The sequence below is a fragment of the Paenibacillus sp. O199 genome (assembly GCF_001636635.1).
Taxonomy (GTDB): Bacteria; Bacillota; Bacilli; order Paenibacillales; family Paenibacillaceae; genus Paenibacillus; species Paenibacillus marchantiae.
In genome coordinates, this window is the sequence record NZ_LGRP01000035.1 from 1 (window position 1) to 46,419 (window position 46,419).

Sequence of the window (46,419 nt, forward strand, 5' to 3'; positions counted from 1 at the left end):
GGGGTCGCATGTTCAAATCGTGTCATCCCGATCTCAAAAAATACGGATTATCTATTTATAGATAGTCCGTATTTTTATTTTTCTTTAAAAGTTAATTCTATTTTATGCAATCACAACCTCTTAATTCATGGCAACCTTTAATAAGGTATAAATAATATAGATCTCATCCTGTTTAAGCTCAAGCGCAAAGTATTGCTGGTGCCTTAGGTTAATTTTGCATAAACCCCAGTTCTTTCGGTCACAATAGGTTTAAAAAGTGATAGAAGGGGTTCATGTGAACACGTTTAACTTCAAAAAACAATTTAAGAGACGCTGGCGTCGATGGAAAAGAACAGTGTGGATGACTGCAGCTTTGGTTGCCGTAGCTATACTGGCTTACAGTGGTTTGCCGATTTCTTCTGCGATTGAGCGTTTATTAACGACCAATTTCAGTGAGGCTGTATCTGTAATGGGACCTGCTGCGAGTGAACAAAGGTCAGAGCAAGAAATTCAGACTTTGATGGAACAACTCGGGTCTGATCCGGACCGTTTAACGAGTGTTGTATTGGAGACGCAATATATCTGTGGGGTAGAAACGGAACAATTAGGTAAGATGGCGATTCCTCAATTGAAGATGCTGCTCGTTCAACATCCGGATTGGGGTGCTCAGGTTGAATCGGCAGAAGTGTTACGCATTAAGCAACATGTGGATGATCTTTCTCCATTATGTAAAGAGCAGGCGTATATTAGCATAGATGCTGTGGGTAATCTCAATCTTTATGAAGGACGGCCCACAGAAGAGAAAGTCATCCGTACTTTTTTTCAATTGGACGTAGGCACGTTAGAGACATCATTGCCTGAAGGTGTGTTGGAGCAATTGCAGCAAGGTATTCGTATTCAGGACAAGGATGAGTACGACAGTGTAATCTCTACGTTCAGCGATTATGCGGTGGATGAGGCCAATAAAGAAATCCGTAATGGCGGATAAAAGAACAGGCTGATCTGCATTGAGTGGATCTGTTTACATCGCGTAGAGGAGAAGTTTCTGGTCGAAGGATATTCGTAGGTCATACAACATACGAGGGGAAACGAAGGACATCGAAAGATGTCCTTTTTGTCGTTCCATGACCGATACACCTGAATATAGGAGATAAAGATTGTAGGTTATTCACGAATTGAGGCGAGTATATGGAAGGACAAAGTTTTTCCTGCCGTAGGGCCTATCTTTTGTTATAATGAAATGAACGATACATATGTTCGCTTTTGTAAGGGAGAGATGGATTTGCGTTTTTTGGGAATTGACCCGGGGATTGCGATTGTCGGTTTTGGTTTTGTGGATAAAATCGGCAGTAAGGTAACACCTGTACAATATGGCTGTATTCAGACAGAAGCTCATACCCCTGAAGAGGAACGGCTGCTTCATGTATATGAGGGCATGGTACAGCTGATTGATAAATATAAACCGGACGCGGTAGCACTGGAGAAACTTTTTTTCAATCGTAACGTCACAACAGCGATGTCTGTAAGTCAGGCTAGAGGTGTTATGGTACTGGCTGCTGCCCAGAAGGGACTGCCTATTGCCGAATATACGCCGATGCAAATTAAGCAGGCGATTGTTGGATACGGAAAAGCAGAGAAGCGGCAAGTGCAGGAAATGGTCAAAATGTTTTTACGTTTACAGGTGATTCCGAAGCCGGATGACGTAGCAGATGCTTTGGCTGTAGCAGTGTGTCATGCACACTCATATACATTAAACTCTAAGTTGAATGAGGTATTGCGAAAATGATTGATTTCCTAAGAGGACAGTTCGTACATCTGGAAAATGAATATATTGTGCTTGATGTACATGGCGTTGGTTATCGTGTATTCTGTCCGAATCCTTTTGCATTTGCGAAGCAAGAAGGCGAAATTATGGTGTATACCCATCACCATGTACGTGAAGATGCGATGTTGCTGTTTGGTTTTGGGACTCGTGAAGAACAGAAGTTATTTCGCAAGCTGATCGAGGTATCAGGTATTGGACCCAAAGTTGCTCTGGGTATACTCGCTGGCGGTACGCCGGACCATGTCGTGACTGCAATTTATCAAGAGAATCTGACGTTCCTGACCAAACTGCCGGGGATTGGTAAGAAAACAGCGCAGCGTATGATACTGGACCTTAAGGACAAATTGGATGGTTTCGGTGCTGCCACGTATGCAACAGGTTTGTTTGCTCCTCCTTCGGAAGAAGCAGGAAGCGGCTCTGCCTGGGATGAGGCACGTGAAGGTCTTAAGGCGCTGGGTTATACCGACAGTGAACTGGATAAAGTATGGCTCAAACTGAAGAAAGATGTTACTTCGGCCGATTCTGTTGATGTGTTGATGAAACGGGCACTGCAAATGCTGTTTACGGGATAATTAATTTTGCCTCTATAATAGAGCAGTAAGCCGCATAAAAAAGGTAGGGATGAACATGGATGACCGGATTATTTCCGCGAACCTGATGATGGAGGATCAAGCTGTGGAGCTTAGCCTTCGTCCCCGGTATTTGAATGAATATATCGGGCAGAACCAGGTCAAGGAGAATTTGAAAATATACATTGAAGCCGCCAAGATGCGCAATGAGGCGCTCGATCATGTGTTGTTATATGGCCCGCCTGGACTGGGTAAAACAACACTTGCCAATATCATTGCCAATGAATTGGGTGTTAACTTACGTACAACATCGGGACCGGCGATTGAACGCCCAGGTGATCTAGCTGCATTACTTACAAACCTGCAAGAAGGGGATGTCCTGTTTATTGATGAGATTCATCGCCTTCATCGGACGGTAGAAGAAGTGATGTATCCCGCCATGGAAGACTTCGCGTTGGATATCATGATCGGAAAAGGGCCAAGTGCCCGCTCCGTACGTCTTGATCTGCCATCCTTTACGCTGATTGGTGCTACAACCCGTGCAGGCTTGCTTTCTGCGCCTCTCAGAGACCGGTTTGGTGTTATCAGTCGACTGGAGTTCTACACGGTGGATGAGCTGGCCTACATCGTCTCACGGGCCTCAGAGATTCTAGGGGTGGAGATTGTTGGTAATGCCGCCGAAGAGATCGCATTGCGCTCCCGTGGGACACCGAGGATTGCCAATCGACTGCTAAAAAGAGTGCGTGACTTTGCCCAGGTACGGGGTGATGGTATCATCACACAGGCTCTGGCGGAAGAAGCGCTGCAACGTCTTCAGATTGATCCGCGTGGTCTGGACGAGATCGATCATAAAATGCTCAAATCAATGATTAACAGTTTCCGGGGAGGCCCTGTGGGTCTGGATACGATTGCCGCTACGATTGGTGAGGAGAGTCAGACCATTGAGGATGTCTACGAGCCTTATCTATTGCAGATTGGCATGCTTCAACGCACACCGAGGGGCAGAATTGTAACGGACCTGGCCTATCATCATCTGGGTTTGCCAGTTCCACCGAGAGACGCCAAATAATTGTGACTATATATCAATGAGATTCATCTTAATATACAACTTGGGACAAACATGGAGAGGAGACTGATCGTGAAAGCAATACAAACAAAGAAGTGGAGTCGGCGTTTGAAGGTCTTGGCCGCAGCTCTGTTGACGGTAGGATGCCTGCAAGTGCCTGTTTATGCCGCTGAAGGTGATGGGCAGATGATCCGGGTAGCCATGTTTGCGAACCTGGGAAGTACGTATAAATCGACTACACCACTGATTACGCTTGAGTCGAGTGGAAAATGGAATGTCGGTTCGGAAAGCGGAGCAAGTATAACTCTTCCAGCAGGACAAATCCGTTTCAGTGCGGATGGATTCCGCGTCAAAGTGTTGGAAACAGGGGATTTCAAAACGGCAGCAGCAGCCGCAAAATTGTTGCAGGCCACTAGTGATAAACCCTTGTTGTTTACAACGTCTCTGAATGGTAAAGCGACCTATCAACTCTACACCGGAAACTATGCAACAGAGGCGTTGGCTGGACAAGCGGTAGCACGTGTACAGAAAGTGGCTGCAGCCCAACTAGGTGGACAAAAACCAGCGGTGACGGGCAGCAAGCGTCTGTCTGCAGGAGTCTACAGCTCACTTCCAGAGGCAGAAGCGGCACAAGCATCCCTTTCATCGGCAGGAGTTAGTTCTTATACGGCGCTTCAACTGGATGGAGGGAGTCAAGGGTATGCTGTATGGGTGGGAGAAGCCTCATCAGATACTGATCTGTCTGCATTCAAAAAAAGTGTGGAAGCCAGTGTTCCAGGAGTAAACCTGTCTCCGGTAAACAGTAATAGTGCTGCGCTTATCATCCGCCAGGATGCCGGGTTAAGCACAGATACACTTAAAACAGCTCCGCATTACACTATTGCCGGCAGTGAGGCCAAGGCGTTTGTGCAAGGAGACGGTAGTGGAATCAAAGTGGTGGAACGTTCCGGACGGACATATCGCGGTGACATGGAAATTAGCATTGTAAGCGGCGATTTGGCTTTGGTTAATGTAGTTCCACTGGAGCAATATTTATACTCTGTTGTTGGTGCAGAAGTGTATTCATCCTGGCCAGCCGAAGCGCTGAAAGTACAGGCTATCGCTGCACGCTCTTATGCGCTTCAACAGGGAGATCGTTTTAAAATTGCCAACGTTGTGGATACCACGCTCAGTCAGGCGTACAACGGAATGGGTTCAGAGAATGATAAAGTCTCCAGCGCGGTTGATGCTACTTCTGGAGAAGTCATCAAGAGCGGTGGTAAAATCGTAGAAGCTGTGTTCTCTTCCAATGCAGGGGGGCAGACTGCTCACCCATCCGAGGTATGGAATGGGGGCGCGGATGTGTTCATTAATGTGGATAGTCCTGGAGATACATCGGCTCAAGCTGGATTACAGACATGGTATCATGTGCTGTTAAGTACAGGAGTCAGCGGATATATCCGCGAGGATAATGTAAAAGATTTAACGACCAAAACGGATGCGGGTTTAGCCAAAGTGACGGTTACTGCCCAAAATACCAATGTGCGTCCCGTTCCGTTAATTCAATCCAATGTTGATCCGGTAGCGAAAATGAATCCAGGCAACGAGGCTGTTGTTCTGGCCAAAGTGCCGCAGTCCAACGATTATGCTTGGGTAAGAGGGCCATTCACGTCAGCCCAGTTGGTTAAAACCCTGCAGGGTAAAACGACTTCTACTGTTCCATCTTCGATCTCAACGCTCGAAGTGACCAAGCGTGGGCCATCAGGAAGGGCACTTGAAGTTACAGCCAACGGCCAGCCGATGACGGTAAAATATGCAGATACATACCGCTCTGCTTTAGGTGGATTACCGAGTACTTTATTTGATATTGCAGGGACCGGAAGTTATACTGTATTAGGCGCTGACGGCAAAACAGCAAGCAAAACCGGCTCACAGGGTGCTGCTGTACTATCTGCCTCGGGCACAGGAACTTCATCCGGTAATGCTCTTGTGGTTATGAGTGGTGATGGTCAAGCTCGAGCTGTAACTCAGGGCCAAAGCTTCATGATCATCGGTCAGGGTAATGGGCACGGATTAGGTTTGTCCCAATGGGGTGCCAAAGGCATGGCTGATGAAGGGTATGATTACCAGGCAATATTGAAACACTATTATCAAAATGCGACTATTGTTAAGGAATGAATTGAATATGAATGTGAACTTATATGATTTTGAATTGCCGGAGCAATTAATTGCACAGACTCCACTGCTTGACCGCACAGCGTCCCGGTTGCTTACCTTAAATAAGGAAAGCGGTGAGGTTAACCATCACACGTTTCCTGATATTATCGACTTCCTTCAGCCTGGAGATACACTGGTGTTGAATGATACACGTGTTCTTCCAGCGCGTTTGTTCGGAACCAAAGAGGACACGGGGGCAAAGGCTGAAGTACTTCTGCTCAAAAACGTGGAGGGCGATCGTTGGGAAGCTTTGGTTAAACCAGGCAAGAAGCTGAAAGCCGGTTCGGTCATCATTTTTAGTGACGAGCTCAGGGCAGTCATTGATGAGGAAGGCGAAATGGGTGCGCGTTTGCTTACGTTCTCCTATGATGGAATCTTTCAAGAGATTCTGGATCGCTTGGGTGAAATGCCGCTGCCTCCTTATATCAGAGAGACGCTGGACGACCGCGAAAGGTATCAAACGGTATATGCGAAACATGAAGGATCAGCCGCTGCGCCGACAGCAGGATTACATTTTACAGATGAATTGCTGAATCGGATTCGGGATAAAGGCGTTAATGTAACTTTCATCACGCTTCACGTTGGACTCGGAACATTTCGGCCTATGTCGGTTGACAAAGTTGAAGAGCATGTCATGCATGAGGAATACTACTCTTTGTCTCAAGAGACAGCGGATCTAATTAATGAAACGAAAAAACGTGGCAACCGTATATTTGCTGTAGGAACGACAAGTTGTCGTACACTTGAAACGGTAGGAAGCAATTTTGAAGACGGGCAGTTGCAAGAGAGCAGCGGCTGGACCAAAATCTTTATCTATCCGGGATATACTTTCAAAGTAATCGACGGGATGCTTACGAATTTTCATCTCCCCAAATCCACATTGGTCATGTTGGTCAGTGCGCTTGCGGGTAGAGAACAAATCATGCATGCATATGAGGAAGCAATTAAAGAACAATATCGTTTCTTCAGCTTTGGCGATGCCATGTTGATTTATTAAGATATGAAGGTATTACGATTAATTTTTAGAGGATGATTAAAACCAATGGCAGCAATTACGTACGAACATATCAAAACCTGTAAACAATCCGGAGCTCGTTTGGGACGTGTACATACACCTCACGGTATTATTGAGACACCAACCTTCATGCCTGTAGGAACACAGGCCACGGTGAAGACGATGAGTCCCGAAGAACTGAAAGAGATGGATGCACAGATTATTCTGAGCAATACTTACCATCTGTTCCTGAGACCTGGCCATGAAATTATTCGTCAGGCAGGCGGATTGCACAAATTTATGAACTGGGATCGCCCGATTTTGACTGACAGTGGCGGGTTCCAAGTGTTTTCTCTGAGTGAGATGCGCAAAATTACGGAGGAAGGCGTTAACTTCCGCTCCCATCTAAACGGAGATAAAAAATTCCTCTCGCCTGAAGTGGCAATGGAAATCCAGAATGCACTGGGCTCCGACATTATGATGGCATTTGATGAGTGCCCGCCTTATCCTGCTGAGTATGAATATGTGAAAAAATCACTTGAAAGAACAAGCCGTTGGGCAGAACGTTGTCTGGAAAGTCATGCTCGTCCGAATGATCAAGGGCTGTTTGCTATCGTACAGGGGGGCATGCATGAAGATCTTCGTCGCCAGAGCGCGGCAGATTTGACTTCCATGGATTTCCCGGGTTATGCTATTGGTGGACTGAGTGTTGGAGAACCGAAACATTTGATGTATGGTGTATTGGATTACACAATTCCTTTGTTGCCGTCCAATAAACCACGCTATCTAATGGGTGTTGGTTCACCCGATGCATTGATTGAGGGATCGATTCGCGGAGTGGACATGTTCGATTGTGTTCTGCCTACCCGAATTGCCCGTAACGGAACAACGATGACCAGCCAAGGACGTCTGGTAGTTCGTAATGCCAAGTTTGCAACTGATTTTGGGCCACTAGACCCTGAATGTGATTGCTATACTTGTCGTAACTATTCAAGAGCCTATTTGCGTCATTTAATCAAAGCGGATGAAACGTTTGGCTTACGTTTGACGACCATCCACAATCTTCATTTCTTGCAGAATTTGATGCGCAATGTGCGTAAAGCCATAATGAAAGATCGTTTGCTTGATTTCCGGGATGAATTTTTCGATCAATATGGTCTTCATGACAATGACAAAGGTTTCTGACCAGGTTTTTGCGGAACCGAAGTAACAAGCATTATCTGTACGTATAGTCGAAAAGGGGGAGTTTGAATGTTCCAAGCATTACCAGCTACAACCGCTAATGCTGGCGGTGGAATTGTATCTTTGATTGTACCTTTGGTACTCATGGTTGCAATTTTTTACTTCTTGATGATTCGTCCACAGAACAAAAAACAGAAGCAACGTAATTCCATGTTAGGTCAATTGAAAAAAGGCGATAAAATTGTTACAATCGGCGGTCTTCACGGAACGATTGCTGAAATCACAGACGATGTGGTTGTATTGCGTGTAAACGATGTTACTAAACTGACATTCGATCGTAATGCAATTAGCAGTGCAGTTGCACGTGAAACGGCTGAATAAATCATAGATGTTCAAAAAGCCTGTAAGGCTATGAGTACGTTTGCAGCGTATTTTTCACTATCAGAGAACTGGATCTCCATGGAGACCCGGTTCTCTTTTTCTTTTTCTCAAATAACCGTTACACCCCGATCTTCTATGATCTTCGTGTGTTGACTCCAAATATACCGCCTAGTGCAGAAATCAGAAATGCACTTGCAAGCTGCAGACTGTCTTTCCAATTGAATGAGGCATCGAGTGCTAGAAACCCAATCAGCAATACAATTAGTCCGTAGACCATTCCGGTAATACCTCCGTGGTACCAGCCTCGCTCACCTGACCTCTTGCCAGATACAAAGCCACCAACCAGCAAGGACAAGCCATGAACAACGTACGTATACAGGGAAAGATCCTGTTCCCGCATTCCGGTCATCCAGAGAAAGAAGGATAGAATCAGTGCGCCTAACATCATCCACACAAAAGCATGACAGAGGCCCGAAAGAATCGGGTTAGACATTCGAAATGAAACCATTCGGCGAATCAACTGCATGAAGCGACCCCCTTGTACAAGTTTGAAATTAATACAGTGTATGGTCAAGCCCTCTGACTTATGAACTGAATTTTCCATTAAATGAACGGATTATATTTGCATGAGCATGTGAGCTTCAGGCCAAAATAGGGATTACGCTTCAGGTACCTGTATAAAATTCAGATCCGAAGGAGGAACCCTGTTGTGAATTTCTCAGATGTCGGAGCACATATCTTTCGAACCATGCTCATGTACTTTATTGTCTATGGCTCAATTCGGATAATGGGTAAACGTGAGATCGGGAAGCTGTCCATGTTTGATCTTGTCGTATCCATCATGCTTGCAGAAATTGCGGCATTTGTCATTGAAGATATCAATAAACCGTTATTCCATGGTATTGTACCGATGCTGACGGTACTAGTAGTGCAGATTGCTATGGCATTTCTCAGTCTCAAAAGCCGCAAGCTTCGGTTAATGATTGATGGCAAGCCGACCGTGTTAATCTCCAAAGGGAAATTACATCGAGATGAAATGCGAAAGCAGCGTTACAATCTGGATGATCTGCTTCTACAGCTTCGCGAACAAAATGTAGACAGCATTGGAGATGTGGAATTTGCCATATTGGAGACCACAGGCAAGCTAACTGTTTTTCCGAAAGGTCAGAGTTCTTCGAGCGGCAACAGCGGCTCATCAGGATCTGGTTCGACAGGATCTAATTCCAAACAAAAAGCGCGAAAAAACAAATTAGAAGGGTTTGAAAATATCAAATATGAAGGGCTGCCATTGCCATTGATCATGGATGGCAAAGTTCAGGATCAAAACCTTGAGCTGATCCAAAAAACCAGATTTTGGCTTAAAAATCAGATTCAGCACAAAGGTATTATGGACTTTAAAGACGTGTTTATCTGTTCCATCGATCATAACGGAAAAATTTATGTAAGTTCCAAAGATGATAAAGATAACTGACGTTTAAGAACGGCGTTTAAACCAGGAACCAATAAAGGGCGCACGGGAAAGATCATGAAAATCAATCATTTTGGTCCAGCCCATAACAATGAAATAGACGATCAGACCAACAAGGGGCGCGAGAAGCATTCTGAGCCAAAATGGAAGCAAGGATGCAGTCTGTTCATAAATGACCAGAGTAGCGGCGCCCATGATGACCATACCAGTGCCTGTTTTGACCCAATCCATCATCTTGAAACGGAACTGTAACAGGCTGCGCACACTTCTTGCATGTAAAAGAGTAACGATCGTTGAATTCACACAAATGGCAATTACCGCTCCAAAAATACCGTATTCCGGCCGGGAGGCGAGTACCAAAATCAACGTAATTTTAATGACAGCACCAATAAATGTATTGAGTAGTGCCTTTCCTGGACGATCAAGTGCCTGAAGAGCAGCTTGAAGAGGAGCTTGAATGTAGATAAACAAAGCAAAAGGAGCCATGAGCTTAAGCATGCTTCCAATCGATGCATCATTATACAGAACAAGACACATCGGTTCGGCAAGCACATACATAAAAACAGAAAATGGAGCACCTGTTACGAGTGCTAGACGCAGAGCCTGATGCATCCGTTTATGTATGAGAGCACGGTCACCTTGCGCCGAGGCCTCAGACAATGAGGGGACAAGTGACGTGGCTAACGAGGAAGTTAAGGCTCCCGGCAGTAGAAGTAGCGGTATGATCATACCTTGTAATGCACCATACTGGGCCGTGGCGAGCCCTTTGGAGATACCTGCAATAGCTAGACTCTGTGCGGTTACAATCGTCTCAGCGAGATAGGAGAGGGAACCAACTAACCGCCCGGCAGTTACAGGTACGGAAATCGCGAGTAAACGACGAAGAAGTCCAGGTTCTGAGCCGGTTGAGTTTTTTGAAATAGCAGGTTTGGGTTCGATTGGAGATTCGAGTACGGGCAGATGTTGATCCATATATTTCTTCTGTCTGGCATAGTTCCACAATAATACGAGCATACCGATGAATTCACCAACAAGTGCTCCCAGCATGGCTCCTGCTGCAGCTTGGGCAATTCCTCGGGGCAAGAGGAGCCAGGAAAACCAGATCACACAGATAATACGAATGACCGTTTCTACGATTGATGAAACAGCCGTAGGCATCATGTTTTGCTTTCCCTGGAAATACCCTCTGTAGACTGCAGATACGGCGATGATGGCAATCATAGGGCTCATGCTGACAAACGTGTGATAGACTCTCTCATCGGTTAGAACATAACGGGTAACCCATGGAGCGAATATGATGCACAAAAACATAAACACAACGCCAAGGGTCAGTGTGAAGCTCAGGCTAATTTGCAGAATCCGTTGGGGTGAATAACGGTTGGCACCTGTATCCGCTTCGGCTACGAGTTTGGCTACGGCCAATGGAATACCGCCAGTGATCAATGTGACGAGTACGATGAAAAAGGGATAGCTCAGTTGGTAGATGCCAACACCTTCTGCACCGATAACTCGTGGCAGCACAATGCGCGGGATGAACCCGAGAATCCGATTAATAATGCCTGCGGCGAGCAGGATCATGGCTCCCTGGATAAAAGTTTGTTTCTTCAAGACTACCCCTCTTTCCCGGTTGGAGTACAGGTATTCATAAACGGGACAAAGCCGTCGTTCTTCATCCTATGCCAGTCCAATATCTTCTCATGACAACTTGGACACGATTAACAAAAAGATCCATCACCAGCAAGAAGGAATATGATCGGGTAAAGTCGAATGATGTAATATTGATGCCGCATAAAGGCTTGGATGTATGAAGGGAGGCTCCCCGTTGGAAGAAATGAATGATGTGGAGTTGGAACAGTCTATAGAGATGCTCTGCCGCAGCAAGGCAGAGGAATTAAGGCTTGTCGGTTACGAATATGTCACCAGCAAAGATGTCTGGAATTGCATCAGTCATAAATATGAAAAGCAGGGCATTCCACCGCTTCACCAACTGGTGAACGACATATTGTCACTGAAAGCAACAAGCTTTATGAACTTTATGACCGTGTCTGCATACCGGGGGTCCTCTTTCTAACGAAAGGGATCTTTTTTGTTGGAAATTGACTGCTTTTTACGGCATCGCTATAATAGGAATATTGAGAACGAAAGGGGATCTAGGAACGGCATGAAAAGAATCGTCAGTTTCATTTTGGTCGTGCTTGTGACCGCAGGAGTAATGTTGGGCACAAGTCCAGGGCTGCTCAAAAATATACGCTTGGGCCTTGATTTAAAAGGAGGCTACGAGATCTTATATGAAGCAGAGCCGCTGGAACAAGGACAACAAGTCACCAAAGCATCTTTGGTGCAAACAGCAAAAAGTCTGGAGAGCCGTGCCAATGCGCTCGGAACAAGCGAGCCGGAAGTAACAACTGAAGGAACGAATCGGATCCGCTTGAAGCTGGCCGGGGTTACCGACGAGGCTGAAGTCAGAGCGAAAATGAAAGAGCCGGCTGTCATGACCTTCCGCAGTAAAGCTGAGAATGACAAAGAAGGCGAATACACTAAAATCGAGCTTCGGGGAAATGAGTTCGTGGAGAATGGTGCCAAAGTGGTATTCAGCCAGTTGAACGCACCGATGATCGATATCCAGGTTAAAGACAAAGCCAAGTTTGCTGAAATCACCAAACGTTTGATTGGACAACCTTTGGCTATCTATCTGGATGATCAGTTGCTTTCAGCACCAGAAGTTAAACAGCAGCTGAGTGACGGCTCTGCGCAAATCACGGGTAACTACTCACGTGAGGAAGCCAATCAGCTTCGCGATACCATTAATTTGGGCGCGTTGCCGTTGAAACTGACAGAGAAGTACTCTCAAAGCGTTGGTGCAACGCTTGGTAAACTATCTCTGGACCAGACGATTAAAGCGGGATTAATTGGTTCCGTAATTATCCTGGTGTTCATGATTGGTCTGTACCGTATTCCGGGGATTATTGCGAGTTTTGCCCTAATTACACATACGTGGTTGGTACTTGCAATCTTCTATATGGGAGAATTCGTGCTTACCCTTCCGGGGATCGCGGCATTTATCCTGGGTATAGGGATGGCCGTGGATGCCAACATCATCACGTACGAGCGGATTAAGGAAGAAATGCGCAGTGGTAAGTCGATATTGTCTTCGGTTAAAGCAGGAGGTAAACATTCCTTCCGTACGATTATTGACTCCAACATTACAACCATCATTGCTGCAGCAGTTATGTTCTTCTTGGGTACAGGTGCGGTTAAAGGTTTCGCACTGGTACTGATTTTTGACATCGTGACCAGCATTATCACGAATATTTTCTTCTCCCGCTTCCTGTTGACCCTGCTTGTGCGGGCTAACGTATTGAAGAAGCCTAAGTATTTCGGAGTGAAGGAGAGTGAAATTCGTGCGCTTTAATTGGAATTTTGATTATATTAAAGGCAGTAAAATTGCCTATACCTTTTCCATCATTTTGACGATTGCAGGTATCATCAGCATTTTGGCCCTGGGATTGAATTATGCGGTAGATTTCCGTGCCGGTTCAAATGTAGATATCACGGTATCCAAGGCGATCACAACCGAACAAATCAATCCTATTGTGAAAGACCTTGGCGTTGACGAAGGTGATGTTCAAATCACAACTGGTGCTGATCGGGTTAACGTTCGTTTCTCGAATGAGTTGGATGAAAACCAGGAAAGTAAGTTCAAGCAAGAATTTACTAAGCTTGATCCAACTGCTTCCTATGAAGTCAACACGGTTGATCCGGAGATGGCTAAAGAGCTTGAACGTAATGCCATATACGCGGTTCTTATCGCAAGTATCGGGATTATGATCTATGTAGCTATCCGATTTGAATGGCGGTTTGGTTTGGCTGCTGTAATTGCGCTCTTCCATGATGCATTTGTAGTTATTAGTGTGTTCTCGATCTTCCGATTGGAAGTGGATCTGACCTTCATTACGGCTGTTCTAACCATTGTCGGATTCTCGATCAATGATACAATCGTTATCTTCGACCGGATTCGTGAGAATATGCGTTTTGCTAAAAAGACTTCGAAAGCCGATTTGCGTGAAGTAGTCAACCGCAGTTTGGCGCAAACGATGACACGTTCCCTGAATACAACATTCACCGTGTTTGTCGCTTCGCTCTGCTTGTTTATTTTTGGTGGAGAATCCATTCGCATGTTCTCACTTGCTATGGTCATCGGAACGTTGTTCGGTGCATATTCTTCGATCTACATCGCCGCTCCTTTGTGGCTGGCGCTCAAAGGTAAACAAACAGAGAAACCTAAAGCAGCTGTCAAAGCATCCAACTAAACATTGTATTGTCAAGCCGCGTCTGCTAGGCGCGGTTTTGCAACTTTAGGTAGAGTATTAAGGGGGGCATCGCCATGACCAGAGAACGTTTCCCTTCTGTTCACGCTGCCACGTGGAGCGGGATCGCCGGGAATTTGACACTTGCAGTAATCAAGGCTGGGTTCGGTTATATGGCAAACAGCAAATCGTTGCTTGCAGACGGCCTTCACTCTGCTTCAGAAGCTGCTTCTTCATTGTCCGGCCTCTTTCCCTCGAAGTCTGTACAAACAAAAAGAAAGGCTCGTAGGGAGCGGTCAAAGGAACATTCACGTATCGCGAGACCTGGAATTTCGGTATTATTATCTGTGCTCATCCTTATGGGAGGTTTGCAGATCGCCATTTCCGCTTTGAGTAGTCTGTCTGGAGATGAACCAGAATCGCTAGAGAAGTATACCCATGCACTTGTGGTAGCTTTTGCAGCATTGGCTGTGAAAGAAGCAATCTTTCAATATCAATACCGATATTTCCGTAAACGAAATCAATCGCAGGCTCTCGCTTATGCACAGCAACATCGTCGGGCACTTTACTGTTCACTTATCGTCTTAGTCGGTATTGTAGGTTCCATGACAGGAGAAACGATGGGGTGGAGTATTCTTCGATATATGGATCCCGCAGCTGCATTGATCGCTTCCTGTTTTGTGCTTCACAAAGGCTACAGAATGATTGTGGATACCGTATATGGTTCACTTGTTCAGGAACTGGAACAGGAAGAAGCACTTGACTTCAAAGAGACGGTGCAGCGTGTATATGGCATTATTACGATTGAACATCTGGTAGCACGTGAACAGGAACATGATGTTACGATTGAACTGGTCATTAGTGTGAACCCTAGAATTTCCGTGCTCGAGGCACAAGAGATTGCGAACCGGGCGAAGACACTTCTCTTAACTCGTTTCAGTCATGTGAAAGAAGTACAGATCCAGGCTGTACCTTATGATCCTGGATATCCTTATAAATCCAATCATGAACTGCCAGATCCTGAAGCGACATTAATTCAGTAATGAAGCTTGGTTCAGTAGATCAGGAAAGGAGCGTTATCATTGCTTTATTCGCAATACCGGTGGAACACACCGAATATCGATTTGGAGGCGGCTGCGGGACTCTCGCAGGCGCTTTCCGTTTCATCACTTGTTGGACGTTTGCTGGTCAGTCGGGGGGTTCATAATGAATCAGAGGCAGAACAATTTCTGCATCCTGATCTGAATCAGATGCATGATCCTTATCTGCTTCTAGGCATGAAAGAAGCTGTGCCCCGAATCCAGCAGGCTATTGAGCGTGAAGAACATATTTTAATATATGGGGACTACGATGCGGACGGAGTATCCAGTACATCTCTGATGATCCATCTGATGCGTTATCTCGGTGCTTCTTATGATATCTATATTCCTCATCGTTCCAATGAAGGCTACGGGTTACACAATCACGCCTTGGATTGGGCTCATCAACAAGGAGTCACGCTGGTGATTACGGTAGATACCGGAATCAGTGCGGTAGAGCAGATTGCTTATGCTGCAACACTGGGAATGGAAGTCATTGTGACGGATCATCATGAACCACCTGAAGTTTTGCCTGAGGCTTATACACTCATTAATCCCAAGCTTCCGGACTGTCCTTACCCTTTTAAAGGGTTAGCTGGTGCGGGTGTAGCGCTGAAGCTGGCTCAGGCATTGATCGGAGAAGTGCCTGGAGAATGGATGGAAATTGCCGCTATTGGTACGGTTGCCGATTTGATGCCTTTGGAAGGCGAGAACCGGGTTATCGTCAGTTATGGTGTTGAGTCCATGCGAGGTACACGTCTGCCTGGTGTAAGTGCTCTGCTTGAAATTAGTGGTGTGGATCAAACTCAGGTCACCTCAATCAATATTGCCTTTGCAATGGCTCCGCGTATTAATGCAAGTGGACGTCTGGATCATGCTGGCAGAGCAGTATCGCTGCTTACAACCGAGGATCTGGATGAGGCACACACTCTGGCAGGCCAACTGGACTTGCTGAATCGTGAAAGGCAACAGGTTGTTGAGGGTATACTTCTGGAAGCGACAACCCAGTTGGAGCAGAAAATCCAGCTTAATTCCGGAGCAGTGCCGGACGTCATCGTTTTGGCGGGAGAAGGCTGGAATGTTGGAGTTGTAGGTATCGTAGCTTCCAAGTTACTTGAACGGTATTATCGGCCAACGCTTATCCTGGGCATTGACCCGGAGAGCGGCGCTTGTAAAGGCTCAGCACGCTCCATAGAGGGGCTGGACATCTATGAGGCATTAACTGCTTGCAAACACACGATGGACCATTATGGTGGTCATCCAGCTGCAGCAGGCATGAGCCTTCATCGTGATCAACTTAAAGAGCTGGAAGCAGGATTGAATGAGTTTGCGGCATCCGTGCTGACAGAGGAGGACTTTGTGCCCCATCGTCTTGCAGATGACGAATGCAGAATCAGTGATGTACCATTGCAGGTCATTCAAGAGATCGACAGACTCCAGCCGTTTGGCATGAGTAATCCTTCTCCACGTTTTGTATTGCGCAATGTGACTGTCAAAGAAACACGGACGATGGGACGGGAAAAACGTCATCTGAAATTGGTTTTGGAGCAGGATGGTCAGCAATTGGAGACGGTAGCCTTTGGCAAGGGAGCTTTAGCTGAGTTTCTGCCTCCAGGCTCCATCATTGATGTTATGGGCGAGTTGTCCGTTAATGAGTGGAACGGGATGAGGAAACCACAATTAATGCTGCAGGACATCCAGGTTCCACATGCGCAAGTGTTTGATTTGCGAGGTAGTACGGAGCCTCTGAACGCGATGAAGCAGTTCTTGAGTTCGCTTGAAATACATCTACGATACAAGTCAGGCTCAATTGGTGCCATCGTTCGGAAAGAAACGAATGTTTCCGAGGGAAATTCATTGTATGAACCGTGCCTTTGGGTATATGATAGAAAGGTCGGTTTGTTTCCGTGCAATGCTGCCGCGCAGCATTATGGGCAGGAACAGGTCCGGACGTTATTTGTGTTTGATACGCCGGAAACCCCGGAACAACTTGATGCAATGCTGGCTTTATTCAGCGGAGCCGAGAATATCATCCTTCTGCACGGATCAGGCAACCGCCGAGATCGCCTTCAGATGCCCTCCAGAGAACTCTTCAAGCGTATTTATATGCTGGTGTCCAAATGGAGAGCTGAACCCGTGGAGGAACAAGAGATCACTCCTGTGCTCAGTCGTCAGTGTGGCTGCTCGCCGCGCATGATTACCATGATGTTGGATGTTTTTGAGGAGTTATCGTTCATTACCCGAGAAGCTGGAAAGATTGTGTTTGTGGATAACCCACCCAAGCGTGAGCTAACCGCTTCGCGTCATTATCAGGCGCTGGAGAGCATGGCCGAGACAGAGCAGGTGATGCTGGATGCATCGACCCCTCAGCTGACACAATGGATGATATCCCGGATGAAGGGCGTATCTTAGATAGAAGTTGTGCTATTTATTTTAGGAGGAGATTATTTTGGATTTTAAAGATTATATTCGTGTCATTCCTGACTTTCCACAACCGGGAATCAGCTTCAAAGACATTACGACATTGTTGAAGGATGGAGAAATGTACCGCAAGGCGATCAATGAGCTGAAAGTAATGGTTTCGGATCTCAAAATTGACGTTATTGCCGGACCTGAAGCACGTGGATTCGTTGTGGGCGCTCCTCTGGCGTACGCTCTGGGTGTCGGTTTTGCTCCGATCCGTAAAAGCGGAAAATTGCCTGGAGAGACGATCGAAGTCGGTTATGATCTTGAATATGGCAAAGATACGCTTGCTATGCATACAGATGCGATCGAAAAAGGACAAAATGTCCTGATTGCGGATGATCTGCTGGCGACAGGCGGAACTATTGCTACCTCCATTAACCTGATTGAACAATTGGGTGGCAAGATTGTAGGTGCAGCATTCCTGATTGAGCTGTCTGATTTGAATGGACGTGCAAAATTGCCAGGAATTGATGTATTTACATTGATGAACTACTAGAATTCCGGCATTCATTGCTGTTAAATCACGTGAACTGGATCTCCCGTTTCCCGGGAAATAATATACAGCATTAACTATTTGCAAAAAAAAGCCTGCCTCTCAACCCGTAAAGGTTAGAGAGCAGGCTTTTTGCGTTGTACGATGTATAAAATGAAGAATGAATAAACATTGTTCGTTCAGACCGATCGGCAAGAAATCAATCCGGAGTTTTCTCGGTTAAAGGCTGTTTCTCCGTTTGATCATTCGACCAACCCAGTACTTCAAATAATTTAAACAACAAGCTCAGCAGAATTCCGACGATGGTTGCCAGAGCCATTCCCTTGAGATGAATACCATAAAACGTGATTTCAGTACCACTAAGTCCGATGACGAGTACAAGGGTAGTTAGCAACAGGTTGGTCGGTTTGGCAAAATCCACTTTCTGTTCGACCAGAATACGCAAACCGGATGCCGCAATAACTCCGAACAGAAGCAAAGATACACCACCCATAACCGGAACGGGAATGTTAGCTATAAGTGCCGAGAACGTACCTGAGAACGAAAGTACAATTGCGATAACGGCAGCGCCGCCAATAACATACGTCGAGTAAACCCGGGTCAGAGCCATAACCCCAATATTCTCACCATAAGTAGTATTCGGAGTGGACCCTACAAAACCGGAAAGAATAGTTGAAACGCCGTTCCCAAGCAGGGAGCGATGCAGACCCGGGTCCTTGGACAGATCTTTGCCCACAATGCTGCTCGTTACAAGCAGATGTCCGATGTGCTCAACAATGACAACGAGTGCCACAGGCAAAATGGTGAATATGACAGACCAGTCAAATGTAGGTGTCGTTACTGTAGGCAGCGAGATAAAGTCAGCGTTCGCTATATTCTCGGTTTTTACCTCACCCATAAAGTATCCAAGCACGTAACCGGATACAATCCCGATTAGAATGTGAATGATCTTGGGGAACCCACGGAAGGTTACTGCACCAATAACAGTGATACCAAGAGTAACCATGGCTAAAATAATTGGTTTGGCTTGAGGTACCCAGTCTGGGTTCTCAGCAGGGTTTGAATTGATCAGCCCAGCCATTCCGGCTGCTACAGGGACAAGCTCGAGACCGATTAGGGCAACAATGGCACCCATAACCGCAGGCGGGAAAACCACGTTAATCCAGCCTGTTCCCGCATACTTGATGATAAGAGCTACAATGCAGAAAATAACTCCCGTTACGATGAACGCTCCAAGTGCCATGGAGTATCCGTTATCAGGGTGTGCTATTAATACGGAAGAAACAGGTGCGATAAAAGCAAAGCTTGATCCAAGATAGGCCGGAATCTTTCCTTTACACATGAGTATGTACAACAATGTTCCAATACCGTTCATAAGCAAGATCATACTTGGATCGACACCGAACAGGTTCGGCACGAGTACCGTACTGCCAAACATGGCGAACAAATGCTGGAGACTCAGCAGCGACCCTGAGCCAAGCGGCATTTTTTGATTAACCTGAATTTCACGTTGCAATGAATATTCATCTCCTTTTTTCCGAAACACAAATCTTCAATATAGTACAGAGTTTCTCTTCATTTAGCAATAACATTTTTCCACTAAGCATGGCGGAAGCATTTTTATTTTGAGAATTGATCCTTCTATTTCGGCAAATAACGGTAATAATACATAGTAAATGAGGATGATTTCCGACCTCTGTTGAATATCTGGCAGCATCTTTGAGGAATGACACATATCGTATAAAAAAATTGAATATGTGCTCTTATTCGTCAGTAGTTGACGGGAAACGGGCGAAGCGTCATAATTATAGGAAATTACTTTTACGGGGAACCTGTGTTGATATTATGTCACGGGTTCCATTTTGTATAGAAAGGACACGGAACAGATCAGAATGGGCATAGAGCAATTACTCGAGAAGGCCGGGGCATATATCAAAGAACCCGATCTGGTGCGCATACGTGAAGCTTACGAATTTGCTGATCAGGCCCACCATGGACAGACGCGAAAATCGGGAGAACCGTATATTCTGCATCCGCTTGCGGTTGCCGATATTGTTGTAAACATGCAGATGGACACCATCTCCATAATTGCAGCGCTTCTTCATGATGTAGTAGAGGATACTACGGTTTCACTTGAAGAAATCCGCAATCATTTCGGCAATACGTGTGCCATGCTTGTTGACGGCTTGACGAAGCTGGAACGTATTCAGTTTCGCTCCAAGGAAGAACAGCAGAACGAGAACTACCGCAAAATGTTCATCGCCATGGCGCAGGACATCCGTGTCATCGTGATCAAATTGGCTGACCGTCTGCATAATATGCGGACACTCAAGTTTCAGTCGGAAGAAAGCCAACGACGGATTTCATATGAAACGTTGGAGATTTTCTGTCCGATTGCGAACCGTCTGGGTATCTCTGCGATCAAATGGGAAATGGAGGACATCGCCCTCCGTTATTTGAATCCGCAGCAATATTACCGAATTGCAAACCTGATGCACAAAAAGCGTGCGGAACGTGAGCAATATATTGATACGGTTATGGACGGTATTACAAGCAAGCTGGATGAGATGGGAATTCAGGCAGATCTGTCGGGACGTCCTAAGCACATCTACAGCGTGTTCAAAAAAATGACAACGAAAAACAAACAGTTTAACGAGATATATGATCTGCTTGCGATTCGTATTATTGTGGATAACATCAAGGACTGTTATGCTACCCTCGGAATTATACACACGTTATGGAAACCGATGCCTGGACGTTTCAAAGACTATATCGCGATGCCGAAGGCGAATATGTATCAATCGCTGCATACCACGGTCGTAGGTCCGAATGGGGAACCGACTGAAGTTCAAATTCGGACATGGGATATGCACCGCACCGCTGAATTCGGTATTGCTGCCCACTGGGCCTACAAGGAAGGCGCTGCGAACGGAAACGGAAATAATTTTGAAGATAAAATTACGTTTTTCCGCGAGATTCTTGAACTTCAAAATGAAGCGCAGGATGCGTCTGAATTTGTAGAATCGCTTAAAATGGATTTCTTCTCGGATCTGGTGTTTGTATTCACGCCAAAAGGTGAAGTTATCGAATTGCCTACTGGATCTGTTCCATTGGATTTTGCATATAGAATCCATACAGAGGTGGGTAATCGGACGATTGGTGCCAAAGTAAATGGTCGTATCGTTCCACTCGATTATCATCTTAAGACAGGCGATATCATTGAAATTTTGACGTCCAAACATTCTTACGGACCGAGCCAGGACTGGCTTAAAATTGCTAAATCCTCTCACGCACGAGCGAAGATCAAGCAATGGTTCAAGAAGGAACGGCGGGAAGAAAACGTTGAAAAAGGACGCGACAGTTGTGAACGTGAACTCAAGCGCATGGGACTTGATCCATCTGCTTGGATGACGGACGATAAGTTGCAGGAAGCAGCCAAAAAGTATGCCTTCAATGATATTGAGGATATGCTCGCAGCTGTTGGATTCGGTGGTATTACGGCTGCACAGATCGTGACCAAAGCAACGGAGAAACTTCGCAAGGAGCAGGAAGAATCCAGCTTGCTTGAGCTGAACTCCGAGATGCGTGAGCTGAAGCCTGCACCTGAGCGCAAAAACCGTCCGACGAATGGCATCCGTGTCAAAGGTATAGACAATTTGCTTGTACGTTTTGCGCGCTGCTGTAACCCTGTACCAGGGGATGCTATTATCGGGTATGTTACACGTGGACGTGGGGTTTCGGTGCATCGAACGGACTGTCCAAATATCCCGTCCAGTACGGATGGGGAAGAAGCAGCTCGCGTCATTGAAGTCGAGTGGGAAGAGAATATTGAAGCCAACTACAGTGTAGATATTGAGATTACGGGCCATGATCGCAACGGCTTGCTCAATGAAGTGCTTCAGGCTGTTTCGGAAAGTAAAACCAATATATCTGCCGTCACCGGACGTACAGATAAAAATAAATTAGCATTGGTGCACGTTACAATTCTGATTCGTAATACGGAGCATCTGCATTCGGTTGTGGAACGGATCAAACGAGTGAAAGATGTCTATTCTGTGCATCGGATTATGCAGTAAGGAGCCTGTAAGATGAGGGTGCTTGTACAACGCTGTAAAGAGGCTCAGGTGACCGTTGGAGAAGAACTGACGGGAAGAATTGAATCCGGATTGATGTTGCTCGTGGGAATTACACATGAGGACACGGAGAAGGATGCCATATATTTGGCAGACAAAATCGCTGGTCTTCGTATCTTTGAAGATGAGCAGGAAAAGATGAATCTCAGTCTGATCGATGTGGGCGGGGCTGTATTATCTGTCTCACAATTTACATTGTACGGAGATTGTCGCAAAGGAAAACGCCCAAGCTTTGCAGCTGCAGCCAGACCTGAAGCGGCAGAATTGTTGTATGAAACGTTTAATCAGCTGTTACGTGATAAAGGAATTCAGGTGGAAACCGGACGTTTCGGAGCGATGATGGATGTGACTTTCACGAATTGGGGACCGGTGACTTTAATGCTCGAAAGCCCTATTCGTCAAGAAACACATGCATAATTGGTTGGGGAACAGGCCATAATGAGGGATAATTCGGTTCATTAACATAAGATGATCAAAGGAGTATCCCACCCATTATGCGCCAATCCGTCAAGGAAACACGTTCCCGAATAGAACCTTTGCTTCTGCCTGGAAACCTGTATGAGTCCCTGAAGCTTGCCCGCGCTGCTGCCGAGTGTACAACAACGGTTTGGGCCCTTCAGGATTCGGACAAAGGGGAGCAGAGCCGTCTTCCGCGTGACTGAGTGCTGACCATTTGGAATGAATGAAAAGTCTTGATTCGATCATCGAATCAGGACTTTTTTTGTTATGGAACTTAACTGTAGCTGAATCAGATGGTCTGATCAAAGTCAAAATAATACAGGCTCGTCATGTTATAAACGGCTCTGGTTAGGGTAATAACAGAACGAGGCACGATGGCGTGCCAGGTTCAGTATTTATTACGGGCAATGAACAAGAAATGTACACCAACAATTTCTGCGAATACCCGATTTCAAGAAATTTCGAACACGGAAAGGAGAACATACGTTATGAGTAAAGTTGCTTTTTTATTGGCGAATGATTTTGAAGATTCGGAAATGCAGGTTCCATATGATGAGGTGAAAAAAGCCGGACACGACGTGGAAATTATCGGCTTGAAAGCAGGAGAGACGCTGAAAGGTAAAGGTGGTAAAGCCTCCTATACTTCGGACAAAGCGATCGCTGAGGTCTCGGCTTCGGATTACGACGCAGTTGTCATTCCTGGTGGATCTTCTCCTGAAAATTTGCGTACAGACGCACATATCCTGAAATTCGTAACGGAGATCAACAGTGCGAAGAAACCTATCGCGGCGATCTGCCACGGTCCGCAAATTCTGGCAAGTGCGAATCTGTTGAAAGGCCGTACGATTACATCCTATCCACCGCTCAAGGATGATATGGTGAACGCAGGGGCAGAATTCAAGGATCATGAAGCTGTTGTAGATGGAAATTATATTACATCCCGTACGCCTGCCGATGAACCGGCATTTGTCCGCGAGTTGTTAAAAGTCATTTAATGACTTGGGGCGGACCGTACGATAATGTGATTACTGATTAAAATGAAGATTGAAGCTCAAAGCTTCTAAGTTTTCGTTACACCAATGCATTTATTCCGATAAAGGAGGGTTTGACATGACAAAACATATTCAGGCGTATTTTCGGACCGAGGACGAGGCAGAGGGGGCAAGAACCTCACTTCAGACGTTCCGTACAGAGCATTTGGAGGTAGGGCAACTGGATAGCGCGGTTGGCAGAGACAAACGGATTATGGTACCTCTGGTGCCTTATAACACAGCGGGTGGCGTAGGAACCAATGGAGCCATGGGAGTGGGTGCAGCACCTGGGGTTCCCGCCAGCGAAAATGTAATCCCGGTCGTCAGCAATGTGGATCGTGATACCGAGCGAGGTACCCGAGATAATGTTAATGGGGATGGCAATCTGTTGGATGCTGCGGATGTGTCCTCGGCTGACTATGACGATCTGCATTATGTTTTGTCTGCCAAAGTAAGGGATGAGGATTATGAGGAAATCGTTCATAAACTTCGTTCCAACCAAGCTTATGTGGAAGAATTGAATTAATATGTGTATGAAGCCCTTGCAGGGTCTGACTTCCATGTCAGGGCCATCTGCAGGGGCTTTTATAATGGAGAAAACAACAAATTATAAAGCGCTATCATTTTTGTAATATTACTGTAATATTAGTTACATAAGCCTTTAACATAGCCCGTTTATAATAACACACATGACCCCCTTTTTTTATATATCCTTTGAGCCTGCACACCGTGTGCAGGTTTTTTTTTTGAAATGAGAATTTATATGTTTTGTGCGAAGCTTACCCCTTATTTAATTTTTTTGCTAGAATAGAGAAATGGGTTAATGTATTTTAAAGCGCATTGTTTTCATAGTTGGGCTATATTGGACGGTAAATCAAGCTTCCAGCGATTGGGCTCAGGCAAATCCAATCCTATGGTCGAGAGTATGAGGAATTCATCGCCAGAGTGATTGTTATATTCTAGATGAACATATACTCGCTGAAACGGCCCCGCGTTTATATAAGGGCGACAACCGTTTCTGCTTGATGCTAGAAATTGTAAGTTATATAGAATGCCTCGTTTGAGAAATGACACCTATAATGCTAAAGCAACAGTGTTCTCATGCGAATGGCTAGTGACAGATTTAAGGGGGAATTAGTTTTGAGTAAGGTTGGAAGAAATGATTTATGCCCGTGCGGAAGCGGGAAAAAATATAAGAAATGCTGTTTGGGCAAGGAGCCTTCTGCGGTAGAATCCATACTGGGGCTGATATCAACGGAGCAGCATGTCCAGGAAGCCTCGATTCAGCCTGAGAGCAAACTGACCTTGACCAAACTGAAAAAGATGGTGGAGCGCGAACTGAATTGGGAGCATCCGGCTCACGAACAGCTGGCCCTGCAGCTTATTGAGAACATGAGGAACCATTACGAGCGGGAGTTGATATTGGAAGCTCTGGTGCTATGGAATGGCTATTCCCGTCAGACCCGCCCTACTGTGAAGAAGACAGGCTCGTTCTTTGCTGCAATCGAGTACTTGCTGTCTGAGGAATACGGCTTCAATGTTTCGAAGGCTGAGCTGTCAGATAAATATGAGGTAACGACATCAACGATCTCCCGAAAGGTTAAGGAGATGTTCGAATACATCGAAGAATACGGCATGGGTGGCGAAACGGACGAGCTAATGATTCTGAACAGCCCAGATACATCGAAGGACAAAGCGCAGGCTCTGCTACATAAGGCGATGGAAGCCAGTTCTTCCAAACGCAGAATACAGCTGGCGAAAACGGCCCTGGAGATGTATTCTGACAGCTCTGATGCATATCGTATTCTGGCTGAGGAATCGGACAATGAGTCTGATGCACGAGCTTACCTCAAGGCCGGAATCGCTGCTGGCGAACGCGAATTGGGCGAACTGTTTTTTGAGAAGAACAAGGGGGACTTCTGGGCGCTTCATGAGACTCGTCCATATATCCGGATATGCAAAAGCTACGCCGAATCCTGCTGGTTTGGTGGAGATACCAACGAAGCGGCACAAATCTTGGAGCATATTTTGGAGCTTAATACGGAAGACAATACCGGAGCGCGTTACCTGCTCGCTGCTGTGTATTTGTACAGCAACCAATTGGAGCAGGCAGAGCAACTGATGGAGAAGTATGGGAAAGATGACGCTGCAGCCGCCTTTGCCTATGACCAGATCATTCTGGAGTATAAGAAGAACGGAATCACCTCCCAGCTCAAAATGCTGTACCGTGTGGCCCGGGGTGTGAACAACCATGTGCCTGATTATCTGCTGGGTTTGAAGCAGCTGCCGTATAACCTCCCTGATTTTGTCGGGATGGGCAATTCCGACGAAGCGATTGAATATGTCATTATGCACTCCCGTCTATGGGCGAATGTTCCGGATCTGCTGAAGTGGATGCTGAAACAATAGAGATATAAGAAGGCAATAGAAGTTGGAATTCATTTGATGAGTCCAGCTTCTATTAACCTTGATTTCTGTGGACTTAGCATCCCGTACGACGTGTGAGAATTTTTTTCTAGTGCTATCTTTTTGTGTTAGCCCTTGACTTTAGCACTGCGGTTCATTACAATCAGAAAATAAATTAACTTTAAACGTTATATAATAACTTTAAACGATATAACTTGATGATTTGATGACGGGACCAAGTACTCCGTGCCCACATGAACAGAGAAGAATCCCTTGGCTGTAAGGATTCTCTTGATGAGCGGACGAATGACTTCCCCGAGAACAGACAGCGAACACATTAGATTTACATCTGATGGCTATTAGCTGGCCTGCGCAGGGCGTGCGTTATACGTAGAGCGGAATGATCTGTTTGATCGGCTTGCCTGGAGCAACCTTAGATCATTACATGATCACCTGAACGGCGAAAGTGTCAGGGATTCCGGAATGTGGGTGGTACCACGGGTGAATGTGTAAACACAATCCCTCGTCCCTTTGTCTGCTGTTTATACAGCGACAGGGCGAGGGATTTTTTTGATATACAGAGAAAAATAGATGCTGGAGGGATGAAAGATGGCTTTTCAAAAACCGACTGGAACGCAAGACTTGCTGCCTGGTGTTGTGGAAAAGTGGCAGTTCGTAGAGGAAAAAGCGCGTGATCTGTGTCGCCGTTTTAATTACCGAGAGATTCGCACACCGATCTTCGAACAGACTTCTTTATTTGTACGTGGCGTTGGGGAAACAACCGATATTGTTGAAAAAGAAATGTACACATTCAATGATAAAGGGGATCGCAGCATGACCCTTCGTCCGGAGGGGACAGCGGGTGTTGTCCGCGCTTATGTGGAAAATAAAATTTATGGCGAACCGGATGTGAGCAAGCTCTATTACATTGGTCCGATGTTCCGTTATGAACGTCCGCAAGCAGGTCGCCAACGTCAGTTCCACCAGTTCGGTGTAGAAGCTATCGGTGCCCTTGATCCAGCGATCGATGCTGAAGTCATTGCGCTTGGGTATCAACTGTGTGTGGAACTGGGATTGAAAGATGTCAAAGTCGAGATCAACTCGGTGGGTAACCCAACTAGCCGTGCAGAATATCGCGAAAAATTGCTTGGATTCCTCAGACCGATGAAGGACAGCCTGTGCAAGGACTGCCAATCCCGGATGGAACGTAATCCGCTGCGTGTGCTCGACTGCAAAGTTGATCAGGACAAATTCGTAGGGGCACCGTCCATACTGGATAGCCTAGATGAAGAATCATTGAACCACTTTGCCAAGCTGAAAGAGTATCTGGATGATTTTGGCGTAGATTACGCGGTGAACAATCGCTTGGTACGTGGCTTGGATTACTACACATTGACTGCTTTTGAACTGAAAGCTCAAGGCATTGGCGCGATTGATACAGTCGGCGGTGGCGGCAGATACAACGGCCTCGTTGGAGATATCGGCGGACCTGATCAGCCGGGCATCGGCTTCGGTATTGGTCTGGAACGCATTCAACTGATTCTGGAGCACCAAAATATTGAGGTTACTACACTGGCGCCACTGGATGTATATTTTGTTGCTCTCGGTGAAGCTGCCGATCGTGAAGTCAACCGTCAGCTGTTTAAGCTTCGTCAATCCGGTCTGTCTGGTGAACGCGACTATCTCGGTCGCAAGATGAAAGCCCAGATGAAATCTGCTGACCGTTTCAAAGCCCGTTACACTGCCATTCTGGGTGATGATGAACTGGAGCGCGGGGAAATTGGCCTGAAGTCCATGGATACAGGTGAACAACAAACAGTGAAGCTGGATGATCTGGTATCAGCTATACGCGGAAGTAAATAAGCACGAGTTTGACTGTAAAATAGTAACAATTGATCCGGCAAAATTACGGAGGTTCACCAATGTTTCCGAATAATCGGAAGTTGGCGAGTCAGAGGTAGCATGCCTTTTCGAATAAATCGTCTTCACGCAACCGCACTGTTGAAAAGCGGGCTCTGCCCGCCCATACAGAACGGAAATTCACATAAGAGGAGTTTGGTTATGAAAAGAAGTCATCATTGCGGCGCATTAACACCCGCACACATCGGTGAGACCGTAACATTGAACGGCTGGGTACAGACCCGCCGTGACCTGGGGGGCGTACTGTTTATCGATCTGCGTGACCGCAGCGGAATTGTACAAGTTGTTTTCAACCCGGCTTACTCTGGCGAAGCATTGCAAATCGCTGACAGAGTGCGGAGCGAGTACGTTATCGCAGTAACGGGTAAAGTGGTTAAACGTGACGAAGAGACCGTAAACAAAAACCTGCCTACAGGTGAAATCGAAGTGCAAATTACCGAGATTGAAGTACTGAACGCGGCAAAAACACCTCCATTCTTCATCGAAGATGGTGTGGAAGTCGACGAGTCGCTTCGTTTGAAATATCGTTACCTGGACTTGCGTCGTCCGGAAATGTTTGAAACATTGAAATTGCGTTCCAAAGCATCCAAAGTGTTCCGTGATTATCTGGATGGAGAAGAATTCGTTGAAGTAGAAACACCAATCCTGACCAAGAGCTCCCCGGAAGGTGCGCGTGATTATCTCGTACCAAGCCGTGTGCATGAAGGTGAATTCTTCGCCCTGCCGCAATCCCCGCAAATTTACAAACAATTGCTTATGGTCGGCGGACTTGAGCGTTACTATCAGATCGCTCGTTGTTTCCGTGATGAAGATTTGCGTGCGGACCGTCAACCGGAATTCACCCAAGTCGACATCGAGACTTCCTTCCTGCAACAGGATGACCTGCTGCCAATGATGGAAGAACTGATGGCCAAATTGCTGCGTGAAACGAAAGGTATTGAGCTGGAACTGCCTTTCCAACGGATTACGTATGCAGATGCTATGGGCAAATACGGTTCAGACAAACCGGATCTGCGCTTTGGTATGGAACTGGTTGAAATGAACGATATCGTAGCGAACAGTGGTGTGAAAGTATTTGCTTCTGTCATTGAAAAAGGTGGAGAAGTGAAAGTATTGAACGCCAAAGGCTGTGGTACATGGAGCCGTAAAGAAATCGATGACCTCGGACCATTTGCAGCGCGTTACGGTGCAAAAGGATTGGCATGGATTCAAGTCAAAGATGGCGAGTTCAAAGGGCCAATCGTGAAGTTCTTTACGCCAGAAGAGATCGAAGCAGTCAAAGAACGTACTGGCGCTGAAGAAGGCGACTTGTTGCTCTTCTCTGCTGACACCAAAAAAGTGGTTGCAGATGTACTGGGCGCACTTCGTCTGAAAATCGGTCGTCAACTGGGCTTGATCGATGACAGCAAATTCAAATTTGCATGGGTTGTGGACTTCCCATTGCTCGGGTACGATGAAGATGCGAAACGTTATGTAGCAGAACACCATCCATTCACACGTCCTAAAGACGAAGATGTACATCTTTTTGATACAGATCCGGGTGCTATTCGCGCTCAAGCCTATGACCTCGTTCTGAATGGTTATGAAGTGGGCGGCGGTTCGATGCGTATCTACAAACGTGATGTTCAAGAAAAAATGTTCGCTGCTCTGGGACTTTCTCCGGAAGTGGCCAACGAGAAATTCGGATATCTGCTCGAAGCATTTGAATATGGAACGCCACCACACGGCGGAATCGCTTTTGGTCTCGACCGTCTGGTGATGCTGCTGGCAGGTCGCACGAATCTGCGTGAAACGATTGCCTTCCCGAAAACGGCAAGTGCAACGGATCTGCTCATGAATGCACCTTCTGAAGTGGATAACTCCCAATTGGAACAACTTCACATCCGCGTAGCCCGTAAACCGGTGGCGGAAAAGAAATAAAGGAGGCATCGATTCTCAATGCTCCATCAATTTTCAAGAACAGAACTGGCAATTGGACCTGAAGGTCTGAACGCTTTGAAAAATAGTACAGTAGCTGTGCTCGGCATCGGCGGCGTGGGCGGTATTGCAGTGGAAGCTCTCGCCCGTAGCGGTGTTGGACGTATCATTCTGATTGATAAAGACGTGGTAGACATCACCAACATCAATCGTCAGATTCATGCTTTGACCACGACCGTTGGTCAGAAAAAAGCAGACCTGATGGTGGAACGGGTGAAGCTCATCAATCCAGAGTGCGACGCGATTGCACTGAATATGTTTTACACGGAAGAAACGTATGAGGAATTGTTCAAGTATGAGCTGGATTATGTGTTGGATGCTTCCGACACGATCATTTACAAAATCCACCTTATCAAGGAATGCCTGAAACGTAAGATTCCGGTCATTTCCAGCATGGGTGCGGCAAACAAAATGGACCCGACGAAATTCCAGGTTGCGGACATTTCGAAAACGACCATGGACCCGATTGCTCGTGTTGTCCGTACGACACTTCGCAAAGACGGTATTAAAAAAGGTGTGAAAGTGGTCTTTTCAACCGAAAAGCCGCTCAAACCACGCGAAGATGTAACACAGAAAATCGTTCCTGAGAATGCGCCGGAAATTCGCAAGGCCAAACAGCCACCAGCGAGTAACGCCTTTGTTCCTCCGGTAGCCGGACTGATCATGGTCAGTGTGGTCGTCAAGGAACTGATCGAAATTGTAGAGAATAAACAGCAGTAATCTGTTGTGAAGGAAAAGCGTAGGTGCCGACAAGGTACCTGCGCTTTTTTTGCATGCGCAAAACCTTAACAAATGTCAGGGTTACGTGATGTACTTCAATCCCAAAAGCGTGTATGATATGTGGTGCTGTGCGAAATGATGGTAACTGATAACTACATTTGTTCGGCTTACATAGAGAGAGGGGAACGGAACGAATGAAACAAGGATGGATGACCAGACGACTTGGCCTGGAGCCGGGAGACCAGTGGAAGAAGGAAATTGTGGCGGGGGCCATTTCCTATTTTGCCGTGGTGTACATCGTAATGGTCAATGCAACAATTCTGGCCGATGCCGGAATGCCGCTACAGGCGGCAATGGTGGGTACACTGCTGACGTCCATCGCAGGTTGTTTGCTGATGGCATTTGGCGGTAAGTCGCCGATTATCGTTGTACCTGGCATGGGTATCAATGCATTTTTCACCTACACACTCGTACATTCGATGAAATTGAGCTGGCAGGAAGCCTTGGCGGTTGTATCCGTCACCGGTGTGCTGTTTGCGGTCGTAGCTTTTACATCGTTATATAAAATAATTAGTGAGGCCATTCCGAAAAACCTGCAGCATGGCATTACGGTGGGGATTGGCTTGTTCCTGACGTTTATTGGTTTGCAAAAAAGCGGAATCGTCATCGCACATCAGACCACATTCGTGGCGATCGGACATTTTAATGATCCTGGAGTGATCACCGCCTGTGTCACTCTTGTGATCGCCTTGATTTTATTTATACGCAATGTACAAGGCGGGCTTCTGATCAGTATTTTGGCGGGAACAGGACTAGCTTATGTGCTTGGTGCTGTAAAACCAGGTGATCCTGTGTCTGCCACAGAAGCACTGCATCAATACGGCGGTTTGTTTGCCCAGCTGTCCTTCGCAAACTTGTTGGATCTATCGTTCTGGATTGCTGTATTTCTGTTGTTGCTGATTGTTGTATTTGAGAACATCGGCCTGATCACAGCCCAAACCCATCTTATTGGTCGCCCCCAAAGGTTTAAAGGCAGTTTGCGAGCGCTGTCGATCTCGAATATTTTTGCTGGAATTTTTGGCAGCAGCCCTACTGTAGCTGCGGCGGAGACAACAGCGGGCATAGCAGCAGGTGGGCGGACAGGCTTGACTCCACTGGTTACCGCAGTGCTGTTTGGTGCAACGTTCTTCTTTATTCCGCTGTTGGGTTATATTCCGGACAGTGCTATTGCACCGATTTTGATCATTATTGGCGGCTTGATGGTACAAAGTGTGAAGGATATGGATTTCAGTGATTTCACGGAAGCTTTTCCGGCTTTTTTGATCATGGTCATGATTCCATTTACGTATAGCATCGTGGACGGTATGGCATTTGGATTCATTGCGTATCCGGTGGCGAAGCTGGCGGCGGGTCAGGGCAAACAGGTGCCTAAAGTCATGTATGGCATTGCCATCCTGTTTTTGGCCAATTTCGTGCTGCATGGGATATTGTAAAACGAATATAAACTAAACTATCGGCAGTTATGGCTAGCTACACCGCTATAAACAAAACCTAATTTAAATCTACACGTATGATCAAGGGTAAGCTGAAACAGAACGGGAGGAACGAGAATGGAAGAACAGCAGCACTCTAAGTCAAATTCTAATGAGACAAAAGTAGGGAAAAAAGGATTCAAGGATTTTGTCAAACTTATCGCTTCCACGAACCCGCCAAAAGTAATTCTGTTCCTGGCACTCATCCTGACTTTGATACAAACGGCAGCCGGATTAATTGTACCCTTGATGACCAAAGGTCTCATTGACGGGCTGACCACATCAGCACTGAATAAATCGGTTATTTTCCTGCTGCTCGGGGCGTTTGTTATTCAAGCCATCGCTTCAGGTATCAGTATTTATATGTTGAATTACGCCGGACAGCGTGTGGTGGCTACCCTTCGTAACAAGCTGTGGAATAAGGTATTGTCCTTGCGCATGCCGTATTTCGACCGTAATCGAACAGGAGATACGATGAGCCGGATTACGAATGATACCAGTCAGATTATGACACTGATTGCCGATTATCTTGTGTCATTTGTCTCCAACATCGTTGCAGTGATTGGTGGTGTAGCGCTGCTCTTTTATTTGGATTGGGTGATGTCACTCATCATTTTGAGCCTGGTGCCGCTGACAATGTTGATTCTCTTGCCAGTGGGAAGAAAAATGTACAAAATCTCCAAGAAACAGCAGGATGAGATGGCTGGGCTTACCTCTGTGCTCAGTCAGGTTATAAGTGAGATTCGCCTGGTGAAAGCTTATGGAACCGAGAAGCAAGAATCCGAAGCAGGAGATTCCCGAATACGCAAAATGTTTGCGTTTGGCTTGCAGGAAGCTCGCATTCTTGCGTTGATCGGACCGCTTTTTACCTTTGTCATGACCGCTGTACTTGTGGTTATTCTGGGGGTGGGAGGCATGCGTGTAGCATCAGGGATTTTATCACCGGGAGAGCTGGTTGCGTTTATTTTGCTACTCTTCCAGGTCATCATGCCAATGGGACAATTTACGACTCTATATTCACGTTTGCAAAAGGTAGTTGGGGCAACTGAACGCATTCAGGCTATTCTTGCGAACGAGGAAGAACCGGATGACAGCACGAAACATGCTCCTCCAGGTAATGAGGTGATTGAATTTCACAATGTACATTTTTCGTATGTTACAGGTGAAGAAGTGTTGCATGGGATTCATCTAACCGTTCCAACTCGCAAGGTGACAGCCATTGTCGGTCCCAGCGGTAGCGGCAAATCAACACTGTTCTCTTTGCTGGAGCAGTTCTATATGCCCGATGCAGGCCATATTTCGTATGGGGGACAAGCGATAACGGAATATTCTTTGTCATCCTGGCGCAGCAAGATCGGATATGTATCTCAGGAAAGTCCACTTATGGCGGGTACGATCAAAGACAACATCACTTACGGTCTGGATCGCGAAGTAACGATGGAGGAGATCAGAACAGCGGCAGAGATGGCGTATTCGGCAGACTTTATCGACAAATTGCCTCAAGGTTATGATACAGAAGTTGGAGAACGGGGGATCAAATTGTCAGGTGGGCAGCGTCAGCGGATTGCCATTGCACGAGCGCTGCTACGAAGTCCAGACATTCTGATGCTGGATGAAGCAACTTCCAGTTTGGACAGTACTTCGGAATACGAAGTGCAGCAGGCCTTGTCCAATTTGATGGAGGGCCGAACCACAATTGTTATTGCCCATCGGTTATCTACCGTTGTCGACTCCGATCAAATTGTCGTTTTGGAGCACGGACATGTTACGGGAACGGGAACGCATACGGAGTTGATCAGTACCCATCCGGTATACCGCGAACTGGCGCAAAAACAGTTTGTATCCCAGGAGGAAGAAGGCATGGGGGCCAGTAGCGGTAAAATACGAAGCGAAAAGTAACGCTGGTTATATTAAAGAAGGATTTTCGTAATTACCTACTCAGGTAATTCAACGGAAGTCCTTTTTTATTTTTTTTAATTCCTCATATTGACAGTAAGACCAACATACTCTATATTATGGATACCGACCGTTGGTATGAATAAGGAGGAACTTATGGCCAGAAATAAATACCCTGAGCAGACACTGGACCTGATTCTGGCAGTCTCAACTCAAATGTTTACCGAAAAGGGATATGAAAAGACTAGTATTCAAGACATTATAGATAAATTAGGTATGTCCAAAGGTGCAATATATCATCATTTCAAGTCCAAGGAGGATATCCTTAGTGCAGTGATGGAGAAGGAGCTTGGGCGGGCAGAAGACATGTTTATGGAACTCATCCAGAACACGCATGCTCCGAATGCCAGACAGAAGCTCATCAGTATTTTGGAAAATATTATCGTTGATCCTGGAATTCAGTCTAACTCAATTGATCAAGTTCTAAGCACTCAGATCAAGAATCCACAGTTTGTACTTGGTGGAATCAGGAAGGGTGTTCTAAAAGACGCACGAATTATTGCCAATATCATGGAGCAAGGCAAGAGTGATGGATCGATTTCTGTCGAATATCCGCTGGAGTGCGCTGAAATCTTCATGCTGCTCGTTAATATCTGGATTAACCCTCTCCTTTTTGGACGGGATCAGGCACAGACGCTGGAAAGACTTAGATTTTTACAGCATATGATGAGACTTTTGGGCGCGGATATCGTAAGTGAACAGCTTATTCAACGTATTACCAATCGGCATGCCAGCACGGGAGGCTATGTGGAATGAGTGGGAAGGGCTTAATTGTAGAAATGGAAGGTATCTCTAGATCTTTTGGAGAGAGAGAAGTCATTCGAAACTGTACGATGAACTTGCCGGAGGGCAGTATCTATGGCTTTTTGGGACCAAACGGAGCTGGGAAAACCACGGTGATGAAAATATTGACTGGTTTACTAAAGCAGAGCAGCGGTCATGCCAAAGTACTTGGAATGGATGTATCGACTCACCGGGATGAGATGCTAGGACAGGTGGGAAGTTTGATAGAAGTACCCATTTTTTTTGAACATCTGTCAGCAAAGGAAAATTTACAGATTCATCTCGCTTATATGGATAAAGATGATAACAATGTGATGGAATTCTTGGAAATGGTAGGGCTCGAACAGACAGGTAGCCAAGCGGTCTCTACGTTTTCGTTAGGAATGCGCCAGCGTCTTGCTATTGCCAGAGCAGTCATTCACAAACCTAAGCTCTTGATACTGGATGAGCCGATTAACGGACTAGATCCCTTGGCTATTCGGGAAATGAGGGCATTATTTAAACGTTTTGTCAACGAATTTGGTATGTCTATCTTGATCTCCAGTCACATTATTTCAGAACTGGAACAAGTGGCTGATATTATTGGAATCATTGTTAATGGTTCAATTATCCGTGAGATGCATATGACTGAAATCCGTGCAAAGTTTCCAAATGGATTGGAGGAATACTTTTTTGAAGTGACGAGTGGAGGGACAGAAATTGCATAAACTTATCCGTCTGGAGCTGAAAAGGCACAGAATGAACGTGTACGCAAAAGCAAGTGCAGCGGTGACCCTGGGTTTAATCGCTTTTGTTTATTTTATTGCTTACGTGGCCCAGGTTGAGAAAGAGGCAGACTTTCAAACGTACCCCAACATACTCTTGTTTACTTCTATTATTAGCATGATTTGTTTTTCTGTATTAGCTTCAGTCATGTATTCCCGAATAGTGATCGAAGAGTATTCTGGAAATCGTTTGACGTTGTTGTTTACGTATCCTGTAAATCGGAAAAAGATGTTGCTCGCCAAAGTGATCCTTGTTTCAAGCTTCTCAACGATTGCGATGATCGGAGGGAACTTGCTGGCGTTATTCATTTTTGCCATGACAGAATCTGTAGCTCCCATTGTAAATGACAAAATGTCTTTAAATCTGGTGTTATCGATGATATTAACTATTGTCATTCTCTCCATTAGTGCGAGTGTTTGCAGTCTAGCCGCCATGCGTATCGGATTCGTTCGCAAATCTGTGCCGTCTGCTATCGTTTCTGCTTTGCTTCTATGTGCACTTATTGGGAATCTCGTGATTGGTAGTGCCCAAAATCAGCTTCTTCTGTTTTTCCTGGCATTAATAATGATTGCGCTGGGGGTGTTTATCGTCATGGAATTGATGAATCGCATCCATACGATGGAGACAGAATGATCTTGTGGTGTGAAGGCAAAGAAAGGGGAGAAGAAAAGTGTTGAAAAGCAGTGAACTTAGCCTCTGCAAAACGATAGATGTGGATCAACCCATCGATGATATTGATTTGGATTGGTTGTCAGGCGATATTCATGTACTTTTGGGTGAAGATGAATTGATTCACGTCATGCAGTATGCCGATAAGCGTTATTCCGAGCGAAAGTTGATGCAACCAAGTATTAACGGCAATAAATTAAGTATTGTAGATGGACGGAAAAAAATAGGTTTCATTGGGTTTAATATCGGCCGGACCGCTTTAGAGCTGCACGTCCCTCGTCGTGTTTTAAATTCCATTCTAGTGAAAACAACAGGTGGTCAGCTTGCGATGAATGGGATTCAAGCTAGCCGCTGTCAATGTAAAGTCACATCAGGCAGTTTAACGTTGTCCGGAAACATGGAAAAGCTTGAGGTATACGCGACCGCCTCAGATTTCTATGCAAATAATGTAAAAGCAAATAGATTCACTCTCCACTCCAGTTCATCCAAGGTCGAGATTACAGGAGAATTTCAACATGTGGAATCGAAGACTACGGGGAGGGGGCTTCATATGGATTGTCTTCAAACTCCAAATAGTTTCCATTCTATATCCACTGGAATGAAGGCCGTAGTATGCATTCCAGATCAAGAAGGCTTTGAAGTGCAGCTGAACGAAAGATCAGGCACATTAAAAAGTGATTTTGAACTGACTCCTTTACAGGGTGAACGTAACCGATTCTCATACAAAAATGGAAAAAGGCAATTTCAAATTGATATTCGTGGGGGATCCTTTCATTTAAAGAGAAGGTAACTGAATAATCCCATGAAAATGAAGGAGGCATGCAAATGGCAGGCTGGATTGTTGGCATAACCTTTTCCTCTATTGTACTAATCATAGGAGTCTATGGTGTATTAAATAGCAAACGCAGGCGTGTCAGGAATAAATGGGCTTGGTGGTTCATTTTGTTCGGTTGCTGTGCACTTGTCAGTGCAGTGATTAATTATCAATTCAAATAGCTTTAATCCTGCAACAAAGGGGGAGTTCGTATCTTATTAGGTTTTAATCGAAATTTCAACCTGATTCTGATAGGACAGATCATTACCTTATTTGGAAGTGCTATCCTACGTTTTGCACTGTCATTGTATATTCTTGATTTTACAGGCTCTGCAGAGACGTTTGCTGTGTTGCTTGCTGTTTCAACGCTACCCACCATACTTCTATCCCCCATTGGCGGAGCGATCGCGGATCGGGTAAATCGAAAACATCTAATTGTGTCCTTTGACTTCATCAGTTTTGTAGTAACGGGTGGATTGCTTGCATTTCTTTATGCAGGATCAGGTGACATGGTTATTATCATTGGAGCAGTTATGACAATATTAGCTCTGGTCAGCACCTTCTATCACCCTACTGTTCAAGCGAGTATACCTTTGTTGATTGAAGAGGATAAATTAATGAAGGCCAACGGTGCAGTATCGGGCATCGGAGCTATTACAAACTTTGCAGGTCCTGTGCTCGGAGGACTGATTTACGGATTTGCAGGGATTGAATTTATCGTCGCTGTTACGTGTGCCAGTTTTTTGATTGCTGCGATCATTGAGCTTTTTATCCGGATTCCTTTCTTCAAAGAGACCAGAGTTCAGGGAATGCTCAAAACGATTGGATCGGATCTAGCAATAGGATTTCGCTACATTCATAAAGAGAACCCCTTCTTACTTAAAATTATTTTGATTGCCGCTTCAATTAATTTATTTATTACTCCTCTTTTTTTAGTAGGTATTCCTTATGTTATTAAAGTGCTAATGCATATGGAAGATCAATACTTCGGGTATACACAAGGAGGAATATCATTGAGTATGATCGTTGCCGCTGCGGTCATAGGCCTTCTTGCAGGGAAAATAAGAATTAACAACTTATATTTATGCTTTTTAGGCAGCGGAATTATATTTTTACCTATGGCTTTGGCTATTTATCCTTCCTGGCTGGACGGTGATCAACAACCCATTATTGCATATCTCGTGTTTTCTCTCTGTGCCATGTTAGTTATGTTTGTCATTACTCTTGTTAACATTTTTTTTACTACACTCCTGCAGAAAAAGACGCCTAATGCTTTGTTGGGCAAAGTAATGGCTATATTGTTTGCTATATCGACATGTGCCGTCCCTATTGGTCAAGTGGTGATAGGAACATTGATTGATAAATTTACTAATAATATGTACCTTCTCGTTATCTTGATTGGTATTATCACCATGATTATATCGCTCGTCATGAAAAAGCTGCTCAGCTCATCAAGTGAAGGCTCCACAACTCAAGATACAGTAACTTCGCAGGTCTGATCAGACAGCTGTTACGAAAAAGGAGAAATAACAAAAATGAAGCGAATGCAATTATTTTGTTTGCCTTATGCTGGTGGAAGTTCATCCATGTATTATGAATTTGCTTCTAATCTTCCTGAATGGATTGAAATGATACCCATTGAATATTCCGAGCTGGGGCAGGAGAATAAACACTTAAGCTTCCAACATATGGTTCAGGAATTGGCGGTTCAAGTGCAGGAGTTATGGGACGAGAAACCTTTTGCCATTATGGGTTATAGCATGGGAAGCCTTGTAGCATACGAACTTTATTATGAGATTTTACAAAAGTACAATAGAAAACCGATTCACATGTTCTTTGCAGCTCATGTTCCCCCAAGTCAACATACAGCGAAGCGTTTAACTCGTACAGATGTGGAAAAGAGGGTGAAAGCTAACTTGTCTAGTATGGGAGTAAATCTTCCTATCACAGAACAACAGACCTTGCTGGAGTGGATCGTACCTAAATATCTTAAAGATCTTGACCTCTACGCCGAATATTCGTATGTGCAAGGTAGACAAGGGATCGATGCTAATATCACTGTACTTTATTCTGATGAGGAGAATCAGCAGAGACAAATTTTTGATTGGTCACCCCTTTCTTCAAATTTCTGTATGTATCATCGAATGGGACCAAGTCACTTCTTTATTAATCAGGAAGCCAAGCGTATGGCATGGGAAGTCAGTCAGTCCATTTCTAATGAATTGAGACAGCCAGTTTTGTCTAATTAATGGCTTATTTTTTGTCAAACTTTCAGATTGTTTGTCGAACGCTAAAAACGGTGAAGGATATTCTCTTTTAATGAAGAATATGGTTCTTTAGATCCATATTTATCATTAAAAGAGATTTTTTGTGTTGTTTTTATTTTTTTATCTTTATTTCAAGTTAATTACAATTATTGTAGGAGGCTAACATGATCGACATGAGTCAGGAATACAAGATGGAAATGGACGAGTCACTGGGGCGGTCAATACGGAAATTTAGCTCAGATTATGGAGTGAATGCACCATTTATACTGGCTTCTGTTTGTGGTTATTATGAGAATCTCATTTCTGGAAGTGATACATCGTTTATTGAAGTGAACACTTCCGATGGGGAATCAAGATCTCTACAGGTCCAAACGGACCAACAACTGCTGGTTGATGATTTTTTGAAACAACGGTTGAATGACCCATCGTGGAAGCAGCATTGTACATCTGGGATGACCATTATGATGAATCTAGACCATATGATTTCGGATCGTTCCGATTGCAGAAATACTATAACGCTGGGAATTACGGAAGAACAAGGACGGTTTTTAGTCACATACCAAACGCACTCTGAGCACATAACTCATCATATGATCAAGAGAATGCATGCCCGATTACTAACCATCACCGAACAAATGATTACCCGTACGTCTATTTTACTAAGAGACATAGAACTCGTTAGCGATATTGAAAAGCAGGAAATGGTGACTACCTTTAATAAAAGCAAAACTCCATACGATCAGAATTCTACATTTATCGAGCTGTTTGAAGCACAGGTAGACCAGAACCCTGATTATATTGCTTTTGAATACAAAGGGGAGAAGATTACTTACAAAGACTTCAATGGGAGAGCCAATCGTGTGGGGCAAAAGTTGCGAGAGATGGGAGCCAAACCGGATCACGTCATTGGAATTATTACAGAACGTTCCGTTTCAATGATGGTGGGGATCTATGGGATTCTGAAGTCAGGAGCAGCATATATGCCGATAGATCCAGAACTGCCGGATCAGCGCATACAGTATTTACTGGAAAATAGTGGGACTATGGTCATATTAGCCGAGGATGCTTACATTGACCGTATTCGTTCAATAACTTCTCATGAGATCTTACCACTCTCTGTTGGTGATGAAGGAGATGAGGGCAATCTTGAGCGGATAAGCAAGCCTGAGAGTTTGGCCTACGTTATTTATACTTCTGGTACGACTGGGCTTCCCAAAGGCGTAATGGTAGAAAATCGAAACCTGGTGAATTTTACTCAATGGATGCTGCGGAATCAATTCACAGAATATGACATTGTTTTAGCGAAAACGACCTATGCTTTTGATTTATCGATTTGGGAATTGTTTGTTGCTCCTTTAGCTGGGGCTAAGGTCATACTTTTACCCAAGGAAGATGAAAAAGAACCCTCTAGGATTATGGAAACCATTAAGAAGTGTAAGGTAACCCGTACTTCATTCGTCCCTTCCGTATTAGAAGAATTTACGCTTGCAGCTGATTGGTCTGCACTATCGTCGTTAACACGAATTGTACTATCCGGAGAAGCTCTTCCACTTGCTTTGGCAGAGCGCTTTTACTCTGGTTCACAAGGTAAGACCCAGCTAGTTAACTGTTACGGGCCTACAGAAGCAACGGTATTTGCAACATCTTATGCCGTTCCGCTGAATGAATCGTTAAGTGCTGTACATATTGGCAATCCGATTTCCAACACGACCATCTATATTATGAATGAGGATCGAATCTGTGGTGTTGGTATGCCAGGCGAATTGTACATTGGAGGTGCAGGAATAACCAGAGGATACATCAACAAGCCTGATCTAACTGCTGAACGTTTTCTGGATAATCCATATGTTCCAGGTGAAAGAATCTACCGCACTGGTGACCTTGCCTGCTGGATGGAGGGAGGGACTCTACAATATCTGGGTAGACTTGATGATCAGGTCAAAATTAGGGGGTACCGTATCGAACTTGCGGAAGTTACAAGCAAACTGCGTAGTCTGGAAAAGATCAGTAACGCGGTCGTTATCAAACGAGAAGATAGAGGCTACCCCTATTTATGTGGATACTTCGTGGCTGAAGAGGAAATGGAGAGTACTAGCATTAAACAAAGATTGGCCGAATTTTTGCCTAAATACATGATTCCTTCACACCTTATCCAAATGGATAAATTACCTGTCACTTCTAATGGGAAACTGGACAAGAGAGCGCTCCCGAAGCCAGATTTCGTGAGGTCCGCAAATTATGTTCCGCCAGCTGATCCAACAGAAATACTGTTGACCGAAATTCTGCAAGAAGTGCTTGGATTACAGGAAGTTGGCATGACGGATCAATTTTTCGAACTTGGCGGTGATTCCCTGCGAGCAACTAGGCTGGTGAATCTTGTAGAGCAACGAATGAGTTCAAAGCTTAGCATAAAAGATGTGTTTAATGCCCCAGTGGTGCAGGATTTACTTCAAGTGATTTCTCATTGCAAACAAGAATCTACCGATGTGTTTCTGCCACTAGTCAGGGAACGCTTGGATGTTTATCCGATGAGTTATGCTCAAAAGCGTATGTTTGTTGTTCAGCAAATGGATACGGAAAGCTTGGCTTATAATGTGCCCTTTGCACTGCAAGTGAAGGGGAAGCTGGATGCACAACATTTTGCAAAAGTACTTCAAATGTTTCTTCAGCGTCATGAAATTCTTCGAACGCACTTTGCTTACGAAGAAGGAGAGTTTAGACAGATTATTGATCAAAATGCTGAACCGATTTTCACTATGCTTGATGGCAGTATGGAAGACTTTCCGCAGTTGGTCCAAAATTTTGTCCGTCCATTTGATCTAGACAAAGCACCGCTCATGCGAGCAGGGATGATGTATGGATCAGATGACGTGACCTTGCTGTTATTTGACATTCATCACATTATTTTTGACGATGGCTCCAAAGCTTTACTATTACATGATATTGAACAATTATATAACGGCAATATATTGCCTCCACTAGATTCACAATACAAAGACTACAGCCTCTGGCAAAACTCAAGAGAATTGCAAGTACAGGCAGATTACTGGCTTGCTCAGTTTAATGATGAAATTCCGGTTTTAAATTTGAAGACCGATTATCCTAGACCGATGCAGCACAGTTATCGTGGTAGCAGTATCACGACCTATATTGATGCTGAATTACATCAACAGGTGAAACAGTGGAGTCAACGTAGCAACACGACTCCGTATATGTTGTTAATGAGCTGCTTTATGTATTTGTTGAACCGGTATAGCAGACAAGAAGAAGTAATCATTGGAAGCCCGATTGCAGGCCGTGTCCATCCGGAAACCGAGCACATGCTGGGTATGTTTGTGAATACGCTGGCCATCAAAGCAGAGTTTAGGAAGAAACAGACTTTTCGTGAACTATTGCAGCAGGTTCGGGAAAAATGCTTGGAAGCATACGAACACCAAGAGTATCCCTTTGAACAGCTGGTTGAGAAAAGTGGCGTGGAACGTGATCCTTCACGTCACCCCATATTTGATGTCATGTTCGTGCTTCAGGACAATGTCCAGGCACCTGCATCCCTAGGTGGATTTAAATCTTCTTTTGTCCCTCTACAGAGTGTTGCATCTTCTTTTGATCTCACGCTCAGTATTGTGGAAGGAGCCAACGGGTACGAGCTTCAGTGGGAATATTGCCAAGATATTTTTAAGCAATCATCTATTTCCCATTTGGCTGCCCATTTTGAAAGCATACTAAAGCAGTGTCTGCAAAACCCAGACATGCCATTATCCTCAATGGATTGGTTAAGTGCAAAAGAAAAGGAAACCGTACTTAAAACCTTTAATGACAATAGGTTTGCCTTGCCCACGGAGGATACATTAATTTCCTTATTTGAAGATCGAGTTGAAAAGTCTCCCAATCAAATTGCTGTTGAATATGGATCCGATTTTCTTACGTATACCGATTTGAATAAAAGAGCCAATGCAGTAGCAAAACAATTACGTAATCTAGGAGTGGCTCCCGATCAGATTGTTGGGCTTGCACTGGAGCGATGCACGGACATGATCGTCGGAATGCTTGGCATTCTGAAAGCAGGAGGAGCTTATCTACCTATCGATCCTAATTATCCAGTTGAACGCATCAAATATATGCTTCAGGATAGTTCCGTCACATGTGTTGTAACAGGTTCAGGGAGTGAAAAAATAACAGAGATTCTAAAGGACACGCATGCCATTCAACTTGAAAAATGTCGGAACAAGGTAGAGAAAAATCTATCATCTGTGTCGAAGCCGGATCATTTGGCGTATGTCATTTATACTTCGGGAACAACGGGTAAACCCAAAGGAGTTATGATTGAGCACCTTCATGTTGTTAACCAAGCTATATGGCAGATGACAGTAGGAAATTATGACGAGCATAGTGTGGTTATCCAGAAAACGACACACGTATTTGATGGATCTGTATGGGAGATATTCCCTTGTCTGATTGCAGGAAGCAAACTAAAGATTATCGACGATTCACAGCATCAGGATCCGGAACAACTGCTTGAAATTATGCCGGGTAGTCACATAGCACTAATTCCTTCTATGCTGCGGATCGTTATGGAATACGCAGAAGAACAGAATAAAACGGATAAACTTCGAGCGGTAAAACAAATATATTTGGCAGCTGAGCCTGTGACTTCCGAGCTGCTTCAAAAATTTGACGAAATAACTGAAGGAGCAATGGATCGTCTAAGCAATCTCTATGGGCCTACGGAGGCAACGGTTACAGCAACTTCCTATTCATTCAAAAGTGGTAACAGAGCGCTGGCTTCCATTGGTAAACCCATCTTTAATACCCGTATTTATATCCTGAATGACTTGCAGCTATGCGGAGTAGGTATTCCAGGTGAGCTTTGCATCTCAGGGGCAGGCGTGGCCAGAGGGTACATGAATTTGCCTGAACTCACGGAAGAGAAATTTGTGAAGGACCCTTTTCATGAAGATGGACGAATGTATCGATCGGGCGATTTGGCGCGTTGGACCGATGATGGCAATATCGAATTCTTAGGCAGGATCGGAGAACAGGTTAAAATCAGGGGATTCCGCATCGAAGTCAGCGAAGTAGAGAGTAAGCTTAGAGAAATTAAAAATGTCCTGGATGCAGCTTGCGTACCGGTCAAAGTGAATGATGAACTTTTTCTTGCCGCATATGTTGTGGGTGAAGAAATTGAAGGACCTTCCTATATTCGTGAGGAGATAAGCAAAATGCTACCTTCGTATATGGTGCCTTCGTTTATCAAAGTGATTGCGCAACTCCCGTTAACGTCAAATGGCAAACTAGATAAACGTGCTCTGCCCATTCCTTATCTGGAGGATTCAATTCCGGTAGACGAGTTCCTGAATGAGACAGAAAGTAATGTTCAGCAGGCTTTCATGGAGGTTTTAGGAATCAACACAGTCAGCCTGGATGATAGTTTTTTTGATCTGGGTGGCCACTCACTTCGTGCTATGCGATTAATCAACAAGCTGGATAAAAGTTTAGGTCACAGATTAGCGATACGTGAGATTTTAATGGCCAGAACCGTTAGAAATATTGCAGGGTTATTCTCGGCAGTGAAACATTCAGATGTATACGATCCGATTGAATCTCTGGTAGAAAGAGAATGGTATCCCGTCAGTGCTGCCCAGAAAAGAATTTATATGATTCATGAAATGCAGGGCAGTAACGTTACGTATAATATTCCCATGATGTTCAGGGCAAACAAACTGAATTTGCATCGACTGAAAACGGCATTGGAGAGGTTATGCGAGCGATACGAACTAATGAGAACATCTTTCTCTATCCAAGATGGGGATGTCCGTCAAACCATCGCTAATCACGTAGATTGGGAGTTATGGCATGACGACGCAAAACATGAAACTGTACCAGAATTATTAGCGCAATTTGTTCAGCCTTTTAATCTGAATGAAGCTCCGCTGTGGAGAGTCGGGGTATATGAAATGTCGGAGCAAGAAAGTTTGCTGATGATAGATATTCACCATATTATTTTCGACGAAGGTTCTAAGCATACGTTCATAAGCGACCTGCTGCATCTTTATAATGGTGAAACTCTTCCAGATCTCAAACTTCACTACAAAGATTATGCTGTTTGGGAACAACGCCGTGATTTGCATAGACAGGAACAATACTGGCTGAGCGAGTTTGCTGAAGATTGTCCTGTTCTGGATCTGCAAACCGACTTCCCTCGACCGCGTCAACAAAGTCACAATGGCGATAGCATTGATTTCCCTTTGGATAAAGAAACAAGCGAGCTCATTAAAGGTCTCGCTCGCCATCACGGAACAACCGAATATGCAGTCTTGATGTCGGTATTCATGCTTATCCTGCATAAATACAGCAGACAAAATACTGTAGTGGTAGGTAGTCCGGTGTCAGGAAGAGTGCATCCAGAAACAGAAGATATGTTGGGCATGTTTGTTAATACTTTGCCTATCAGAGGAGAAATACAGCCTGAATATACTTTTGTCATGCTACTGAAGCATGTTCAGGAAAAGCTTCTTGCTGCAGGAGAGAACCAAGAATACCCGTTTGACCAGTTGGCAGACAAGGTATCTTCCGAACGAGATCCATCGCGCAATCCGATCTTTGATGTTGTGTTTGTATTTAACGAAAAGCATTCGGAGCTGAGTGTGGAAGAGACCCGGTTGTTACCTGTTACTTTGGACAGTTTGTCTGCTACATTCGATTTGACTGTAAGCATGGCTGAAACGGACATCGGGTACGATCTCCATTGGGAATATTGCACTGATCTATTCGTGAAAGAAACAATAGTAAGAATGGCAAATCATTACCATGTAATGTTAAAAGCAGTATTGTCTGAGCCAGAAGAAGAGTTGGCGCATATTCCAATGCTGTCAGAACAGGAAAAGCAATCGATTATGCAACAATTTAATGCAACGGACACAGCTTATCCATCTGACCAAAGCGTGGTAGATCTGTTCCATTCTCAGGCTGCATTGACCCCTGA

Annotated in this window: 37 protein-coding genes; 34 read left to right on the forward strand and 3 right to left on the reverse strand. The window is 45.0% G+C overall.

Annotated features, from left to right (window positions below; translation table 11 throughout):
* The first annotated feature begins 274 nt into the window (after positions 1 to 274).
* The 8 genes from A6049_RS27790 (at position 275) to yajC (ending at position 8,192) form a co-directional block, all read left to right on the forward strand.
* Positions 275 to 967, forward strand: a complete 693-nt coding sequence (locus A6049_RS27790; protein ID WP_063567700.1) for a BofC C-terminal domain-containing protein — start codon at positions 275 to 277, stop codon at positions 965 to 967.
* 294 nt (positions 968 to 1,261) lie between these two features.
* Positions 1,262 to 1,765, forward strand: a complete 504-nt coding sequence (gene ruvC / locus A6049_RS27795; protein ID WP_053779097.1) for a crossover junction endodeoxyribonuclease RuvC — start codon at positions 1,262 to 1,264, stop codon at positions 1,763 to 1,765.
* Positions 1,762 to 2,376, forward strand: a complete 615-nt coding sequence (gene ruvA, locus A6049_RS27800; protein WP_063567701.1) for a Holliday junction branch migration protein RuvA — start codon at positions 1,762 to 1,764, stop codon at positions 2,374 to 2,376. The genes ruvC and ruvA overlap by 4 nt, the downstream gene beginning before the upstream one ends.
* Positions 2,377 to 2,431: 55 nt before the next feature.
* Positions 2,432 to 3,442, forward strand: coding sequence for a Holliday junction branch migration DNA helicase RuvB (gene ruvB, locus A6049_RS27805; protein ID WP_053779099.1), 1,011 nt, complete (start codon positions 2,432 to 2,434; stop codon positions 3,440 to 3,442).
* A gap of 51 nt (positions 3,443 to 3,493) precedes the next feature.
* Entirely contained in the window at positions 3,494 to 5,596 is a 2,103-nt protein-coding gene (locus A6049_RS27810) for a SpoIID/LytB domain-containing protein (RefSeq protein ID WP_063567702.1), read from the forward strand.
* 7 nt (positions 5,597 to 5,603) lie between these two features.
* Positions 5,604 to 6,632: a tRNA preQ1(34) S-adenosylmethionine ribosyltransferase-isomerase QueA gene (gene queA, locus A6049_RS27815; protein WP_063567703.1), complete on the forward strand. Its 1,029-nt coding sequence runs from the start codon at positions 5,604 to 5,606 to the stop codon at positions 6,630 to 6,632.
* 45 nt (positions 6,633 to 6,677) lie between these two features.
* On the forward strand, positions 6,678 to 7,814 hold the full coding sequence (gene tgt / locus A6049_RS27820; RefSeq protein WP_063567704.1) for a tRNA guanosine(34) transglycosylase Tgt: 1,137 nt from the start codon (positions 6,678 to 6,680) through the stop codon (positions 7,812 to 7,814).
* 66 nt (positions 7,815 to 7,880) lie between these two features.
* Complete coding sequence (gene yajC / locus A6049_RS27825; protein ID WP_063567705.1) at positions 7,881 to 8,192, forward strand: preprotein translocase subunit YajC; 312 nt, start codon at positions 7,881 to 7,883, stop codon at positions 8,190 to 8,192.
* Between the two features lie 133 nt (positions 8,193 to 8,325).
* On the opposite strand, the gene A6049_RS27830 is transcribed toward yajC, so the two are convergent.
* Positions 8,326 to 8,718: a TIGR04086 family membrane protein gene (locus A6049_RS27830; RefSeq protein WP_063567706.1), complete on the reverse strand. Its 393-nt coding sequence runs from the start codon at positions 8,716 to 8,718 to the stop codon at positions 8,326 to 8,328.
* A 222-nt stretch (positions 8,719 to 8,940) separates the two neighbouring features.
* On the opposite strand from A6049_RS27830, the gene A6049_RS27835 reads away from it, so the two are divergent.
* Positions 8,941 to 9,663, forward strand: coding sequence for a YetF domain-containing protein (locus A6049_RS27835; RefSeq protein WP_063567726.1), 723 nt, complete (start codon positions 8,941 to 8,943; stop codon positions 9,661 to 9,663).
* Between the two features lie 3 nt (positions 9,664 to 9,666).
* Here the strand turns inward: A6049_RS27835 and spoVB are convergent, their stop codons facing one another.
* On the reverse strand, positions 9,667 to 11,268 hold the full coding sequence (spoVB, locus tag A6049_RS27840) for a stage V sporulation protein B (protein WP_063567707.1): 1,602 nt from the start codon (positions 11,266 to 11,268) through the stop codon (positions 9,667 to 9,669).
* A gap of 223 nt (positions 11,269 to 11,491) precedes the next feature.
* On the opposite strand from spoVB, the gene A6049_RS27845 reads away from it, so the two are divergent.
* The 6 genes from A6049_RS27845 to A6049_RS27865 all read left to right on the forward strand — a co-directional run bounded on the left by A6049_RS27845 (position 11,492) and on the right by A6049_RS27865 (position 18,008).
* Positions 11,492 to 11,731, forward strand: coding sequence for a post-transcriptional regulator (locus tag A6049_RS27845; protein ID WP_175383441.1), 240 nt, complete (start codon positions 11,492 to 11,494; stop codon positions 11,729 to 11,731).
* 90 nt (positions 11,732 to 11,821) lie between these two features.
* Entirely contained in the window at positions 11,822 to 13,072 is a 1,251-nt protein-coding gene (gene secD / locus A6049_RS32815; protein WP_079697663.1) for a protein translocase subunit SecD, read from the forward strand.
* On the forward strand, positions 13,062 to 13,970 hold the full coding sequence (secF, locus tag A6049_RS32820) for a protein translocase subunit SecF (RefSeq protein ID WP_079697664.1): 909 nt from the start codon (positions 13,062 to 13,064) through the stop codon (positions 13,968 to 13,970). The genes secD and secF overlap by 11 nt, the downstream gene beginning before the upstream one ends.
* 74 nt (positions 13,971 to 14,044) lie before the next feature.
* On the forward strand, positions 14,045 to 15,010 hold the full coding sequence (locus tag A6049_RS27855) for a cation diffusion facilitator family transporter (RefSeq protein WP_063567708.1): 966 nt from the start codon (positions 14,045 to 14,047) through the stop codon (positions 15,008 to 15,010).
* Between the two features lie 39 nt (positions 15,011 to 15,049).
* Positions 15,050 to 17,458, forward strand: a complete 2,409-nt coding sequence (gene recJ, locus A6049_RS27860) for a single-stranded-DNA-specific exonuclease RecJ (protein ID WP_063567709.1) — start codon at positions 15,050 to 15,052, stop codon at positions 17,456 to 17,458.
* A gap of 37 nt (positions 17,459 to 17,495) precedes the next feature.
* Complete coding sequence (locus A6049_RS27865; protein WP_024633046.1) at positions 17,496 to 18,008, forward strand: adenine phosphoribosyltransferase; 513 nt, start codon at positions 17,496 to 17,498, stop codon at positions 18,006 to 18,008.
* A gap of 196 nt (positions 18,009 to 18,204) precedes the next feature.
* On the opposite strand, the gene uraA is transcribed toward A6049_RS27865, so the two are convergent.
* Positions 18,205 to 19,521, reverse strand: coding sequence for a uracil permease (uraA, locus tag A6049_RS27870; RefSeq protein ID WP_063567710.1), 1,317 nt, complete (start codon positions 19,519 to 19,521; stop codon positions 18,205 to 18,207).
* 376 nt (positions 19,522 to 19,897) lie between these two features.
* Here uraA and A6049_RS27875 point away from each other — a divergent pair, with 376 nt between their 5' ends.
* The 19 genes from A6049_RS27875 to A6049_RS27955 all read left to right on the forward strand — a co-directional run.
* Entirely contained in the window at positions 19,898 to 22,081 is a 2,184-nt protein-coding gene (locus tag A6049_RS27875; protein WP_063567711.1) for a RelA/SpoT family protein, read from the forward strand.
* A 12-nt stretch (positions 22,082 to 22,093) separates the two neighbouring features.
* On the forward strand, positions 22,094 to 22,555 hold the full coding sequence (dtd, locus tag A6049_RS27880; RefSeq protein WP_063567712.1) for a D-aminoacyl-tRNA deacylase: 462 nt from the start codon (positions 22,094 to 22,096) through the stop codon (positions 22,553 to 22,555).
* A 77-nt stretch (positions 22,556 to 22,632) separates the two neighbouring features.
* Entirely contained in the window at positions 22,633 to 22,800 is a 168-nt protein-coding gene (locus tag A6049_RS33430; RefSeq protein WP_157258400.1) for a hypothetical protein, read from the forward strand.
* Positions 22,801 to 23,085: 285 nt separating this feature from the next.
* On the forward strand, positions 23,086 to 23,592 hold the full coding sequence (locus A6049_RS27885; RefSeq protein WP_053779112.1) for a type 1 glutamine amidotransferase domain-containing protein: 507 nt from the start codon (positions 23,086 to 23,088) through the stop codon (positions 23,590 to 23,592).
* Between the two features lie 115 nt (positions 23,593 to 23,707).
* Positions 23,708 to 24,154 (forward strand): hypothetical protein, encoded by a 447-nt coding sequence (locus A6049_RS27890; protein ID WP_063567713.1) that lies wholly within the window; start codon positions 23,708 to 23,710, stop codon positions 24,152 to 24,154.
* A 614-nt stretch (positions 24,155 to 24,768) separates the two neighbouring features.
* Positions 24,769 to 26,037 (forward strand): SEC-C metal-binding domain-containing protein, encoded by a 1,269-nt coding sequence (locus tag A6049_RS27895; protein WP_063567714.1) that lies wholly within the window; start codon positions 24,769 to 24,771, stop codon positions 26,035 to 26,037.
* Positions 26,038 to 26,643: 606 nt separating this feature from the next.
* Positions 26,644 to 27,897 carry a histidine--tRNA ligase gene (gene hisS / locus A6049_RS27900; protein WP_063567715.1) on the forward strand — a complete coding sequence of 418 codons (1,254 nt, stop codon included), beginning with the start codon at positions 26,644 to 26,646 and terminating at the stop codon, positions 27,895 to 27,897.
* A 198-nt stretch (positions 27,898 to 28,095) separates the two neighbouring features.
* Positions 28,096 to 29,874 carry an aspartate--tRNA ligase gene (gene aspS / locus A6049_RS27905; RefSeq protein ID WP_063567716.1) on the forward strand — a complete coding sequence of 593 codons (1,779 nt, stop codon included), beginning with the start codon at positions 28,096 to 28,098 and terminating at the stop codon, positions 29,872 to 29,874.
* An 18-nt stretch (positions 29,875 to 29,892) separates the two neighbouring features.
* Positions 29,893 to 30,651 carry a tRNA threonylcarbamoyladenosine dehydratase gene (locus tag A6049_RS27910; protein ID WP_063567717.1) on the forward strand — a complete coding sequence of 253 codons (759 nt, stop codon included), beginning with the start codon at positions 29,893 to 29,895 and terminating at the stop codon, positions 30,649 to 30,651.
* Positions 30,652 to 30,845: 194 nt separating this feature from the next.
* Positions 30,846 to 32,144: an NCS2 family permease gene (locus A6049_RS27915; RefSeq protein ID WP_063567718.1), complete on the forward strand. Its 1,299-nt coding sequence runs from the start codon at positions 30,846 to 30,848 to the stop codon at positions 32,142 to 32,144.
* 117 nt (positions 32,145 to 32,261) lie between these two features.
* On the forward strand, positions 32,262 to 34,082 hold the full coding sequence (locus tag A6049_RS27920; RefSeq protein ID WP_063567719.1) for an ABC transporter ATP-binding protein: 1,821 nt from the start codon (positions 32,262 to 32,264) through the stop codon (positions 34,080 to 34,082).
* Positions 34,083 to 34,235: 153 nt separating this feature from the next.
* Positions 34,236 to 34,895, forward strand: a complete 660-nt coding sequence (locus A6049_RS27925) for a TetR/AcrR family transcriptional regulator (RefSeq protein ID WP_063567720.1) — start codon at positions 34,236 to 34,238, stop codon at positions 34,893 to 34,895.
* Entirely contained in the window at positions 34,892 to 35,629 is a 738-nt protein-coding gene (locus tag A6049_RS27930; protein ID WP_063567721.1) for an ABC transporter ATP-binding protein, read from the forward strand. The genes A6049_RS27925 and A6049_RS27930 overlap by 4 nt, the downstream gene beginning before the upstream one ends.
* Positions 35,622 to 36,320: an ABC transporter permease gene (locus A6049_RS27935; RefSeq protein ID WP_063567722.1), complete on the forward strand. Its 699-nt coding sequence runs from the start codon at positions 35,622 to 35,624 to the stop codon at positions 36,318 to 36,320. The genes A6049_RS27930 and A6049_RS27935 overlap by 8 nt, the downstream gene beginning before the upstream one ends.
* A 40-nt stretch (positions 36,321 to 36,360) precedes the next feature.
* A complete protein-coding gene (locus A6049_RS27940) occupies positions 36,361 to 37,146 on the forward strand; it encodes a DUF4097 family beta strand repeat-containing protein (protein WP_161490646.1) in 786 nt (261 codons plus the stop codon).
* A gap of 35 nt (positions 37,147 to 37,181) precedes the next feature.
* A complete protein-coding gene (locus A6049_RS33580; RefSeq protein WP_017686798.1) occupies positions 37,182 to 37,352 on the forward strand; it encodes a hypothetical protein in 171 nt (56 codons plus the stop codon).
* 63 nt (positions 37,353 to 37,415) lie between these two features.
* Positions 37,416 to 38,669, forward strand: a complete 1,254-nt coding sequence (locus A6049_RS27945; RefSeq protein ID WP_095206239.1) for an MFS transporter — start codon at positions 37,416 to 37,418, stop codon at positions 38,667 to 38,669.
* Positions 38,670 to 38,705: 36 nt separating this feature from the next.
* On the forward strand, positions 38,706 to 39,419 hold the full coding sequence (locus tag A6049_RS27950; RefSeq protein ID WP_063567725.1) for a thioesterase II family protein: 714 nt from the start codon (positions 38,706 to 38,708) through the stop codon (positions 39,417 to 39,419).
* 182 nt (positions 39,420 to 39,601) lie between these two features.
* A partial coding sequence (locus A6049_RS27955) for an amino acid adenylation domain-containing protein (RefSeq protein ID WP_145921964.1) occupies positions 39,602 to 46,419 on the forward strand: 6,818 nt, incomplete at its 3' end.

What these genes read in the sequence shown, in the direction of transcription:
- A6049_RS27830 (WP_063567706.1), bottom strand. Translation starts at nt 8,718, where the DNA reads ATGCAGTTGATTCGCCGAATGGTTTCATTTCGAATGTCTAACCCGATT.
- A6049_RS27875 (WP_063567711.1), top strand. Translation starts at nt 19,898, where the DNA reads ATGGGCATAGAGCAATTACTCGAGAAGGCCGGGGCATATATCAAAGAA.
- aspS (WP_063567716.1), top strand. Translation starts at nt 28,096, where the DNA reads ATGAAAAGAAGTCATCATTGCGGCGCATTAACACCCGCACACATCGGT.
- A6049_RS27890 (WP_063567713.1), top strand. Translation starts at nt 23,708, where the DNA reads ATGACAAAACATATTCAGGCGTATTTTCGGACCGAGGACGAGGCAGAG.
- tgt (WP_063567704.1), top strand. Translation starts at nt 6,678, where the DNA reads ATGGCAGCAATTACGTACGAACATATCAAAACCTGTAAACAATCCGGA.
- yajC (WP_063567705.1), top strand. Translation starts at nt 7,881, where the DNA reads ATGTTCCAAGCATTACCAGCTACAACCGCTAATGCTGGCGGTGGAATT.
- A6049_RS27855 (WP_063567708.1), top strand. Translation starts at nt 14,045, where the DNA reads ATGACCAGAGAACGTTTCCCTTCTGTTCACGCTGCCACGTGGAGCGGG.
- ruvB (WP_053779099.1), top strand. Translation starts at nt 2,432, where the DNA reads ATGGATGACCGGATTATTTCCGCGAACCTGATGATGGAGGATCAAGCT.
- hisS (WP_063567715.1), top strand. Translation starts at nt 26,644, where the DNA reads ATGGCTTTTCAAAAACCGACTGGAACGCAAGACTTGCTGCCTGGTGTT.
- dtd (WP_063567712.1), top strand. Translation starts at nt 22,094, where the DNA reads ATGAGGGTGCTTGTACAACGCTGTAAAGAGGCTCAGGTGACCGTTGGA.
- A6049_RS27835 (WP_063567726.1), top strand. Translation starts at nt 8,941, where the DNA reads ATGCTCATGTACTTTATTGTCTATGGCTCAATTCGGATAATGGGTAAA.
- secD (WP_079697663.1), top strand. Translation starts at nt 11,822, where the DNA reads ATGAAAAGAATCGTCAGTTTCATTTTGGTCGTGCTTGTGACCGCAGGA.
- A6049_RS27885 (WP_053779112.1), top strand. Translation starts at nt 23,086, where the DNA reads ATGAGTAAAGTTGCTTTTTTATTGGCGAATGATTTTGAAGATTCGGAA.
- A6049_RS27950 (WP_063567725.1), top strand. Translation starts at nt 38,706, where the DNA reads ATGAAGCGAATGCAATTATTTTGTTTGCCTTATGCTGGTGGAAGTTCA.
- A6049_RS33580 (WP_017686798.1), top strand. Translation starts at nt 37,182, where the DNA reads ATGGCAGGCTGGATTGTTGGCATAACCTTTTCCTCTATTGTACTAATC.
- A6049_RS27930 (WP_063567721.1), top strand. Translation starts at nt 34,892, where the DNA reads ATGAGTGGGAAGGGCTTAATTGTAGAAATGGAAGGTATCTCTAGATCT.
- A6049_RS27920 (WP_063567719.1), top strand. Translation starts at nt 32,262, where the DNA reads ATGGAAGAACAGCAGCACTCTAAGTCAAATTCTAATGAGACAAAAGTA.
- A6049_RS27845 (WP_175383441.1), top strand. Translation starts at nt 11,492, where the DNA reads ATGAATGATGTGGAGTTGGAACAGTCTATAGAGATGCTCTGCCGCAGC.
- queA (WP_063567703.1), top strand. Translation starts at nt 5,604, where the DNA reads ATGAATGTGAACTTATATGATTTTGAATTGCCGGAGCAATTAATTGCA.
- ruvA (WP_063567701.1), top strand. Translation starts at nt 1,762, where the DNA reads ATGATTGATTTCCTAAGAGGACAGTTCGTACATCTGGAAAATGAATAT.
- A6049_RS27925 (WP_063567720.1), top strand. Translation starts at nt 34,236, where the DNA reads ATGGCCAGAAATAAATACCCTGAGCAGACACTGGACCTGATTCTGGCA.
- A6049_RS33430 (WP_157258400.1), top strand. Translation starts at nt 22,633, where the DNA reads ATGCGCCAATCCGTCAAGGAAACACGTTCCCGAATAGAACCTTTGCTT.
- A6049_RS27810 (WP_063567702.1), top strand. Translation starts at nt 3,494, where the DNA reads ATGGAGAGGAGACTGATCGTGAAAGCAATACAAACAAAGAAGTGGAGT.
- A6049_RS27915 (WP_063567718.1), top strand. Translation starts at nt 30,846, where the DNA reads ATGAAACAAGGATGGATGACCAGACGACTTGGCCTGGAGCCGGGAGAC.
- A6049_RS27910 (WP_063567717.1), top strand. Translation starts at nt 29,893, where the DNA reads ATGCTCCATCAATTTTCAAGAACAGAACTGGCAATTGGACCTGAAGGT.